Annotated in this window: 50 protein-coding genes, 3 pseudogenes and 1 riboswitch (1 of these 54 cut by a window edge); of the genes and pseudogenes, 40 read left to right on the top strand and 13 right to left on the bottom strand. The window is 36.2% G+C overall.

The features are described 5' to 3' along the window. The first annotated feature begins 41 nt into the window (after positions 1–41). From LRP84_RS10750 to LRP84_RS10740, 3 genes are all read left to right on the top strand, one after another. Positions 42–923 carry a 5'-methylthioadenosine/S-adenosylhomocysteine nucleosidase gene (locus LRP84_RS10750; RefSeq protein WP_230575071.1) on the top strand — a complete coding sequence of 294 codons (882 nt, stop codon included), beginning with the start codon at positions 42–44 and terminating at the stop codon, positions 921–923. A gap of 425 nt (positions 924–1,348) precedes the next feature. Then, positions 1,349–1,867, top strand: coding sequence for a methyltransferase family protein (locus LRP84_RS10745; protein ID WP_230575070.1), 519 nt, complete (start codon positions 1,349–1,351; stop codon positions 1,865–1,867). Positions 1,868–2,434: 567 nt separating this feature from the next. After that, a complete protein-coding gene (locus tag LRP84_RS10740; protein ID WP_230575069.1) occupies positions 2,435–3,313 on the top strand; it encodes a radical SAM/SPASM domain-containing protein in 879 nt (292 codons plus the stop codon). 182 nt (positions 3,314–3,495) lie between these two features. Here LRP84_RS10740 and LRP84_RS10735 read toward each other — a convergent pair whose 3' ends face one another. Together LRP84_RS10735 and LRP84_RS10730 are read right to left on the bottom strand one after the other, a co-directional pair. Beyond that, positions 3,496–4,884 (bottom strand): MFS transporter, encoded by a 1,389-nt coding sequence (locus tag LRP84_RS10735; RefSeq protein ID WP_230575068.1) that lies wholly within the window; start codon positions 4,882–4,884, stop codon positions 3,496–3,498. Positions 4,885–5,600: 716 nt separating this feature from the next. Next, entirely contained in the window at positions 5,601–6,341 is a 741-nt protein-coding gene (locus LRP84_RS10730; protein ID WP_230575067.1) for a GntR family transcriptional regulator, read from the bottom strand. A gap of 514 nt (positions 6,342–6,855) precedes the next feature. After that, positions 6,856–6,941, top strand: a riboswitch (cyclic di-GMP riboswitch). Positions 6,942–7,072: 131 nt separating this feature from the next. Here LRP84_RS10730 and LRP84_RS10725 point away from each other — a divergent pair. After that, on the top strand, positions 7,073–9,454 hold the full coding sequence (locus LRP84_RS10725) for a discoidin domain-containing protein (RefSeq protein ID WP_230575066.1): 2,382 nt from the start codon (positions 7,073–7,075) through the stop codon (positions 9,452–9,454). A gap of 69 nt (positions 9,455–9,523) precedes the next feature. Here LRP84_RS10725 and prsA read toward each other — a convergent pair whose 3' ends face one another. After that, a complete protein-coding gene (gene prsA / locus LRP84_RS10720; protein ID WP_230575065.1) occupies positions 9,524–10,387 on the bottom strand; it encodes a peptidylprolyl isomerase PrsA in 864 nt (287 codons plus the stop codon). Positions 10,388–10,582: 195 nt separating this feature from the next. On the opposite strand from prsA, the pseudogene LRP84_RS10715 reads away from it, so the two are divergent. After that, positions 10,583–10,654: pseudogene (locus LRP84_RS10715) on the top strand (YjcZ family sporulation protein); the annotation flags it as partial. Between the two features lie 30 nt (positions 10,655–10,684). On the opposite strand, the gene LRP84_RS10710 reads toward LRP84_RS10715, so the two are convergent. Beyond that, a complete protein-coding gene (locus LRP84_RS10710) occupies positions 10,685–10,900 on the bottom strand; it encodes a hypothetical protein (protein ID WP_230575064.1) in 216 nt (71 codons plus the stop codon). An 89-nt stretch (positions 10,901–10,989) separates the two neighbouring features. Here LRP84_RS10710 and LRP84_RS10705 point away from each other — a divergent pair, with 89 nt between their 5' ends. Next, positions 10,990–11,328, top strand: a complete 339-nt coding sequence (locus LRP84_RS10705; protein ID WP_230575063.1) for a DUF1878 family protein — start codon at positions 10,990–10,992, stop codon at positions 11,326–11,328. Between the two features lie 2 nt (positions 11,329–11,330). Here the strand turns inward: LRP84_RS10705 and LRP84_RS10700 are convergent, their stop codons facing one another. Together LRP84_RS10700 and LRP84_RS10695 are read right to left on the bottom strand one after the other, a co-directional pair. After that, positions 11,331–11,891 carry an HTH-type transcriptional regulator Hpr gene (locus tag LRP84_RS10700; protein WP_230575062.1) on the bottom strand — a complete coding sequence of 187 codons (561 nt, stop codon included), beginning with the start codon at positions 11,889–11,891 and terminating at the stop codon, positions 11,331–11,333. A 297-nt stretch (positions 11,892–12,188) separates the two neighbouring features. After that, positions 12,189–12,551, bottom strand: a complete 363-nt coding sequence (locus LRP84_RS10695) for a YtxH domain-containing protein (RefSeq protein WP_230575061.1) — start codon at positions 12,549–12,551, stop codon at positions 12,189–12,191. A gap of 129 nt (positions 12,552–12,680) precedes the next feature. On the opposite strand from LRP84_RS10695, the gene yhzF reads away from it, so the two are divergent. Beyond that, positions 12,681–12,872 carry a membrane protein YhzF gene (yhzF, locus tag LRP84_RS10690; protein WP_230575060.1) on the top strand — a complete coding sequence of 64 codons (192 nt, stop codon included), beginning with the start codon at positions 12,681–12,683 and terminating at the stop codon, positions 12,870–12,872. Positions 12,873–12,979: 107 nt separating this feature from the next. Here the strand turns inward: yhzF and LRP84_RS10685 are convergent, their stop codons facing one another. Next, positions 12,980–13,414, bottom strand: a complete 435-nt coding sequence (locus LRP84_RS10685; protein WP_230575059.1) for an HIT family protein — start codon at positions 13,412–13,414, stop codon at positions 12,980–12,982. A 553-nt stretch (positions 13,415–13,967) separates the two neighbouring features. On the opposite strand from LRP84_RS10685, the gene LRP84_RS10680 reads away from it, so the two are divergent. From LRP84_RS10680 to LRP84_RS10670, 3 genes are all read left to right on the top strand, one after another. Further along, the gene (locus LRP84_RS10680; protein WP_230575058.1) at positions 13,968–14,714 is read left to right on the top strand and encodes an ABC transporter ATP-binding protein; all 747 of its coding nucleotides are present in this window, start codon (positions 13,968–13,970) and stop codon (positions 14,712–14,714) included. Continuing rightward, a complete protein-coding gene (locus LRP84_RS10675; RefSeq protein WP_230575057.1) occupies positions 14,707–15,933 on the top strand; it encodes an ABC transporter permease in 1,227 nt (408 codons plus the stop codon). Before LRP84_RS10680 ends, LRP84_RS10675 begins: the two co-directional genes overlap by 8 nt. Positions 15,934–16,033: 100 nt before the next feature. After that, complete coding sequence (locus LRP84_RS10670) at positions 16,034–16,750, top strand: EcsC family protein (protein WP_230575056.1); 717 nt, start codon at positions 16,034–16,036, stop codon at positions 16,748–16,750. A gap of 75 nt (positions 16,751–16,825) precedes the next feature. Here the strand turns inward: LRP84_RS10670 and LRP84_RS10665 are convergent, their stop codons facing one another. Then, on the bottom strand, positions 16,826–18,295 hold the full coding sequence (locus LRP84_RS10665; protein WP_230575055.1) for an RNA-guided endonuclease InsQ/TnpB family protein: 1,470 nt from the start codon (positions 18,293–18,295) through the stop codon (positions 16,826–16,828). Between the two features lie 291 nt (positions 18,296–18,586). Between LRP84_RS10665 and LRP84_RS10660 the strand changes: the two genes are divergently transcribed. The 12 genes and pseudogenes from LRP84_RS10660 to LRP84_RS10605 all read left to right on the top strand — a co-directional run bounded on the left by LRP84_RS10660 (position 18,587) and on the right by LRP84_RS10605 (position 34,688). Then, a complete protein-coding gene (locus LRP84_RS10660; protein WP_230575054.1) occupies positions 18,587–19,063 on the top strand; it encodes a PH domain-containing protein in 477 nt (158 codons plus the stop codon). Then, the gene (locus tag LRP84_RS10655; RefSeq protein ID WP_230575081.1) at positions 19,056–20,483 is read left to right on the top strand and encodes a PH domain-containing protein; all 1,428 of its coding nucleotides are present in this window, start codon (positions 19,056–19,058) and stop codon (positions 20,481–20,483) included. Before LRP84_RS10660 ends, LRP84_RS10655 begins: the two co-directional genes overlap by 8 nt. 123 nt (positions 20,484–20,606) lie before the next feature. Further along, positions 20,607–21,098, top strand: coding sequence for a COG4315 family predicted lipoprotein (locus LRP84_RS10650; RefSeq protein WP_230575053.1), 492 nt, complete (start codon positions 20,607–20,609; stop codon positions 21,096–21,098). A 174-nt stretch (positions 21,099–21,272) separates the two neighbouring features. Next, the gene (locus LRP84_RS10645; RefSeq protein WP_230575052.1) at positions 21,273–21,815 is read left to right on the top strand and encodes an RNA polymerase sigma factor; all 543 of its coding nucleotides are present in this window, start codon (positions 21,273–21,275) and stop codon (positions 21,813–21,815) included. Positions 21,816–21,825: 10 nt separating this feature from the next. Beyond that, positions 21,826–22,563, top strand: a complete 738-nt coding sequence (locus LRP84_RS10640) for an anti-sigma factor (protein WP_230575051.1) — start codon at positions 21,826–21,828, stop codon at positions 22,561–22,563. A gap of 213 nt (positions 22,564–22,776) precedes the next feature. Beyond that, the gene (locus LRP84_RS10635) at positions 22,777–24,879 is read left to right on the top strand and encodes a transglycosylase domain-containing protein (RefSeq protein WP_230575080.1); all 2,103 of its coding nucleotides are present in this window, start codon (positions 22,777–22,779) and stop codon (positions 24,877–24,879) included. 181 nt (positions 24,880–25,060) lie between these two features. Continuing rightward, the gene (hemE, locus tag LRP84_RS10630; protein WP_230575050.1) at positions 25,061–26,107 is read left to right on the top strand and encodes a uroporphyrinogen decarboxylase; all 1,047 of its coding nucleotides are present in this window, start codon (positions 25,061–25,063) and stop codon (positions 26,105–26,107) included. A 13-nt stretch (positions 26,108–26,120) separates the two neighbouring features. After that, positions 26,121–27,056, top strand: a complete 936-nt coding sequence (gene hemH, locus LRP84_RS10625) for a ferrochelatase (RefSeq protein ID WP_230575049.1) — start codon at positions 26,121–26,123, stop codon at positions 27,054–27,056. A 22-nt stretch (positions 27,057–27,078) separates the two neighbouring features. Beyond that, positions 27,079–28,500, top strand: coding sequence for a protoporphyrinogen oxidase (hemY, locus tag LRP84_RS10620; protein WP_230575048.1), 1,422 nt, complete (start codon positions 27,079–27,081; stop codon positions 28,498–28,500). A 551-nt stretch (positions 28,501–29,051) separates the two neighbouring features. Then, positions 29,052–31,319, top strand: a pseudogene (locus LRP84_RS10615) (DUF6359 domain-containing protein); the annotation flags it as partial. Between the two features lie 265 nt (positions 31,320–31,584). Next, positions 31,585–32,157, top strand: a complete 573-nt coding sequence (locus LRP84_RS10610; protein ID WP_230575047.1) for a TetR/AcrR family transcriptional regulator — start codon at positions 31,585–31,587, stop codon at positions 32,155–32,157. 182 nt (positions 32,158–32,339) lie between these two features. Beyond that, positions 32,340–34,688 (top strand): YhgE/Pip domain-containing protein, encoded by a 2,349-nt coding sequence (locus tag LRP84_RS10605; RefSeq protein WP_230575046.1) that lies wholly within the window; start codon positions 32,340–32,342, stop codon positions 34,686–34,688. A gap of 98 nt (positions 34,689–34,786) precedes the next feature. Here the strand turns inward: LRP84_RS10605 and LRP84_RS10600 are convergent, their stop codons facing one another. After that, positions 34,787–35,296: a DinB family protein gene (locus LRP84_RS10600; protein WP_437438775.1), complete on the bottom strand. Its 510-nt coding sequence runs from the start codon at positions 35,294–35,296 to the stop codon at positions 34,787–34,789. Between the two features lie 428 nt (positions 35,297–35,724). On the opposite strand from LRP84_RS10600, the gene LRP84_RS10595 reads away from it, so the two are divergent. Continuing rightward, a complete protein-coding gene (locus tag LRP84_RS10595; RefSeq protein ID WP_230575045.1) occupies positions 35,725–36,738 on the top strand; it encodes a LacI family DNA-binding transcriptional regulator in 1,014 nt (337 codons plus the stop codon). A gap of 40 nt (positions 36,739–36,778) precedes the next feature. On the opposite strand, the gene yhfH is transcribed toward LRP84_RS10595, so the two are convergent. Continuing rightward, complete coding sequence (gene yhfH, locus LRP84_RS10590) at positions 36,779–36,907, bottom strand: protein YhfH (protein ID WP_230575044.1); 129 nt, start codon at positions 36,905–36,907, stop codon at positions 36,779–36,781. Between the two features lie 175 nt (positions 36,908–37,082). Between yhfH and LRP84_RS10585 the strand changes: the two genes are divergently transcribed. The 5 genes from LRP84_RS10585 (at position 37,083) to LRP84_RS10565 (ending at position 42,555) form a co-directional block, all read left to right on the top strand. Further along, positions 37,083–37,817 (top strand): MBL fold metallo-hydrolase, encoded by a 735-nt coding sequence (locus LRP84_RS10585; RefSeq protein WP_230575043.1) that lies wholly within the window; start codon positions 37,083–37,085, stop codon positions 37,815–37,817. Positions 37,818–37,826: 9 nt separating this feature from the next. Then, positions 37,827–38,816, top strand: coding sequence for a lipoate--protein ligase (lplA, locus tag LRP84_RS10580; protein WP_230575042.1), 990 nt, complete (start codon positions 37,827–37,829; stop codon positions 38,814–38,816). Positions 38,817–38,952: 136 nt separating this feature from the next. Then, on the top strand, positions 38,953–40,485 hold the full coding sequence (locus LRP84_RS10575) for a fatty acid--CoA ligase family protein (RefSeq protein ID WP_230575041.1): 1,533 nt from the start codon (positions 38,953–38,955) through the stop codon (positions 40,483–40,485). A 90-nt stretch (positions 40,486–40,575) separates the two neighbouring features. Then, entirely contained in the window at positions 40,576–41,511 is a 936-nt protein-coding gene (locus LRP84_RS10570; RefSeq protein WP_098306064.1) for an ATP-grasp domain-containing protein, read from the top strand. 138 nt (positions 41,512–41,649) lie between these two features. Beyond that, positions 41,650–42,555: an AraC family transcriptional regulator gene (locus LRP84_RS10565; protein ID WP_230575040.1), complete on the top strand. Its 906-nt coding sequence runs from the start codon at positions 41,650–41,652 to the stop codon at positions 42,553–42,555. 396 nt (positions 42,556–42,951) lie between these two features. Here LRP84_RS10565 and LRP84_RS10560 read toward each other — a convergent pair whose 3' ends face one another. Continuing rightward, a complete protein-coding gene (locus LRP84_RS10560) occupies positions 42,952–43,536 on the bottom strand; it encodes an SCO family protein (protein WP_230575039.1) in 585 nt (194 codons plus the stop codon). A 154-nt stretch (positions 43,537–43,690) separates the two neighbouring features. Here LRP84_RS10560 and LRP84_RS10555 point away from each other — a divergent pair, with 154 nt between their 5' ends. Continuing rightward, complete coding sequence (locus tag LRP84_RS10555) at positions 43,691–44,947, top strand: M48 family metallopeptidase (protein WP_230575038.1); 1,257 nt, start codon at positions 43,691–43,693, stop codon at positions 44,945–44,947. A 282-nt stretch (positions 44,948–45,229) separates the two neighbouring features. Here LRP84_RS10555 and LRP84_RS10550 read toward each other — a convergent pair whose 3' ends face one another. After that, positions 45,230–45,445, bottom strand: coding sequence for a spore germination protein (locus LRP84_RS10550; protein ID WP_230575037.1), 216 nt, complete (start codon positions 45,443–45,445; stop codon positions 45,230–45,232). A 214-nt stretch (positions 45,446–45,659) separates the two neighbouring features. On the opposite strand from LRP84_RS10550, the gene LRP84_RS10545 reads away from it, so the two are divergent. The 7 genes and pseudogenes from LRP84_RS10545 (at position 45,660) to LRP84_RS10515 (ending at position 53,829) form a co-directional block, all read left to right on the top strand. Further along, a complete protein-coding gene (locus LRP84_RS10545; RefSeq protein ID WP_230575036.1) occupies positions 45,660–46,160 on the top strand; it encodes a DUF1648 domain-containing protein in 501 nt (166 codons plus the stop codon). Positions 46,161–46,571: 411 nt separating this feature from the next. Beyond that, positions 46,572–47,777 carry a DUF5667 domain-containing protein gene (locus tag LRP84_RS10540; RefSeq protein ID WP_230575035.1) on the top strand — a complete coding sequence of 402 codons (1,206 nt, stop codon included), beginning with the start codon at positions 46,572–46,574 and terminating at the stop codon, positions 47,775–47,777. A gap of 75 nt (positions 47,778–47,852) precedes the next feature. Next, positions 47,853–48,575 carry an RNA polymerase sigma factor SigI gene (gene sigI / locus LRP84_RS10535; protein WP_230575034.1) on the top strand — a complete coding sequence of 241 codons (723 nt, stop codon included), beginning with the start codon at positions 47,853–47,855 and terminating at the stop codon, positions 48,573–48,575. Further along, positions 48,568–49,443 (top strand): annotated as a pseudogene (locus LRP84_RS10530) (anti-sigma factor domain-containing protein); the annotation flags it as partial. The gene sigI and the pseudogene LRP84_RS10530, both read left to right, overlap by 8 nt. Before the next feature lie 590 nt (positions 49,444–50,033). Further along, entirely contained in the window at positions 50,034–51,623 is a 1,590-nt protein-coding gene (aceB, locus tag LRP84_RS10525; RefSeq protein WP_230575033.1) for a malate synthase A, read from the top strand. Positions 51,624–51,695: 72 nt separating this feature from the next. Further along, a complete protein-coding gene (aceA, locus tag LRP84_RS10520) occupies positions 51,696–52,970 on the top strand; it encodes an isocitrate lyase (RefSeq protein WP_230575032.1) in 1,275 nt (424 codons plus the stop codon). Positions 52,971–53,250: 280 nt separating this feature from the next. After that, positions 53,251–53,829, top strand: a complete 579-nt coding sequence (locus LRP84_RS10515; RefSeq protein ID WP_230575031.1) for a competence protein ComK — start codon at positions 53,251–53,253, stop codon at positions 53,827–53,829. 309 nt (positions 53,830–54,138) lie between these two features. On the opposite strand, the gene LRP84_RS10510 is transcribed toward LRP84_RS10515, so the two are convergent. Continuing rightward, complete coding sequence (locus LRP84_RS10510) at positions 54,139–54,348, bottom strand: hypothetical protein (RefSeq protein ID WP_230575030.1); 210 nt, start codon at positions 54,346–54,348, stop codon at positions 54,139–54,141. A gap of 497 nt (positions 54,349–54,845) precedes the next feature. On the opposite strand from LRP84_RS10510, the gene LRP84_RS10505 reads away from it, so the two are divergent. From LRP84_RS10505 to addB, 4 genes are all read left to right on the top strand, one after another. Next, entirely contained in the window at positions 54,846–55,046 is a 201-nt protein-coding gene (locus tag LRP84_RS10505; RefSeq protein ID WP_020059863.1) for a cold-shock protein, read from the top strand. A 306-nt stretch (positions 55,047–55,352) separates the two neighbouring features. Next, positions 55,353–55,952 carry a TVP38/TMEM64 family protein gene (locus LRP84_RS10500; protein WP_230575029.1) on the top strand — a complete coding sequence of 200 codons (600 nt, stop codon included), beginning with the start codon at positions 55,353–55,355 and terminating at the stop codon, positions 55,950–55,952. A 53-nt stretch (positions 55,953–56,005) separates the two neighbouring features. Beyond that, the gene (lepB, locus tag LRP84_RS10495; protein WP_230575028.1) at positions 56,006–56,569 is read left to right on the top strand and encodes a signal peptidase I; all 564 of its coding nucleotides are present in this window, start codon (positions 56,006–56,008) and stop codon (positions 56,567–56,569) included. Positions 56,570–56,645: 76 nt separating this feature from the next. Next, positions 56,646–57,671: the start of a helicase-exonuclease AddAB subunit AddB gene (addB, locus tag LRP84_RS10490; RefSeq protein WP_230575027.1), read on the top strand. 2,484 nt of this gene lie beyond the right edge of the window; 1,026 of the gene's 3,510 nt are visible here — the first part of the coding sequence; its start codon is at positions 56,646–56,648; its stop codon lies off the right edge, out of view.

Genomic DNA, 57,671 nt, shown 5'->3' with positions numbered 1-57,671 from the left:
TCGAGTGTATCAAACAACAAGAGAAAAAGGAGAGATTATTTATGAAGAACAACATGTTAAAAAAATATGCTTCTCTAGCAACTACTATCGCATTGTCATTCTCAATACTTGCAGGATGTAATGCTAGTTCAAAACAAGTAACTGAGGCAAAAAGCAATCAAAAACCTATCTTAATTCAAGGTCCAATGCCAATAGAAGCTGAAAAATTTGCAAAAAGGTTAAAAAATGTGAAAGAGGAAAAATCTGGAACTTTTGTATTTTATAAAGGAACTGTAGACAACTATCCTGTAATCGTTGAGAAAACAGGTAAAGGAATGGAAAATACAGCAGCTGCTACAGCGGTGGCTATTGAAAAATATAAGCCTATAGCGATTATTAACCAAGGAACATCAGGTGGACATGATCCTAATTTAAACGTATTTGATATTGTTTTAGGACAAAGAACTGTAAACCTAGGTTCATTAAAAACAGGAAATAAGGATGAAAGCCAAGGAATTGATCCAACTACGTGGAAACCTATGGACTTAATGGCTTCTGAAGGAAGTGCAGGCGAAGACCCTAATGCTGAAAAAATCCATTACTATGAGGGAGATAAAGACTTACTTGCAGCTGCTAATGCAGTAAAAGATAAATACACTAAGGGTAAGGTTGTTGAAGGTACTATAGGTTCTGCAGACGTTTGGAATAATGAAGTTGATAGAATTAAATGGTTCCATACAAAATACGGTACATCTGTAGAAGAAATGGAAGGTGCTGCCGCAGCGCAAATCGCAGAAGCTTATGATGTACCATTCTTAGGGATTCGAGTATTATCTAACAATAAAGTAAACGGCGGAAAATACAACCCCAATACCGCAGCGGCAAATCAAGAATATGTATATGAAGTAGTTAAAAAATATATAGATTCGATGCCAAATAAATAAAATCAGTTCTATTCTTAACATAAAAACGAAGGGATAAACCCCTTCGTTTTTTCACTTTATTTTGAGATTACAAGTTCCGGAAAGCTTGCTCTGCTCCATAACCATAAAGGAATATGAACATCAATTGGGGCCTACCATTTAGAGCCACTTCCCATGCTTCAGCCACAATCTGACGGTTATTAACTGTACCACTTAATAGCTCTGGTGAACATAAGTTTTTTTTGTTAAATGAACATATAATTTTTGGAAAATATGAAATATATTTGTGAAGTATTTAAGTGAGGAGGATGAATATGTTTCAAACACTAGATAATTTTTTAAAATTATGTGATAAATGTAAGTTTACATATTTTTGGGTATTCGTAATATAAATAATGTAGTAATAAACTTCAATTGTAAATTAAAGACCTAAAAGGCGGGATAGAATGAATGCATTTTTGACAGTTATACCAATTATACTTATAAGGTATGGCCTATTGAGTGCAATAAGTAAAGAGGGGCCTAAACGTGCAGGTTTCTTTGCTCCATTATTTGGAAAAGAAAAAGTGGCTCTCTGGATTTATCAAATTACGACCGCCCTTATGCTATTATTTTTATTACTACTCAAAATTAGAACAGACTCGGTTTGGTTTTATATCGGCCTGATAATCTATATTTCAGGAATTGTTTTATATGCGGTATCTATAGTAAATTATGCTAATCCTAAAATGAATGGGATAAATGTAAACGGGTTATATCGAATATCCCGCAACCCTATGTACATTGCATATTTCATTTACTTTTTGGGTTGTGTATTGCTTACACATTCATGGATATTGCTTGGGTTATTAATAGTTTTCCAAATATCAGCGCACTGGATTATTCTTTCAGAAGAAAGATGGTGTATCAAGAAATTTGGGGAAGAGTATATAAAATATATGAATAGAGTGGGACGTTATTTTTAGATAGGTGCGGTACAAATTTGATATTCAAGTGGTGATTCCCCATCTTCTTAAAATATTCATTAAGGAAGCACCTAACGGACTTCCTTTAAAACTTCAAAATAATGAACATTATTCTTAAACATAGCCTTTATTATAAAAACAAGATTGTGAAAGAATGTACTTAAGCTAACGGGTGCGTTAGTTCTATAAGAAGTATGGAAAATAATCAAACTTTTTTATAAAAGAATCATTCAATTGAATATATTAAGAGCGTGTTTTGGTCAATCTTTTTTCAAAACACGTTCTTTCTTTATAAGCTGTTTTTTCATGAAAAAACCTCCACATGTAGGATGTAAGAAGATTATCTCATGGGCTATTTACAACTTGTAGGTGGGGAATATTTGACGCTTACTTTCTTGTAGCAGGACAAGTAATAAGCAAAATAAAATTGCATTCTTCTAAACAGGGAAAATAGTAACAGTAGTTTCCTTGAATAAGTATGTTTTCATTTATGAAAAATTATGCTGTAATAGTGATAGAACAATATTTTATCCTGTTCTAAGTAGTCAAAGAAGTGAGGAATTGAGTTTGAAAAAGTTTAAGAAGTTTTACTTAGAGATTACAAGTGTATGTAATCTTGCATGCAGCTTTTGTCCGCCAACAGAACGGCAGAAGCAATTCATTTCTGTGGAGGATTTTTCTAAGAGATTAGACCAAATTAAACCTTACACAGACTATATTTATTTACATGTAAAAGGTGAGCCGCTGCTTCATCCTAAAATAGACCAATTGTTAGACTTATGTCATGAAAAAGGGTTTAAAGTTAATATTACAACCAATGGAACATTGATTAATAAAAAGAGGGACAGGTTATTAAATAAACCTGCACTTAGACAGATGAATTTTTCGCTTCATAGCTTTGATGGTCATGAGGGCTCTACAGATAAGGAAGGATATGTGAGGAGCATACTTTCTTTTATTAAAGAAGCGACGAGCCAATCGGAATTGATTGTTTCACTGAGATTATGGAATCTCACACAAGACAATAAGACGAATCTGGAAATACAACGAAACAGACAATTACTAGAAATCATTGAGAAAGAATTTGATTTACCGTACAAAATTGAAGAGAAGGTCACACCAGGAAGTGGCTTGAAGATTGCTGATCGCATTTTCATCAATCAAGATTACGAATTCCAGTGGCCTGCATTACATGAAGAAGAGGATGATGGAAAGGGCTTCTGTTATGGCCTTCGAAATCAAGCTGGTATTTTAGCGAACGGAACGGTTATCCCTTGTTGTTTAGATGGTGAGGGCATTATCAACCTTGGAAATATTAACGATGCCTCATTTTCTGATATTATCGAAGGGGAGCGAGCAACAAATCTTGTAGATGGATTTTCACGAAGAGAGGCAGTAGAGGAACTATGTAGAAAATGCGGGTATCGCAAAAGATTTGGAAAATAGATAGGTAAATGGCTAGGGATGAGTAGGTTAGACAGATTCATCCAAACCCATTATCTCTGCCCTTTTAATTTAATTAAAAAAGAACCCTAAGCTTTTGGGCTTAGGGTTCTACTATGTTTTAAGGTTTTCTTACAAAGAAATTCTATATGACTAGTTAACTAATAGACAACTTGTCCAATAATCTATTTTGTCGCTTTTCGTCCTACTAATACCCAGTATAGAGATAAACTGAAAAGGGTAATGAGTACGAGAATGAATAGGATATTACTAAACATGGAAGCATCCAAATTGCTTGTAATCCCGAAGAAGCTTTGTCGCATTGCAGAATGGTCCATCATTGCTGCTGTATAGGCAATTCCGATTGACATAGCAACATTAAGTGTTAAATTATAAAATCCGATTGCTGTTCCTGTTTTTTCTTTTTCAATCGTACAAATGCAAGAATCAAGTAATGGTGCATACATGAATGCAAATGAACTAGAGAATAAAATCATGGATATCACGAATACAACAACAGAAGTGTTTATAAAGAATCCGCCTAATAGTAAGCTGACTATAATGCTAGACATAGCGATTGTAATACATTGTTTGCTTCCTAGAACCTTCGCAATTTTTCCAGAAAGAGCCCCAACTATAGCAGCTGCGATATAGCCTGGAATCAATAATAGTGAAATGGTATCTAGCTGCAAACCATAAATCTTTTCAAGCAAGAATGGAAATAAGAAAATATATGCTAACTGTACAGAATAAATTACAAATGCAACTCCAAGTAATGAGATAAACTGTTTATTTTTAAAGAATGATATTCCAATAAAAGCTTTTGAGTTCTTGCTGATATAAGCAAGGAACAAGGCAATTGCAACAATAAATAAGATAAGGTACATCCAGTTGAAATTGGTAATATATAATAGAAGGGATGCTGAAATAGTTCCAACTAGGAATAATCCTAATACATCTACATTACTGTTTTTCGTTTCTTCCTTAGGAAGATATTTTAAAATAAATGGAAGTGTGAAAAGTGTTACTAAAGAAAGTAAAAACAGAGTTGTCCAATGAAAATACGTAGAAATATAACCTCCAGTTAATGCACCTATAAGTTGTGAAAGAGCAAAACTGCTTGTACTTAATCCTAAAAATTTCTTTTGTTCATTTGCAGGTAAATGTTTTGTTACAAAGATAACATATAATGTTTCAGCTGATGCTAAACCTGCAGTTTGGATCATTCGTGAGATAACAACTAGTAAAAACGATTGTTGAAAAATATACCCCATGATTGAACCGACACATATTAAAATAATACCAACGCTAAAAAGTTTTCTGATACTAATGGAATCCGCTAAAGCTGCGTAAACCACTGCTCCAATTCCAATCACAAGGCCAGCTAGAGTTGCTTGCCAGCTAACTGTTGTTGCTGAAATGTGAAAATCTTTTGCCATATCAACAGAAATAATCTTAAACGAATTGTCAATTACCAAACATAATAGAAATAACAGTAAGGTAATAGGTACTGCTTTCTTAGCATTATATTCCTGAGTTTTTTTCATGCTCACATCTGCAGTTATTGTAGACATAGCTCTATTCCTCTCCTTTTGTTATTCAGGAAATTGTCTTCCTGAGTCATGATTGTCTCGCTTCTAACTACCAATTGATCCTTTGATAGAAGGATGGTTTCAGTAATTTCTACACCATTTGTTTCATATGCGGTTTTTTCTTGTGCGCAGTTGTACCCATTTTTGTTCTTTCCTTCTCATGATGTTTAAAAAGGGAACGTTTTCATAAATGACTAAAAACATCTTACTTTTGATTGCGCTTTCATGATCATGAATGATAACCCATTAAAATATACAATATCGTATGGTTGTCTAAATACTTGTATGAGTCTGGTCAATGAAAAGGACATCATATCCTTCTTTCTTATGATGTTTATAAGGAAGCATTTACATGAATAACTAAAACCATCTTTCCTTCTGATTGCGCTTTCATGGTAATGTATGATAACTCCTTGAAGTATACAATATTGTACAGTTGTCTAAAAACTTGTATATATCTTAACAATGAAAAGGATACCATACCTTTATTGTGCTCACAACCCATCTTTCTTTCGGAATTTGTCTTTTTTGTTACAAAAAAAAGCGATGTATTTCGTATGAAATACATCGCTTCCAAATTAAATATAGAACTTTATCCTGCATTAACGGGCAGTAAGACCCTGATTTGTTTAACTAACCATCAGTGAAGGAAGAAAAAAACTACTGACGGAAGTTTCTAAGGGAGATCGTTCATTCGATTATTTAGATGTTTTAATCCTAATTTGACTAAATTCTGTTGGTATATAGTATTTATTATAGACCACAGGGTATTTATCACTAATATATACACTTTCTAAAATTAAATCACATTCTTCCCCATGGAAAATTTGGTGTTTTAATGACGGTGTATTGACGGAATTAGAACGTTTAATTTCAATGGTAGAGGAATTAGCCAGTTCATATACTTTTTCCTCCAACATTTCCAATACTTGCTTCTCGTTTTGTAAGTCAAGATTTAACTTGGAAACAGCTTCTATTGGCATCATCGTAAAAGCAAAAGCTACTATCTTATCATTACTTTTATACCAGCGTTCCAACGCGACCACTGCCGTCATTTGTTGATTTAATACTTGCACTGCATAGTCCGTTACTAGATCAATTCGGAAATTTAGTTCGATATCATCTGTTTTTTCCGTATAGCATTTATATAAGGGATTCCCCAACTTCTCCAAGCCATCGCTACTCTCATTATGATGGAATTTTGTAATGAAATTTCCTTTTCCATGGATATTTTTAACCAATCCATCTTCCTGCAAAAGTGCCAAAGCATGTCTCAATGTCATTCTGCTCACACCAAATATTTTGGCCAATTCGGGTTCTGTTGGAAGCTTGCTGCCTTGAGGAAATGTTCCATCCATGATTAATTTATACAATTGGTCATACACAGTGACGAATAGCGGTTTTTTTTGTTTATTGAGTTCATGAAGTTTATTGTTCATTTTCTTATACCCCTATAGTTTATAAATTCCATTTCTTCTCGTTTTATCCCGCTCAAACGGTCGGTAATGTAGGTTATTTCAAGAAGAAAAACCGTCCGTAAGAGCCCGGTTGCTTCAACTAACCATCAGCAGAAAAAGCATCTGCTGATGGAAGTTTCACTTTATAGTAGATTCTTTTCTTTGTTCTATTGTAACTTACTTTTTTGTGGAATTTAATATGCTTTCAAAAAATCATTATAATTTGTACTAGATGTATTTGTCTGTAAAAGCCCGATTGATGAAAGTTAAATAAAAACCGCATTTAGATACGTTACGGTGAACGGTAACTATAATAACTAGTGGCAAAAAACTATAGAAGAATTTTGTACACAATTAAGAAATGCCACAGTATGAAATGGAAATTTTAAACATATAAACTTTAACTAAATTTTTAAGATAAGTAAAAATTGATTAAATTAATTAAAAAATCTATAAATACGTTTTAAATATTGCTATAATTCGATTCGAGAATTAAATTCGATAAAGGCAAAATTAGTGAAAGCTAATGACGCAAAGCTATAGGGACTAAGGTGCATGCCGCTATGTCAGCCAGTTGCCGAAAGGTTAGGAAACTGCCAAATTTCATTCATGTTGGCAGTTTAATTCCCCATACCTTTAGGTATGGGGAATTTTTATGTAAGGGAGGATGATGCAAGAGTAAACGGTTGAAAACAAAAAAAGGGGGGCTTATTTTGAAAAGAACTTTATCTTTAGTATTAACTATGTCACTTATTTCAGGGAGCTTTGTTACGATTCCTTATACGAAAGTTTCAGCTGAAACGGTGTCGTTGACTCAAGAAACATTGAAGCAAAAGACAGATCAGGCAATTGCAAATGGTAATTTTGAAGATCATTTGAGTTATCTTACAACATATTTAAATGAAAAGGTTGGGGAACTCACTGAAGCGAATTTGCAAAGTAAACTTACAGACCCAGTATTTGCAGCAGCTTTGGCTCAGTGGCAATTCATATCACAAACAGGTGCTTCAGCAATGGATACATTCGCTAAAAAAGATGCTGACCATCAGAAATTTCTTAGCTGGGCGATGAAGAATACAGATGTGATGAATACTTATCTTGAAGGTGGCAGTCCAACTGGAAAAAATCCAGTCAATGCACTTGAGATATGGAATACAATATGGAATACGGATGCAGATTCTCATGAAGGATTGTATTTAAAATTAGCGATAGCTACATCGTTAGCTCATGCTGAACCTATAAAATATTGGACAAACAATCAACCTATTAATCCATTAACGAGGTACCAACATTATAAATCAGCAGATCAAAATAATGAGTTACTTCCTGTTTTTAGAACATATGATGTTTGGCATTTAAGATTAGTAGTGAATACTTGGTCACCAGAAGAAGATTTAACTTGGGCAAGAAACATGATTAATACGGAACATCCAGAACTTAAAAGTCAAGATAATATAGGAAAAAGTGCATATTTGATTAAATATGTAACATATAACAAAGATGGGATTAGCGTTCAAGCTGGAAATGATGCATTTTATGGTTTAGGTTGGAATCTTTCCTCAATTTACAGAGATGGTGCGGTATGCGGTGGTATTTCAAAGTTTGGTACGCAAGTAAGCCAAGCCTTTGGTGTGGCAGCTATGCCTGTTGGACAACCTGGGCATTGCGCACTCATATGGAATGACAAACCATCCTCTTGGAATTTAGGAAATGATATATTTGGATGGGGTGCATCGGAGCATCATGCTGCAACTGTTATTCCTTGGTCAGATAATAGCTTGAAAAATCAAGTGCCGTACATATTACTATTTGAAGATGCTGAACTTGATCAATCAAAACTAGATCAATCCGAGAGATTACGTTGGTTAGCTAAGGCAATGACTTCATCAGATAACAAAATTGCTATTTATAAGGCAGCCACTAATATTTTACCGATTAATGTTTTAGTATGGAAAGATTACGTTTCTCTCATGTTACAAAATCCAAGTGTAACGGATGAGCAGTGGCAAGAATTAAACAGCAGCATCATTTCTTCTTTTGCTAATGAGCCAAGACCGATGATGGATCTTCTTACTCAAATTAGAAGCCATGTTCTGAATACAGATGATAGAGCTAAGCTTCAGCAATATACTTTAAATATATTAAATGCATTCTCCACAATAACGAATGTAAATCAAAAGCAAGTAGCTAATAATATAACAGCCCAACTGCCAAGTTTGGGGTTGCGCCTTGCTACATTTAGTTTTGATGGAGTAAATGCAGGAAAATTAATGGGAATTAAAACTGATACGGAATATAGTATTGATGGAGGAAAAACGTATAAAGCTGCTACAAGCGATGATATGCTTCTTAGTAATGAAGAAATAGCAGCAATCAATTCAACTAACGGTATTTTAACAAGAGTGATTGGAACAGAGCAGCCTTTATTAATTCCAATTGGAAAAGCTGGTAAAGTTAATGTTTCTTCAAATGATGATGAGAATTTAGTTTTTGGTATAGACGGTACGATGGAATTCAGCATCGATCAAGGTTCGAATTGGACAAAATATAATCCTGCTTCTCCTAATTTACCGGATTTAACAGGAAATGTTACGTTAACAGTTAGAAAGTTTGCTGTTGGTTCAAATCCAGCAAGTGATGCAGTTAACTTAAAGTTTACTGATACGGCTGTAGTAGGATTAATACCGCACAAAAACTTATCAGTTGCAGGTTTCTCAAGTCAGCAAGATTCAGGTGGTAATGCTGCTGCAAATGCAGTTGACGGAAACGGGGCAACAATGTGGCATACGTTTTGGAATGGCAGTGATAAGGCTCCATACATTACGATAAAGCTTAATGAAGTTACTAGTATATCACAATTAGCTTATGTTCCAAGACAAGATAGTAATTCTAATGGTAACATAACTAGTTATAATATATACACAAGTCTAGATGGAGTTAACTTTACAAAGGTTGCTACTGGAACTTGGGCAGATGATAAACTTACAAAGAATGCAAGTTTCAGTAAAGTAGATGCTCAGTATGTAAAGCTTGAAGTGGTATCAGGGCATAGTGGATTTGCTTCAGCTTCAGAAATAAAATTATATAATAACTAGTTGAAAGATTAAGGAGTTATTTATTTAATACGCAAAACAAAAAAGCCCGGCATATGCCGAGCTTTTTTGTTATTTGCTAGGTTCGCTAGGTGCGCCAGATGTACTTGCTTTCGGAGCTTCGAAGATATCTTTTAAATCTTTATCGTTAATCTTCACATCTGCTTTTTTCATTTCTTTTGTAACAAGATCGTTCATGAATTGTGGATCTTGGATTTTCTTATCAACAAGTTCTCCTTTAATACGATCTTTTTCTTGGTCGAATGGTTTCAATTCTTTAATGTCAGTTACTTTGATGATATGGTAGCCAAATTGTGATTTTACAGGTTGACTGACTTCATCTTTTTTCAATTTATATGCAGCATCTTCAAATTCTTTTACCATTTTACCTGGTCCGAAGTATCCTAAGTCGCCGCCTTTATCTTTTGAACCTGTATCTTCAGAGTATTGTTTTGCTAAGTCTTCAAAAGATTTTCCTTGTGCTAGTTCAGCTTCTACTTTTTTCGCAGTTTCTTCATCTTTTACAAGAATGTGGCTTGCTTTGATTTCAGGTTTGTAATTTTCTTTTGCTTCTTTATCCGTGATACTTGCCTTCACAGCTTCTCTCATTGAAAGCTCAGCGCGAACGGAATCCTTTAATTGTTTCTCAGTCATACCGCTTTGTTTTAATAAAGCATCAAATTGATCACCGTATTGCTTTTTATATTCGTCATATTTTTTATTAACGGCATCGTCTTTTACTGGGTAATTTTTAGTGAATACTTTTTCCATTGTCATGTTACGTAAGACGTTTTGACCGCCTTGTTTCTTCATTGCATCATAGAACTCATCTTTTGTTATATCGCCAGCTTTTGACGTTACAACTTTGTCAGAAGTGCCACATGCTGATAATGTGAACACACTTGTTACAGCTAGGGCAAGTATTGCTTTCTTCATGAAATAAACACTCCTACTATTATGTATTTTTTATAGTATAAGCAATATGTACTAAATTTAATATAACATATTTCAACTTGTTTTCCTATTGATAAAGGAAAATTAACCATTTGTTGGCGAGGATTGTCAGATTAGGCCATATCACCATTTTAGGTTTATAGGCATACAAAAGAAGGTGAGGAGGTTGAATTTATGATAAATCAACAATTAATTTTGTTGCTTGTGTTATTTATTTTATTAGTAATAGTAGGTATAATTTGTTTATAGAGGAAAAAAGTGAGGAAGGGGTTCCCTTCCTCACTTTGCATGAAATATAATTTCTATATAACTAGAAATTAATAAAATAGTAATACATACATTAATGAACCGAAAGACACCCGTTTTGCGTCGATCAGACATTTGTTTTTGTTGACACAGTGTGTGCGTCATGAAATTCGTATAAACTAGAACAATAAGTGCAAAAACGATAAATATAATTGTCACGAGGAGAGTCCTCCCTTGGCGAAAATACATATAATTGAATCTATTGTATCATACGATATTTTGTTCGTGTTATAAAATTCTGAAATAGAGAAACTTGTATTAGAAAGAGAGGGAAGAAAATGGACGTTGTCAAACGCTTAGAACAAGCAGAATATTATGTATCGCTTCTTTTTAATATGATAGATGAACAAAAGTGTCCATTTTACTCTTTAATTATAAAGAAGAAAGTGATGAGACGTGATGTAGATCGTTTGTTAGTTCTTTGTGAAGAAATGAACGAGCAATACATAATCGAAAAGCAAGAAGGTTTACTTTTATTTGATGAATTGTTGACTAAATTTGAAAAAGCGCTTCCACGAAGCCTCGAAGGAAAAGAGACTGCAGAAGCGCTTGAGCGTCAAGGTTTATTTCAACCATTAATGCGAGAATTTATACGTATGATGGCATTAAAAGAATGAATTTAAAATTTTTTAACAAGTTTTTCATCGAGCTCTGTAAAATTGTCCTCGATATTATCCAGGGATTTCTCGAAAATGTCGATAAAATCTTGCCCGTAAATATTTCGTAAAATGGCGATTAATTCGATATTTTCTGGGAATTTACCATAAAAATTACGAAGAGCTAAAGCGCCATTAAAGACAGAATTACTTTCAGGATCATATTCCTCCATTAATTGCAGCAGCAATTCTTCCCCTTTATCTGTAATCTCAATGTACGTGTTTCGTTTATCATCTTCTTTTTTTGAAAATATAAGTAAACCGCGCTCTTCTAGTTTTTTAGAGAAGTTAAAAGCTGTGGATACGTGCATTACGCCGAACTTTGCAATTTCTGAAATAGAAGCCCCTTTTAAATGATACGCAATCCATAAAATGTGATGCTCATTAATGTTTAAATCGTATGGTTTAATCCATTGCTGCCAATCTTTTTCTACACATTTCCATAATGCTTTTGATAATTGAGCGATGCGTTGACTGAAAATCATCGCTTCTTTTATCGAATAACTTTTTTCCCCGCTTTTCATTCGTTCACCCACTTTATACAATTCTTATTCATTAGTATCTATTATGCCAGTAAAATAAAAATTAATAAAGTCTTTTTGTTAGAATTGTGAAAATTTTTCGTAAAAGTGACAAAACTATACAAATTCCGAGTGAATTTGGAAGCGTTTCATTGTGGAATAGATTAAAGATTAACGTAATTTTATTCTCATTTGCATGAAAAAAGGAAACAGTGTAATTGTATAAAAAATACGGCACATGTATGTCATGTGCCGTGTAAGAGAAGAGCGGAATCAAAAATATTTGTTATATACGAAAAATTACGCTTTATCCGGAACTGCTTGTTGTAATTTTTCAATTGATTTTTGAATGTCTTCAATTTCTTGTTCAATATGGCGCTTGTTTTGAGAAATATCTTGTCTCCATGTAGAGAATGTTTCGTGCATATCATTTTTTAATTCTTGAATTACTTCTTTTCCTTCAGAAGCTGTTTCAACAATTTGTCGTTTTAATAATTTAGTATCTGTTGTAATATCAGATAATGTTTTCTTTATATCATTTCTTTTTTCTTTTAACTTACTTCGCATATCTTTTCCAGATGAAGGAGTGGAAAAGAGCACAGCAAGTCCAGCAACAGCTCCGCCACAAATGACGCCAGTTAGAAAGAATTTAGATTTTGACATAAAAAGGACCTCCTTAATTGATTCAACCAACCATCAGCGGGAAAAGCATCCGCTGATGGAAGTTTTACTTTATCGTTATACTCATGATGTGTAAAAACGTGCATATGCATAAGACAAGGGGGGAGAAAAGTGAAATGGATTACAACAATTTGTTTTATTGTCAGTCTTTTCTTTCTTGTACGAGCAATGCAATTACTTTTTATTTTAAAACAGAAAAGATCGTATCCGCCAATACTTTTGGTGAAACAACAAGCTGTTAGGTTCGCTTTCATTGGCGGGATATGTATGGTATGTACAATTTTATTGTACATACTACAATAGGTTATCTATTCAGATGAAACGGTTAGCCTGTTTTAATATGTTATATAAGAAAGATTATCTGCAAAATCTGAACTTTTCAACTCATCAGTCCCGATGAAAGTGTTATACTACTTTACACTAGTTGCAATTGTGTTTGCAATGTTGTGTAACTCTTCCATTGTGTAATCACCTTGATGAGATTTCCACACAGCGCCAAATCCGTCTTTTCCGCCGTAGCGTGGAATTAAATGAAGATGGAAGTGAAAGACAGTTTGGCCTGCTTTTTCTCCGTTATTATTTAATAAGTTAAAGCCAACTGGATTGTACTCGGTTTTAATAGCGTTCGAAATTTTTGGAACGACAGAGAAAATGTGTGCAGCAATTTCTGATGTTAACGCAAATACATCTTGTTTATGTGCTTTTGGAATTACGAGTGTATGTCCTTTTGTAACTTGGCTAATATCTAGAAAAGCGAGTACATGCTCATCTTCATATACTTTTGCGCAAGGAATTTGCCCTTCAATAATTTTACAAAAAATACAATTATCTGCTGTATGATTCATATTCCTCATCCTTTCAGTGGTCTTAGCCGTATTTTACCATAATTACATAGTAGAAAAAACACGAAAAGCAGGAAGCTAATTAAGCTTCCTGCCTTCTGAAGAAGGGTTGAAAAAGCGTTTTCGTTTAATCTACCTTTAACAGACACCTCATTTATTAGGAAATGCGTGGTAATTCGACATCTACTCTGCCGTCGACACCCCATTTACAATGAAATGATGTTGCAATCCTTCTGAAATGACTTGTTTATTTTATAAAACAGCATCTACTCTCCTCGAGACACCCCGTTTCTAAAATTAAACAATTATCTGCTCCGTGTAAACTCACTCACTTTGTCCATTATAGACACCCCATTTCATGATGATTTCGCTATGCTGTGTTCATCACTTTTATGGTTGCTTTTTCAATGTGTTCCTTCCTCACTAATTATGATGTCCGCTTTTGTAAAAGTTATGTAAAGGAAATTTTTTCTTTTTATAAAAGTTCCGTACTATGTAGGAGCTTTAATTTTTTGGTAAGATGATTACACATACATAAAGAAGAAAGTGGTGTCATATGGAACAATTATTGCGAGTGGAAAATGTCACAGGTGGATATACAAAACGGCCTGTATTGCAAAATATTTCATTCTCCGTTAAGAAAGGAGAACTTGTCGGTTTAATTGGTTTAAATGGTGCAGGCAAGAGTACAACAATTAAGCACATTATCGGATTGATGGAGCCGAAACAAGGTCACATTATGATTAACGGTAAGACATTAAAAGAGGATATGACAGCATATCGCTCTAGCTTCTCATTTATTCCAGAAACACCTGTGTTATATGAAGAGTTAACATTAGAAGAGCATTTAAAGTTAACGGCAATGGCATATGGCGTTGAGGAAAAAGAATATGAAGAACGTGTAGGAAAACTGTTAAAAGAGTTTCGCATGAAAAATCGTTTAAAGTGGTTTCCATCCCATTTTTCAAAAGGGATGAAACAAAAAGTAATGATTATGAGCGCTTTTTTAGTACAACCTTCTCTCTATATTGTGGATGAACCGTTTATTGGATTAGACCCGTTAGCCATTCAATCGCTTTTGCAAATGATGGATCAAATGAAGAAAAGCGGTGCTGGCATTTTAATGAGTACACACATTTTAGCAACAGCAGAGCGTTATTGTGATTCGTTCATTATTTTGCATCAAGGTGAAATTCGTGCACAGGGCACACTTGAAGAGCTGCAACAGCAGTTTAACATGCCGGGTGCAACGCTTGATGATATTTACATTGCACTAACGAAGGAAGAAGATGCTGATGAATAGTAAAAAGTTATGGAGAGAACGATTTCGTCATTTTTTAAAAGAGATTCGTACATATAGTAAATATGTATTTAATGATCATTTAAAATTTATTTTTGTATTTATCATCGGTGCGGGTGCATATTATTATCAGCAATGGTTACAAACATTAACACCTTCATTTCCAGCAGCATTTGTTATAGCAGTTCTATTAGGCCTTGTATTAACAGCAGGATCGATTCAAACGTTATTAAAAGAAGCGGATCTTGTATATTTACTGCCGGTAGAAGAAAAATTAAAAGCATATTTCACAAAAGCATTTCAATTTACGTTTCTCATCCAGCTGTATATAGTAGCGATGGCAAGTGCGGCGATTGCCCCGCTCTATTTCCAGCAGATGAAACAATCCGGAACAACATACATAGTAATTGTGTTCGCTATTGTGTTAAGTAAAGCTTGGAATTTATTTGTCACTTGGGAAAAGTCTTATATGACGGATAACCGTATTCATCTCATTGACTGGTTGGTCCGTTTTGTGCTTAACTTTTTCTTTGTGTATTTCCTTGTAGCGCGCGCTTCGGCCATTTATATGGGAGCAATCGTTTTTGCAATGGTGGTTTATCTTGTATTTTTGCAGCGAAAAGTAAAAGGAAAACCGCTGAACTGGGAATACTTAATTGCTGAAGAAGGAAAGAAAATGTTATTGCTATACCGCATTGCCAATATGTTTGTCGATGTGCCAGCGTTAAAGGAACGTGTATCTCGCCGGAAATGGCTTGATTTTATTCTCAATACCGTACCAGAAAAACGACCATATTTATTCTTATTTGTTCGTACGTTTTTACGTTCAGGAAATTATCTTGGGCTGTATGTTCGTCTACTTATAATTGGCAGCTTGATTTTATACTTTGTTCCATTTCTATATGCACGTCTTATTGTCAGTGTCGTGTTTTTATATTTAATTGGCTATCAGTTGTTAAGCTTATGGAAGCATCATCGTTTGAAGGTATGGCTTGATTTATATCCTGTCCCAGAGGAAGCGAAGATGAAGGATTTTCTCGCATTATTATGTGCTATCCTTTGCGTAGGTGGTGTCATTTTCACCGTGCTATTTGCGGTTGCAACGAAGGATATGATGATGACAGGAATTGTATTTCTTGAAAATATGTTATTTAGCGTTGGATTTGTATATCAATACGGAGCAAAGCGTTTACAGCGCCTATCCCGCATTAACGGGCAGTAAAACCCCTACTTATGGAAGTTTCATTTTATCCCGCACTTAAAATATAGGTGAAAAAATCTGATGAATGGAAGTTTCACCGTATATTGAAAGGAAGAAAAGTATGACTGAATATGAACAAAAGGTCATCTTAGAATTGCAGCAGTGGAAAAGAAAGATTGTGAAAAACTCTTCCGCAATGACACGTTTTTCCAAAGCAATGCAAACGAAAGTGCAGCAATTCATTCCAACAAAAGTGCAAAACATACTAACAGAGACGATTAAAACGATGGTGCAAGGAATTAGCATTGGTTCAAATTTCATCAAACCGAAGTTAAAAGAAACGGATTGGTCACTGCAAAGAAGAGATGAAGAAGTGCTAAAGAAAATGGAGGAGTATAAGAGGGTTGCAGCAGCGGAAGGAGCTGGGACAGGAGCAGGAGGTTTCTTGCTCGGTCTTGCTGACTTTCCGCTTTTGCTTAGCATTAAAATTAAATTTTTATTTGATGCGGCAACGCTGTACGGCTATGATACGAGTAAAAAAGAAGAACGGTTATTCATTCTTCACGTATTCCAGCTCGCTTTCTCAAGTGATGATCATCGGAAAGAAATATGGAAGGCTATTGAAACGTGGGATACGAATATAGAAAATCATATTGATTGGGAGAAATTTCAGCAAGAATACCGGGATTATATTGATTTAGCCAAGATGTTGCAGCTTGTACCAATCATCGGTGCGCCGGTAGGGGCGTACGCGAACTATCAACTTTTACAGCGGCTCGGTGAAGTGACAATGAACTGTTATCGGTTGCGCTTCTTGCAGCAAAAAGGGATGATATAACATGGAAACTTTCGTATCTATATGAATACTCCCCCACTTAGCAAAGCTTGAAGTGGGGGTTTCTAACGTTTCGACCTAACGGACGATTAACGTCAGTGGAGTTAACACACTAGCGAGCTGTTTCACGCCTAACCCCTCTATCCCGTTTGTCCATGCATTCGGGACTACTTTTCGTAAAATATTAGCCGCAGCATTTACGTCTGCGTTGATTTCGATTCCTTTTGCAGAACGATACATACCACGCTTCATTCGTTTTCCTGAAAACGTTGCATTTTGGTCATTTGTTCCATACGTTGGAATAAAGTCATGATCTAGAAAACTTGCTTTTGATGTGTAAGATTCCTCGGTTACAATAACTTGAATGCCTACTGCATTTGCTTTGTATGTAATCATTTGAATCAATACACTATGCGAGATATGGCAAAACGTTTGGTTATTTTTCTTTCCCATATTCGTTTCTTGCTTCCAACTTTTGTTTTGACCAATAACGATTTTGCAAACTTCCTCTTCTTGAGCTAGTTTTACAATATGGTGACTAGCTTTATGGAAGATGTCCTTTATTTTCAGGTAACGCTTTTGATGAAGTTTTTCTATTCTTTTAGAAGTAAAAGGTCCTTCCTTTGTTTGTTTACCTTTCCTGAGAACACTTGTAAAATGGCTCTTCATTTTATTGTAATATTGATTTATGCTTTTGACATGTTTGCCCTTAACAAGTACAGGTTTCATACCTGTGTTTGTTACAATGGTTGCAAGATTATCAATACCTAAATCAATACTCATATAACGCCCATTCTCTTCAACGGATTGTTGTTCTAAAGGAACATCTACCACCAATTCCACTACATACTCATTGTATTTTGGAATGACACGAACTTGCTTCAATTTACCTTCAGTAAACCCTAATTTCCCAATGTTTAATTGCAATTTTGTCTTTGGAAACTTTAAAAACTTATCATTTTTAATGACACAATCTTGATTTGTATACAGAATCTCTTTTTCAGAAGAACGAATATATTTTGGAATTCTAGGTCTTCCAGTATATTTATTTGGATTCTTTTTATAATCTTTTAAACTAGCAAAAAAAGACTTCCAATTTTGGAATACATTTTTCATGATTGATTGACTAGATTGCGTAGGCAAAGCACGATAATCATTTTGAACGATAACCTTAAACAACGCATCCAGAAAATTACAATCTACATAAGGATTTTCTGTAGTTGGTTCTGAAAATAAGTTGCATTTTACTTCTTTTTGTTTTTCTTTTGGCTTCAATTTTTCTTTTTCTAATTTCTTTTGATAGGCAAGAAGTTGCATATCATTCATCTTCCCAATGTTTTTATCAATTGTATCCAAAACTTCTCTTTGTAAAGGTTGCAACTCCTTATCTTGTGTCAGACCTGTATACACTTGTCGTATATAAAAGTTTGTCGTGTTGTACATATTCTTAGCATTTTGACATGATTCTTGAAAATAAGAATACATACGATGCCCTTTTTTAATCCAAATCTGAAGAGCTTTATAATTTGTTTGATTTTCCATTGTCATTTTTCACCTCCTTGTTAAGGGTATTATAACAAAATAAGAACGTATGTTTCTGTTATTTTTTGAACATAAAATATTTTTTTCGATTCATCTCATCACCTTCACATATGTTTAGAGGTGGGAGTCCTCTCGAAAGGTATGATAGATGCGAAAGTTTTTTTGTAGCCATTTAAAGGAAAACATTCCCTTTAAATGGCTTGTTTTCCAATTATGTTTTTAATATGATTAATACAGCTTGCTAACTTATATATTCATAGAAAAAGATGTGCTAGATTATAAAATAGAGGTGAAACGATGCAACCATTAGAAAATCAAATTCATTCCAGCATGGTACGGGTATGGCAAATTAGCTCGCTCATTACATCTGGAGTCGGTCTTATTATTACAATTGCTTATTTTATATTTATGATTAAATTTGATTGGACAGGCTGGATATTTGGTGCGCTTGTAATCGCGCTTCTTGGGTATGCGCCGCTCGGTTATATGTATCTCCCAAGTTTACGTCAACGCTATTATAGTTATGAGTTAAATGAAGAGGAAATAGAAATTCAAAAAGGGATGTTTACAGTAGAGCGAGTGCTTGTACCGATGATTCGTATTCAGCACATAACGATTGAACAAGGTCCAATTATGCGTAAGTATGGCTTAACAGAATTAAAAGTATCTACAGCTGCAATGACGCATGGTATTCCTGGTTTAACGATGAGAGAAGCAGAACAATTAAAACGCCAAATTTCTGAACTGGCGAAGGTAAGTGATGAAGATGTATAAGAGACAACATCCAATTACCATTTTATTCGAATTAAAGATTAAAGATCTTCTGCCAACATTTCTACTTCTTTTTAGTACGAAAGGTAAATTTCCATTTTGGTATTTGATTCCATTTGGGATTTTCGCGTTTACCATCCTTTCTACTATGATTGAATGGTATTACAAAGTGTATTGGATTGAAAATAATACTCTACATATTAAACATGGATTATTTGTGAAAAAAGAAAGCTACTTAAATAAAGAGCGTGTGCAAACAATCACTACAAGCTCCAATGTTGTCTATCAATTGTTAGGTTTAACGAAATTAAAGATTGAAACGGCTGGTGGAGGTCATGAACCAGAGGTAAGCTTAGCAGGGATTACAAATGACGAGGCAAAGCATTTAATTTCTCTTCTAAATGAAGAAGCGAAAATAGAAAATCAGTTAGAAGAAGAACAGCATGCACAAACGAATGAAACAAATACAGCTGTTTATAAACTAACAGTAAAAGAAATTCTCCTTGCATCTGTTACATCCGGTCAGTTTGGCTTGTTATTTTCATTTCTTTTCATATTTGCGCAAGAGCTAAAAGATTATCTTCCGCAGTATCTTATCCATACAGTCGAAAAGTATGTGGAAGATAGTGATATATATGGCTGGATGTATATGGCGGCTATTTTACTTGTATTTTCATGGGTTATTTCAACACTTTCATATGCATTTAAACATGCGAATTTTACTGTTTATCGAAGAGGAGATGAAATTCGCATTTCGCAAGGGTTATTTGAGAAAAAGGAACTTGTGTTAAAGTTACACCGGATCCAAGCCATTACGATTAAAGAAGCACTGCTTCGACAACCGTTTGGTTATTGCTCGGTGCACGTAGAAGTGATTCAAAGCGTTGGAAAAAATGAAATGAATGTCACGCTGCATCCCCTTATGAGAAAAAAGGACGTGCAACAATTATTTGAGCACTTGCAATTACCATACAAAATAGAGGAGCATGTAACACATTTACCAAAGGCTGCACTGCGTCGCTATCTCATTAATAGTTGGATTATTTGTATGATATTTGCAATACCAATTGCTGGAGTCAGTATATATTTTAAACAATATATGGGATTATTTGTGCTAATTCCATTGTTTATTCTTTTTACAGCTCTTGGATATGGAAAATTTACAACAGGCGGATACGCGCTGCAACCTAATCAGCTCACAATTGTATATCGCGGCATTGCTAAATATACAGGACTAGTGAGAAAAAGACATATTCAATCGATGAAGAAAAGTCAGTCTTACTTCCAGCGTAAAGATCAATTGTGTACGTATATGTTTGCGGTTGCGTCATCAGGTGCAGGACGGCATTATGAATTAAAACATACCAGATTAGAAGATGCAGAGAAGATGCATAGTTGGTATAAGAAGAAGGCAGAAATTTGATAGAGTTAGAAAGAGATGTAAGCCGAAGGAGAGGCTTGCATCTTTTTTTTATTTTTTATCAAACCAATCAAACTTTTCTATCGTTACCTTAAATATAAATAAAAAATTAAAGGAGGAGTCAGTATGAAAGCATGGCAATGTGTTGTATCCATATTAGCGAGCATTTTTTTATTAACAGCGTGTAATAGCGATAAGGAAGAAGGGGCTCAAAGTAAGAAAACGAGTGGAGAAAACGTGAGTGAAGTTTCTAGTAATAAAGAGGAATCTCCTAGTTTACAATTATTAGAGAACGATAAGGTTGGAAAATACTTAGCAGATTCAAACGGAAAGACACTCTATTATTTTGCAAAAGACACAGCTAAGGTAAGTAATTGTAGTGGTGACTGTGTAAAACTTTGGCCGCCATTTGCTGTAAAAGATTTTGAAGTGCCAAAAGGATTTGATAAAAAAGACTTTGCTACGATAACAAGAGAAGATACGAAAGAACAACAAGTAACGTATAAAGGATATCCCCTTTACTATTTTGCCAACGATAAATCAAAAGGAGATATAAATGGACAAGGGGTTAAAGATATATGGTTTGTGCTGAATAGTGAAACTACATTTAAACAGTGATAAAGTAAAACTTCCATCAGTGGGGGTCTTACTGCCCGCGAATAGCGGGATAAGTGTTCTGTTAAAAGGAGCGACCAACGTTGTTGGTGGTTCCTATTTTTCTTCCTGAATTATATAATTAAATAAATTACAAATTATCAGAAATGAATGAAAAAACAGGGAGTGCAGGTGGGAATGAAAGAAAAAAATGATTATGAGTTAATGCAATTAGTAAAAAGGAACTATCGTCCCGCATTAGAAGAACTATATGAACGATATATTAAGCTGACATATAGTTTCACTTTTAAATTTTTTCAGGGAAATGAAGACAAAACAAAAGAAGTTGTTCAATTAGTGTTCTTAAAACTTTGGACAACTAAAAGTATGTATAATCCTTCAAAAGGTGATTTCGTAAATTGGATACTTACGATTACGAGGAATATATGTATTGATTATGTCCGAAAAGAAAATAAAGAACTTATGTATAGGAAGTTTGATGATGCTGAAAAACCTATACATATAGCAGATTCAAAGAATGAAATCGAGAAAAGGCTGCACAGTGTTGAAATTCAAAAGGCAAAGCAGAATTTGTCTACGTCTCAAAAAAGATTAATTGACTTGCTATATTGGAAAGGTTATTCCCTTAGTGAGATTGCTAAAATGGAAGATGAGCCATTGGGAACCATTAAAAGTCGTCTTCATCAATCTTTAAAGCAATTAAAAAAATATCTAGAATAGAGGGGATAGTATGGAGAGAGAATGTGAGCATTTATTATCTTACGTTACGAATACATTTGATGATAGAGAACAAAAAAAGTTTAAAGAACATTTAAAGACATGCCCGAAATGTCAAGCTGAGTATCAATCAATGCAGCCAGCTTGGGAAGCGCTGCATTTCGATTTTGAGGAGAAAGAAGTACCGGCAACATTAAAAGCGGAAGTGTTTGATTTTATATTTGCACAAGAACAAACGAATGGAGATAACATAGTAACAGCGAAATTGAAAGAATGGACGGCTTTATTAAAAAAACAATTTACACCGTTGGCAACAGGATTACTAGTAACAATGTTAGTGATTACAGTAGCATTAACAATCGAAAATTCACAATTAAAAATACAACCTTTAGCTAAACATGAATTAAACAATGATCCAATTGAAGTAATTTCTACTCGTCCATTAGTATCAACCGATCAAAATCATGAAAATACAAAGGGGTATATGTTTGTTATACAACAAGGAAATAAGAAAAAATTAGTTGTACAAGCTGATCATTTGCCACAAGTAAAAAATTCAGAAGTGTATCAAGTTTGGTTATTAAAAGATGGAGAAAGAAAAAACGCTGGAATATTTAAACCTGATGAAACTGGTTCAGGACTTCTGACATATGAAATTTCACAAACACAGTCCTTTGATAATATCGGTATTACACTTGAACCAGATTCGAATAGTACGAAACCTCTTGGCAAAAAGGTACTCGGAACATAAAACATATGTTACAGTGAATTCGATTTTCTTATAAAGTGAAATTTTCATCAGTGGGGCATGAAGAAAACCCCCACTGATGGAAGTTTCACTTTATTTTTTTCACTATACCAAGACTTTTAAAAACCTTCGAAGATGATACATAAAGGGCATGTTTTTTCAAATAATAAACGTACCATCATTTGGAAAGAAGGGTGAGGCGTGAAGAATACAAAGATGTTTCTCATTGGCTTTGTTTCAATTTTTATATTTGCAATTGTTCTATATAAACTGATTATATTTGCTGGTGGTTATATGATGGATGAAAAGCGTCTTGTATTTCACTCTTCATCACGTATCGTTGATCAGAAAGGTAAAGAAATCACGAAACTTTACGTGGAAAATCGCGAATTGGTACATATTGAAGATATCCCAACATTTGTTCAACAATCGTTTTTAGCTGTTGAAGATTCACGTTTTTATAAACATCATGGTGTTGATTTTTCTTCTATTATACGAGCGCTTTATAGAGATATTTTAGCTGGAGAGAAAGTAGAAGGCGGGAGTACGATTACACAGCAGCTTGTGAAAAATGTCTTTTTATCACATGAAAAAACGTTATTTCGCAAAATGAAGGAAGTCGCAATTGCGTTTCACTTGGAGCAGAAATATACGAAGCAGCAGCTTCTAGAAATGTATTTAAATCATATTTATTTTGGGCACGGGGCATATGGCATTCAAGCAGCTGCAAAATTTTATTTTAATAAAGACGCACAGCAGTTAACGGTCGAAGAAGGTGCGATGCTCGCGGCTCTTCCGAAGGCACCGAATAGCTATTCTCCGTTTTTGCATCCTGAAAAAAGTAAGGAACGCCGGGATTTAATTTTATCGTTAATGCATAAGCAAGGATATTTATCGGCAGAAGAAACAGTTCGTTATCAAGGAAAAACGATTGCTCTTCATACAAATCGAAATGAACAGGAGCTTGCTTATATGCCATATATCGATATGGTAGTCGATGAAGCAGCTCGTACGTATGGATTATCTCATCAAGAAGTATTACGCGGAGGATATACATTTGTTGTTGCGATGGATGACAAGATGCAAAAGGTAGCGTATGAACAATTGCAAAATATCCGTAATTTTCCAATGCAAGACGATGAGATACAAGGTGCTGTTCTCTTAATGGATAGTAAAACAGGTGGGATAAGAGCCGCAGTTGGAGGAAGGCATTACATAGCACGCGGGTTAAATCGAATTTACACAAAGCGGCAGCCGGGATCTGTATTAAAGCCGCTTCTCGTATATGCACCAGCACTTGAAACGAAAAAATATACACCGTATTCTTTATTAACAAATGAACAAAGTTCGTTTGATGGCTATGAACCGCGCAATTACAACAATCAATATTCGAAGGAAGTAACGATGTATGATGCGCTATTAGAATCGGCAAATGTCCCAGCTGTATCTCTTCTGCATGAAATTGGAGTGGAAGAAGGAATGCGATACTTAGAAAAAGGAGATATCTATATTCCTGAACACGGTCTTAGTACTGCGCTTGGCGGTTTAAAAGAAGGAGTTTCCCCATTTGAACTTGTGAAAATGTATCGTGCATTTGTAGAGGGTGGAAAAATCGTTGAACCGCATGTAATTGAGAAGGTGTTGAATCGACACGGAGAAATCATTGGACAAGCAACAGGCAAAGAAATAAAAATTTTTTCTAAGCAAACTGCTTGGTATATGACAAAAATGCTTGAAGGTGTTGTGAAAGAAGGAACTGCACAAGATGGTGTATATAAAGGAGCACTTGCCGGGAAAACAGGAACAACCTCTTTGCCAAATCAAGAAAATGGAGCAAGAGATGTTTGGTTTGTTGGTTATACACCAGATTTAGTTGGGACTGTTTGGATGGGGTATGACCGCACCGATGACAAACATTATGTGCGTGGCAGCAGTGCCTATCCAACAAACCTATTTAAAACCATTTTAGCGAAAGTAAATGTACAAGGTGAAAAGAAATTTGCACAGCCGCGCGGTGTTGAAACAATTGGAATGCCGATTCGCTTAAGTAAAGTGGATGGTTTAGAAGCTAAGTTAACGTTTACCCCGCTTGGTTTGTTTACGGCAAAACTAACATGGAATCAACTTTCTGATAAGAGAGTTCAATATCGAATTTATAAAATAGACAATGGGAAAGCAACTCATATAGATACAGTAACTGGAAAAGGCGAATATGAAGTAAAGTTTATGAACGTTTTTAAAACACCGCGTTTTTATGTTGTACCATTTAATCCGCAAACGAATCGAGAAGGAGAAAAAACAAAAGAGGTTAAGCCGTAAATTCAGCTTGTGCTATAATGAAAATGTTCCGAAAAAAGAAGGGATTTAGACATATGTTTGTGTCAATTTCATGAACATCGTACATAATGTTGTACATTTTGTTTTTACAGATTGTATATTAAGGAAAGAAAAAAAAGATAGGGTTCGTTAGCTGCATTAGAAAAGAAGGGGGAACAGGGTTTTGGTACGACAAATTAATGAAACATTTTTACAAGCATGCAGAGGAGAGCGTACTGATTATGTACCAGCATGGTATATGCGCCAAGCGGGTCGTTCTCAGCCGGAATACAGAAAGATTAAAGAAAAGTATTCTTTGTTTGAAATTACACATCAGCCAGAGCTTTGTGCTTACGTAACGAAGCTGCCTGTTGATCAATATAACGTTGACGCTGCTATTTTATATAAAGATATTATGTCACCGCTTCCAGCGATTGGTGTGGATGTAGAGATTAAATCTGGAATTGGGCCTGTTATTGATAATCCTATTCAATCGCTGCAAGATGTAGAAAAATTAGGAGAAATTCATCCTGAAGATGATGTTCCATATGTATTGGATACGATTCGTTTATTAACAACGGAAATGCTTGATGTTCCACTAATCGGATTTTCAGGAGCACCGTTTACGCTAGCAAGTTATATGATTGAAGGCGGGCCGTCTCGGAATTATCATAAAACGAAAGCGTTTATGTATGCAGAGCCGAAAGCATGGTTTGCGCTAATGGATAAGCTTGCAGATATGACGATTACGTATTTAAAAGCGCAAATTAATGCTGGTGCAAAAGCAATCCAAATTTTCGATTCTTGGGTTGGTACAGTAAATGTTGCGGATTACCGCTTATATATTAAACCGGCAATGGAGCGTATTTTCACAGAGCTTCGTCCTATGAATGTACCGCTTATTATGCACGGTGTTGGAGCGAGTCATTTAGCAAATGAATGGCATGACCTGCCGCTTGATGTTGTTGGTCTGGACTGGCGTCTGCCAATTGAAGAAGCGCGTGCTCGCGGTATTCAAAAGGCTGTGCAAGGAAATCTAGATCCATCTATTTTACTGGCACCGTGGGATGTTATTGAGGCGCATGTAAAAGCGATTTTAGACCAAGGGATGAAACAGCCGGGATACGTATTTAACTTAGGGCATGGTGTATTCCCAGAGGTGAATCCAGAGACGTTAAAACGTATGACTGCATTCATACACGACTATTCAAGAGAACAGTTGGCGAAGTAAAGGAGAAGCCCGCATGAAAAAGAAAATCGGTTTACTTGTGATGGCATATGGAACGCCATATAAAGAAGAAGATATTGAACGTTACTATACACATATTCGCAGAGGAAGAAAGCCAAGTACTGAAAGTTTACAAGAACTAACAGAACGCTACCGAGCAATCGGTGGCATTTCTCCTCTAGCGAAGATTACGCTTGAGCAAGCAACAAAATTAGAAACGTATTTAAATGAAATACAAGATGAAGTAGAGTTTAAAATGTATCTCGGTTTAAAACATATTGAGCCGTTTATTGAAGATGCTGTGAAGAATATGCACGAAGATGGAATTGAAGATGCAATTGCCCTTGTTCTTGCACCGCATTATTCTACATTCAGCGTAAAGTCCTATGTAGGAAGAGCGCAAGAAGAAGCAGAAAAGCTGGGTGGCTTGCAAATTCACGGTATTGACAGTTGGTATAAAGAACCGAAATTTATCGATTACTGGGTTAACCAAGTAAAAGCAACATATGAAACAATGACAGCGGATGAGCGTGAAAAAGCTGTTCTTATCGTATCAGCGCATAGTTTGCCGGAGAAAATCATTGCGCTTGGCGATCCGTATCCAGAACAATTAAGTGAAACGGCTGATTATATTGCGCGCGGAGCTGAAGTGGAAAATTATGCAGTGGGCTGGCAAAGTGCCGGTAATACACCAGATCCATGGATTGGACCAGATGTACAGGACTTAACACGTGAATTGCATGAGAAATATGGATACACTTCATTTGTATATGCACCTGTTGGATTTGTTGCAGATCATTTAGAAGTATTATATGACAATGATATTGAATGTAAAATTGTAACAGCAGAAATAAATGCAAATTATTATCGTCCAGAAATGCCAAATGCAAGTGCTGCATTTATTGCTTGTTTAGCAGATGTTGTTATGAAAAAGTGGAGTGCAATTTCATAAAGCGAGGAAGGAGGAAGCAGACTTGAAAAAGAAGGTAGTGATTATAGGTGGCGGGATTTCCGGCTTAACAACAGCATATTACTTACAAAAAGAAATTCGTGAACAAGGGCTGCCGATTGATACGATGCTTATTGAAGCGTCAGGTAGGCTCGGAGGGAAAATTCAAACACTCAGAAAAGACGGATTTACAATTGAACGTGGTCCAGATTCGTTCCTAGAGCGAAAAGAGAGTGCAGCACGGTTAGCACGGGAATTAAATCTTGGCGATGAACTTGTCAACAATGCAACAGGAAAATCGTTTGTCCTTGTAAATAATCGTTTGCATGGCATTCCAAGCGGTTCGATGATGGGGATTCCAACGCAAATTAAACCATTTGTATTTTCTGGGTTGTTTTCTCCTATCGGCAAGGTGCGAGCAAGCTTTGATTTTGTGATTCCTCGTTCTAAGCCAATATCGGATCAGTCACTCGGTCAATTTTTCCGTCGGCGTTTAGGAAATGAAGTGGTTGAAAATTTAATTGAGCCGTTGTTATCAGGTATTTATGCTGGGGATATTGATCAGATGAGTTTAATGGCGACATTCCCGCAATTCTATCAAGTAGAACAAAAATATCGTAGTATTTCGCTCGGTATGCGTACATTAGCACCGAAAAAGCCAAAGGACGCGAAGGCAAAAGGAATCTTTTTAACGTTGAAAACAGGATTACAATCCATTGTAGATGCAATTGAAGAGCGGTTAGAAGATGAAACGGTTATGAGAGGAACGCGTGTTGAAAAAATCACAAAAATTGCTGATGGTTATAGCATTATGCTTAGCAACGGCAAAGAAATAGAAGCAGATGCTGTTGTTATGGCTGCATCTCATAAATTGCTGCCAGCGATGTTTTCTCAATATAAACAGTTCCGCTCTTTCCGCAACATTCCATCTACGTCAGTTGCGAATGTTGCGTTAGCGTTCCCGAAAGAAGCGATTCAGCGCGATATTGAAGGAACAGGATTTCTTGTCTCTCGTAATAGTGATTTTACGATTACAGCATGTACATGGACGCATAAAAAATGGCCGCATACGACGCCGGAAGGAAAAGTGCTCTTGCGCTGTTATGTTGGGCGCCCTGGTGATGAAGCAATTGTGGAGCAGACAGATGAAGAAATGGTTCGTGTCGTGTTAGAAGATTTGCAAAAGACAATGGATATAACAGCTGAGCCAGAGTTTGCTGTTGTCAGCCGCTGGAAAGATGCGATGCCTCAATATACCGTTGGTCATAAAGAGCGTATGGAAACTTTAAAACAGTTCATGAATGAAGAATTACCTGGCATTTATTTAGCGGGAAGCTCTTATGCTGGCGCTGGATTGCCAGATTGTATTGATCAAGGCGAAGCAGCGGTGAAATATGTATTATCTTATTTAGAACAAACGAATCAAAAAGAGTTAATGGCACAATAGTAGGAGGGGCTGACCCAAAAGGCACGTAGGTGCCTTTTAGGGGTCAGCCCCTTTTTTACGTGTCCGCCGATATATCGGTGTTATTTATGATATATCGTCGCTTCGACAGAATATAAAGTGAAACTTCCTTTTGGGAACGTTTTTTCCCAGAAGGTTAGTTGAACCAATCGGGCTTTTACGGGCAGTGATTCCCCACCTATTTTCTTCGCTTTTCTCTGAATCTTAAGGTGGGGGTCTTACTGCCCGTTAATGCGGGATAAAGACCTTTTGACAATGTTCAACATGCGGGTAGTCGAGCCACTGGAACTGGATCATATCGAAAAAGGTCTGCTCCTTTCTTATTTGTGTACGAAATTAATTTTTTGTAAATTCTCACAAATGCAATATTCTTTATAAAGAATCCCTGCTATGATAGAACATGCTAGGGTATAGGAAAAATATTTAGGGGGAGGATTTCTTTGAAAAAGCTAGCAATCATCTTTTTTTCACTCGTGTTCGTTGTGTTAGTAACAGATATTGTAGCGAAGGCTGAACAGGAACAAGTATTAACTGTTGATGAAGCAATTCAATTGTTTCAGCAGCAAGGAAAGAAACAAGCGGTTGTAGAGGGGTATATTGTTGGGTACACGCAAAATCCAGGTAAATATACGAAAGACCCAGCGAAATTTGGAGATACAAATGTTGCAATTGCTGCTTCTCCGGATGAAATAAACGCGGATAAAATTATGCCGGTTCAGCTTCCAATAGGTGAAGTTCGTAAAGCAGTGAATGTAAAAGATCACCCAGAAAATATAGGGAAAAAAGTGCGTTTAACAGGTACGTTAGATAGTTATTTCAGCAGTCCAGGGTTAAAATCTGTTACAGCTTATGCGTTTCAAGATAATGAGAATCATAAGGTGAGCGATGTAATCGCTAATCCAAATGGGGGCGAAGTAGAAAAAGGAACAGCTGTAACATTAACAACAGCAACAGAAGGTGCTGCTATCTATTACACATTAGATGGATCCAATCCAACGGCTCAGAGTATCCTTTATAATGAACAAATTGTACTTAATGAAAATAGTGTCATTAAAGCGATTGCAGTGAAAGAGGGATTTGAAGATTCTCGCATTGCGACATTCTCGTTTACGATTGTGAAAAATGACCCTATTCGCATTCATGATATTCAAGGGAAATCGCACGTTTCTGCTTATGATGGAAAAGATGTAAAAGTCGTTACAGGTATTGTTACACAAGTAGATAAATATGGGTTTTATATGCAGGATCCGCAGCCTGATGAAGATCCAGCTACTTCAGAAGGAATTTATGTTTATAAAAAAGATGGAGGCGTGAAAGTAGGCGATCTCATTTCTGTAGATGGACAGGTAGCAGAATTTATCGGACCAGGATATGCAGAACGTTTTGATACAGATTTATCGATTACAGAAATTAAAGCAAAGAGCGTTACAATTAAAGCGAGTAATCAAAAATTGCCAGAAGCAGTAGTATTGGGAGAAAACGGTGTAAAAATACCAGACACAGTTATTGATAATGATGGATTCGGTATGTTTGATCCGGCAGAAGATGCAATTGATTTTTATGAAAGTTTAGAAGGAATGCTTGTAACACTGCCACAACCAAAAGTGATTGCACCGCAAAAAAACGGTAATTTATATGTAACGATTGCTAATAGCAGTCAGAAAGTAACGACAAAATTCGGGACGCCGCTGCTGCAAGCTGACAATTTAAATCCGGAGCGCCTTTCCGTTAAGGTCGCACGTAATTATGTAGCAAAAGCAGGAGATCAACTTCTTGGAGATGTAACAGGTATAGTTGGTTACGACTACGGAAATTATCGTATTGCTCCAATAGGGGAGCTTCCAGCGCTGCAAGATGGTGAATTTAAACAACTTGGTGCAAATATTCAACCGCGCCTTGATAAACTCACAATTGCGACATATAACATTGAGAACTTCTCAGCAAATATAAAAGAAACGTCCGATGAAAAAGTAAGACGTCTTGCTTACGCAATTAAATACAATTTAAAGATGCCAGATATTATTGGTGTTCAAGAAATGCAAGATAACAATGGAACAATTAATGACGGTACAACAGATGCATCACTTAGTGCAAAACGTTTAATTGATGCGATTCAGGAAATTCGCGGACCAAAGTATGAGTATATAGAGATTGCACCAGAAAATAATAAAGATGGCGGTGCCCCAGGAGCAAATATTCGTGTTGGTTTCTTCTATAATCCATCTCGTGTGAAATTAGCACAAAAGCCGGTTTTACTTGAGAAAAATGTTGTACGAATTGGAGAAAACAATCCATTATTTGACGATACACGTAAACCGTTAGCTGCTGAGTTTACGTTCCAAGGCCAAAACATCGTTGTTATTTCCAATCATTTAAACTCTAAATTAGGAGATGCATCGCCGTTTGGAAAAATCCAGCCGCTTGTACTAAAAAGTGAAGCAAAACGCGTGCAACTTGCTGAGGAAGTCAATGGTTTCGTAAAAGGTATTCAGGGGCGACATGCAAATGCACCAGTTGTTGTAGTCGGTGATATGAATGACTTTGAATTTTCAAAACCAATGCAAGTATTAAAAGGCGACATCATGAAAGAAATGCTTGAAACAGTTCCACAAGAAAATCGCTATACGTATATTCATGAAGGAAATGCACAAGTGTTAGATCATATTTTCGTAACGAATAACATTGCACCGCACACCATTGTTGATCCAGTTCATTTAAATGCAAATGTCATGGAAGAGGATGGACGCATGAGCGATCATGATCCGGTACTTGCACAGGTGGATTTAAAGAAAGCTTCGTAAGGGAAAGATAAAGTGAAACTTCCATCAGTGGGGGTTTTACTGCCCGTTAATGCGGGATAAAACACACTCGTCTGTCGTACAGATGAGTGTGTTTGTTTACTTTTGTTATTTTTTGATACAATGAGAGACAATGAATTATATTTTTTAAGGAGTAATGCTGAATTTCCGTTAAAAATAAAACTTGAAAACATTGGTAAGCTATGGTAATATCATAGTCGTACTAATTGACTGGAATATTCATTCGGTCATTATTGGAGGTGACAACATGGCAATTGATCGAAAACGAGCAATTATTGAAGCTGCAACAAAATCTTTTTCCGCTTTTGGTTATAAAGCAACAACAATGGATCAAGTTGCAAAACTTGCAAATGTTGGAAAAGGGACGATTTATACGTTTTTTAAAAATAAAGAAGAGCTGTTTGGTGAAATCATTTCAAATTTAATTACCGAAATGAAGCAAGTCGCAGACACGGCAATTGATTCAAATGTATCATTTTTTGAAAATGTACATCGTGCCTTATATAGCATTTTAGAATTCCGTAAAGACCATCAACTTATGATTAAGCTTATTCAAGAAGAGCGAGATATGGGCACAAAAGAAGTGCAAGATGTTATGCGGCAATTGGATTCTGAAATTATTACATTTATTAAATCTCGTCTTGAAGTTGCAATTGCAAAAGGTGAAATTATAGCATGTGATCCAGAAATTACCGCATTTATCATGCTTCATCTGTATGTATCTCTTATTTCTGATTGGGAAAAGTATCACGAACCGTTAGAAAAAGAGCATATCGCTGAACTTTTTGAATTATATTTATTAAAGGGATTGTCAAAATAAGATAATCCTCTTATTATTATAAAATATGACCAAGTGAATGATTTGGTCATAAGTTAGTGGAGGGGAATTATAAGAAGATAGCAACGCATACGAGAAGATGAATTGGTCGTTATTTTCTTCTTTTTTTACAAAAAACTGACTAAATGAACAAAATGGTCAATAATTTAGAGGAGAGTGAAACAATGCGAGGATTTAAACTGCTTGGAAAAGAGTTTGCTACGATTCTTAAAAGCAAAAAAATCTTAGTTCCAATTATTGCAGTATTATTTATTCCAGTATTGTACGCTGGTATGTTCTTATGGGCGTTTTGGGATCCATATAGCCAATTAGATGATTTACCAGTTGCAGTCGTAAACCTTGATGAAGGTGCAGTATATAATGGAAAACCGATTGAAGCCGGTAAGGAACTTGTTGATAATTTGAAAGAAAATAAAAGCTTCAAATGGGAGTTTGTCAGCGACAAAAAAGCAAAGGAGGGAATGGACGATCGTAAATATTACATGACGATCCGCATTCCAAAAGATTTCTCTAAAAATACAACAACACTGTTGGATGAAAACCCTAAAAAATCAAAATTAGAGTACATTCCAAATGAAAGTTTAAACTTCTTATCTTCACAAATTGGTGGATCAGCCATTGAAAGTATCAAAAGTGAAGTAGCAAGTTCAGTAACGAAAACGTATGCTGAGACAATGTTTGATTCATTAAAAGATGTTTCTAAAGGTTTTGCTGATGCAAGTGAGGGAGCGGGTAAGCTTCATGATGGAACTGGTCAATTAAAAGATGGCTCACAGCAAATCACAAATGGCTTAGGTGACTTAACTAAGAAGGCAAATGATGGATTGAACCAATTAGCAACAGGTTCTAATCAAATTACGAATGGCTTAGGTGAGTTAAATAGTAAAGTAAGTGCTATGCCGAGTGGATTGAATCAGTTATTAAATGGTTCACAACAAATTACAGGTGGTTTAAATGAACTAACTAATCCTAAAGGGAAATTGCAATCAAATTTAGGTAAGTTATTGAATGGTTCGCAACAAATTACAGATGGATTAAATCAGTATACTGATCCACAAGGTGACTATCAATCTGGATTCAAAGCAGCTCAAAAAGGTGCACAAGAGATAAGCGCAGGAGCTTCTGGACTTTCACAAGGGGTATCTGAATGGAAGAAACAAGCAGATACACTAAGTGGTGTTGCGCAACAAACAGCAGGAGGAGCTCAACAGGTTTCAAAAAGCTTAGCTGATTTAAATGAACAAATTAAAAATTTACCAGAAGAATATAGAAAACAATTACAGCCTGCTGTTCAAGGAATAATGGAAGGTAGTCAACAAGTTTCCAAAGGTACAGCAGGAGTTGCACAAGGCGTACAAGGGCTAGCTGGAGAAAAAGGTGCTGGAAAAATTGAAGCTGGAGCAACACAACTCGCAAGTGGTGCTAGTGATTTAAATAAAGGAATCAATCAGCTGTCGGAAAAATCAATAGCTGGTTTAAATCAATTGGCAACTGGATCAGGGCAAGTAACAGGAGGACTAGGCCAGTTAGTAGATTCAAAAGGGGAATTCCAAACTGGCTTAAATCAATTAGCAACTGGATCAGGGCAAATAACAGGCGGTTTAAATGAATTAGCAAGTCAATCCGGCCAATTAATAAGTGGAGTAAGTGCTTTACTTGACGGTTCACAACAAATCTCAGGTGGTTTAGGTCAATTCGTAAATCCAAAAGGAGATTTCCAAAGTGGTTTAACTCAATTACAAGAAGGCTCAGGTCAAGTAACGAATGGATTGGGCGAAGCAAACGACGGTTCAAAAGAGCTTGCAACAAAACTTGGCGAGGGCGCTAAAGAAACAAGCGAAGTAAAAGGCGATGAGAAGAAATACGACATGTTCGCTGCTCCGGTGAAAGTGAAAACTGAGAAGGAAGCAGAAGTTCCAAACTACGGAACAGGCTTTACACCGTACTTCTTATCTCTTGGTTTATTCGTTGGAGCACTGTTATTATCTATCGTGTTCCCATTACGCGAAACCGTTGGTATACCAAAATCAGGATTTAGCTGGTTTATTAGTAAGTTTGGTGTACTTTTAGCTGTTGGTGTGATTCAAGCACTTATTGCGGATGCGATATTACTGTTCTGGTTAGGTGTTGAAGTACAAAGTGTTCCATACTTCGTATTATTTAGCATTATTACAAGTTTATCATTTATTGCGTTAGTTCAATTTTTAGTAACAGCTTTCAGCGATGCAGGACGTTTTGTTGCGATCTTGACATTGATTTTACAGTTAACAACAAGTGCTGGTACATTCCCGCTGGAGTTAATTCCAAAACCATTGCAAGTGTTTAACGCATGGTTCCCAATGACATATTCTGTATCAGGATTTAAAGCGGTTATTTCAAGTGGAGATTACAGCTTTATGTGGCACAATGCAGGTATTTTAATGATCTTTATCGTTCTGTTATCACTTGGAACAATCGGAACATTAACTTGGATGCATAAGCGTCAATTCGGAAAATTTGCGGAAGCAGAATAAATGAAAAAGAAGCCTAAAGGTTATGTTTTAACGAACCTTTAGGCTTTTTTATATTGTAGAGAAAGTCTTTGGTTTGTCTGAACCTTGAGGTGAGAATTTTACCCATTAACGTGTAATAGATCGAGTCTTTCTTTTTGACGAAGATGATGTTGGAAATGCATATAAATAAGTTGAAACCATTCCGCTGCGTTTAAATAGCCTAAACGCGGATGCTCTACTTTATAATCGCTTGAAATAGCTGATAATTTTGGTTCAATTTCTTTCGTTTTTTCGATAAGTTGTAACAGACCTTGTTTAATGTCTTCTTTATTCGTTGGGTTGTTCGGTGTATATTCAGGGTGAGCAGGTACTTTAATTTGGATAGGAGGAAATCCTCCCATTGCGTAAATTTTTTCTCCGGCTTCTGTTTTATCCCCGCCAACAGTTGCTGTTTTATTTTCACATTTTTCAATAGCTGCTATTTGCATATGGAAAGTTGATAAAATTAGATGATTGTACATTTGTCCAAGTGACCATTCTTCATCGGAAGGTTTTTTTATAAATAGTTCTAATGGGTATTTCTGCAGCTCTTTTATATAATACGTTGCTAACTCTTCAAACTTCTCCAAAACGACACTTGTTTCGATGTTACATACTCCCTTTCTTATTATAATTAAGTTCTTTTCTCTTATTATAAAGAAGTATTACTGACACCATTATGTCAGCAGTTGGAATAAAAATACATATTTTTTTGCTAAAGCGTTTGCTGTTACGATTCTTTTTTGTAGCAATTCCGGATAATGGAAAGTGAACAATCTGTTCGATTCATATATCATCCTTTCTAGGGTTATAAGCTTACCTTATACTACTAATTACAACACCAAAATAAATTCGAACTATAGAGCCATTTTTCCTGCAGTTTATAGCGTTAATTTACTAGTTTTTAAGTTTTACAATATTAATATAGTAATTTCACGTCAAGGTGTCTTGCGGTTTCCAATTATATACTATATAATTCTAAATAAGAAAACGTTTTCATTCAAAGGGGGAGAATTTCGTGTCGACGATCGAGGACGTAGCGAAATTAGCGGGGTTATCAAGAACAACGGTTTCTCGGGTAATTAATAACCATCCGTATGTATCGGAAGAGAAAAAAAAGAGAGTACAATTAGCGATGAAACACCTTGGATTTGTTCCTAATTCTGCGGCGAGAAGACTTCGTAAGCAAAAGACGGAAACGATTGCAGTTTTGGTTCCGCGCGTGACAGATCCTTTTTTCAGTAAATTTATTGAGGCAATTGAAATTGTAGCTTCAGATCATAAATATAAACTGATTATTTGTCAAACAAGATATTTACCAGAAAAAGAGATGGAGTATTTACAATTGTTATCTACGAAACAAGTAGATGGAATTATCTTATGTTCACTTGAAAATCAGTGGGAGGATGTTGAGCCTTATTTACAACATGGACCAATTGTTTTATGCAATGAATATATTGAAGAAGCAAACATTCCAACTGTAAACTTTGATCATGCACAAGGAGCTTACATAGCAGCGAAGCATGTGTTAGATCAAGGATATCGTCATCTTGTCTTTTGTCGGGGGAAAGAGACAAAGGTGATAAATCAACAGCGAAAAATGGGCTTTTTGCGTGCTGTAACAGAAAAAAGCAAACAAGTTGAGTCGATTGATTTCATTGAAAGCGCTTACTCTGTTGAGGATGGAAAAAACATGTTTTATGAGCTTTTACAAGACAAAAAAAATCCTACCGCTATTTTGGCAGGGGGAGATGAAGTCGCAGCAGGAATTATCACAGAAGCAAACAAACACGACTGGAGCATTCCTGACGATTTAGCTGTAGTTGGTTTTGATAATCAGTTCTTATCACAAATTATAGATTCAGGTATTACAACAATCGATCAGCCAATTGATGACATGGCGCGTAAAGTTATCGAACTGATGATGGATAAAATTCATACGAAAAATTATCGAAATAAAGAAGTGTACGAGTTTGAACTGGAGCTCTTGGTGAAAGGGTCAACGGTGAAAGGTACAATGATGCCAGCCTAGTAGATGATATCTGCTAGGTTTTTCTTATGTTTACAATCTATTATTCTTCGTGCGTACAATCGTCGCATTTGTTATGGTACGCTTCGTGCTGCTCATCAATCTCTCTTCCGCATTGGGAACAAGTTTTTGCCGGTAAATTTCTAAAAAAATCCATTGGTTGATCTATCATGTAAATCCCTCCATTTCCAATTGTTACTATTATTGTATTAGTACAAATGATTAAAGTCAACAACTGTTTTATAACAAATTTAGAAATAATGAAAATGTGTAGAAAATCCATTATAGTTAAGAATGTAGAATAGAAAGTGAAACAATAATTAATGGATTAGAAAGGGTGAATACATATGAAAATGACAGTTGTTGGCTTTTGGGGCGGTTTTCCAGAAGCGGGAGAAGCAACGTCTGGATATTTATTTGAACACGATGGCTTTCGTTTACTTATCGACTGTGGCAGCGGTGTACTAGCACAGATTCAAAAATACATAACGCCTTCTGATATAGATGCTGTTCTGTTATCACATTATCATCACGATCATGTTGCTGATATTGGGGTACTTCAGTATGCTCGCTTAATCACAAGTATGACAAATGGTGTATTACCAGAACTGCTGATTTATGGCCATACTTTTGATGCAAAAGGATTTGCATCGTTAACACATACACCGTATACAAAAGGGGTTCCTTACAACCCAGCGGATACATTACAAATTGGTCCATTTTCCATTTCCTTCTTACAAACAGTGCATCCTGCTATATGTTTTGCGATGCGTATTACAGCTGGTGAGAAAACTGTTGTATACACAGCAGATTCTAGTTACATGCCAAAGTTTGTTTCATTTGCACAAAATGCAGATGTATTTATTTGTGAATGTAACATGTATGCACATCAAGATGGATCAAAAGCTGGGCATATGAATAGTACAGAAGCAGGAGAAATTGCAAAACAAGCAAATGTAGGAGAGCTGCTTTTAACTCATTTGCCGCATACAGGCAATTTATCTGATTTAGTAGCGGAAGCAAAACAAATTTTTAACGGCCGCATTGTGCTTGCTCATAGCGGTTACGTTTGGGAATCTTGAGGTGAAACGATGTTATTTATTGATAATAAAGGAATTACAGATCCAACGATAAATTTAGCGATTGAAGAATATTGTGTGAAAAACTTAAATATTAACGAAACGTATTTACTGTTTTACATCAACGAGCCATCTATCATTATTGGAAAGAATCAAAACACAGTAGAAGAAATTAATGCTGATTATGTGCGTGAAAAGGGAATTCACGTTGTAAGACGTCTTTCTGGAGGCGGTGCTGTATATCATGATTTAGGAAACTTAAACTTTAGCTTTATTACGAAAGATGACGGAGATAGCTTTAACAATTTTAAAAAGTTTACAGAACCGGTGACAATAGCGCTTGGGAAATTAGGGATTAACGCAGAATTAAGCGGCCGTAACGATATTTTAGCGGAAGGAAGAAAAATTTCTGGTAACGCTCAGTTTGCGACAAAAGGCCGTATGTTTAGTCATGGTACGTTATTATTTGATTCCGAAATTGACCATGTTGTATCTGCATTAAATGTAAAAATGGATAAAATTCAATCAAAAGGAATTAAATCAATTCGCAGCCGCGTTGCAAATATTACGGAATTTTTAAATGAGAAAATTACAATTGAAGAATTTAAACAGCTGCTTTTAGAAAATATTTTTGAAGGCGAAAGTGAAATTCCAACATATGAATTAACGGAAGAAGATTGGAAAGAAATCTATAAAATCTCAGAAGAACGTTATCGGAATTGGGACTGGAACTACGGAAAATCCCCAAAATTTAACTTGCAACATTCACACCGTTTCCCGGTTGGACAAGTAGATGTTCGGTTAGAAGTACAAAAAGGTGTAGTCTCAGAATGTAAGATTTACGGGGATTTCTTCGGTGTTGAAGATGTACGCGACATTGAAGAACGTTTAAGTGGTAAGGTGTTTGATAAAGAGGCATTTGCTGAGGCGTTAGCTGATGTAGAAGTACCACGTTATTTTGGTAATATAACAAAAGAAGATTTCTTATCTTTATTCTTTTAAGGAGATAAAAAACAGCCATATCTTACGTATGGTTGTTTTTTTATATTTGTTTCATGAAATGTAACTTGCGGCCTTAATTTTCTTTTAATATAATGTATTTAGAATTTTTAAAATTTTATAAAAGGTGGGGGTTTTTGTGAATCTCGTTCAAACATTAGCCAAAACGGTGAACAAGGCAGGGAGCAAGCCGGCTTATATTTTTCAAGATCAGGCGGTCTCATATGACCAATTTAACGAATTAGTCATCAAGTTTTCTAGTAGTTTAGCAAAAATGGGCATTGGAAAAGGTGACAATGTTGCATTAATTGTTGGGAATTCACCGCACTTTTTAATCGGTTTATACGGGGCAATGCGTGCGGGAGCCACCGTTATTCCAGTCAATCCGATTTATACACCAGATGAACTATATTACATTTTACAAAATGGAGACGTTAAAGCAATCATCACACTAGACATCCTTCTACCAATTATACAATCACTTACATCAAGACTTCCTTCCATCGAGAACATCATCATTTGTGAAACCTCAGCAAATTCAACTCATGAAGAAACCGAAAAAATGAAAACGTTTACGAATTTAGTAGCCAGCGGAGATCTCGCTTTTCAAGGTCCAGATATACAAGAGGAAGATGTTGCTGTTATTTTATATACATCTGGAACGACAGGAAAGCCAAAAGGGGCGATGTTAACACACAAAAATTTATACAGTAATGCAAGCGATGTTGCTTCGTATTTACAGTATTCAGAGCATGACCGTATTATTGCAGCTCTTCCGATGTTCCATGTATTTTGTTTAACGGTTGCAGTCAATGCGCCAATTGTAAACGGTGCAACGATTTTAATGTTGCCAAAGTTTAGTCCGAAAGAAGTATTTCGTATTTGTCGTACATACGAAGCTACGATATTTGCAGGTGTGCCGACTATGTACAATTATTTATTTTTATATGAGGACGCCAGTGCAGAAGATGTTCATACGCTGCGTCTTTGTATTTCAGGCGGTGCGTCTATGCCTGTTGCCCTTCTTACAAACTTTGAAGAAAGGTTTGATGTTATTGTTTCGGAAGGATATGGATTATCAGAGGCATCACCTGTCACTTGTTTCAATCCGCTTGATCGTTCGCGTAAGCCAGGTTCAATCGGAACGAATGTTCAGAATGTGGAAAACAAGGTTGTAAATGAAATGGGTGAGGAAGTACCAGTTGGCGAAGTTGGAGAATTAATCGTCCGTGGCCCAAATGTAATGAAGGGCTATTACAAAGCGCCGGAAGATACAGCAGCAACAATTCGTGATGGCTGGCTGTATACAGGTGATTTAGCAAAAATGGATGAAGAAGGTTATTTTTACATTGTAGACCGGAAAAAAGATATCGTCCTTGTTGGCGGTTATAACGTCTACCCGCGCGAAGTAGAAGAAGTGTTATATATGCATGAAGCTGTTGCTGAAGTTGTTGTCATCGGTGTTCCAGATGAAAGTTTAGGTGAAGCAGTGAAAGCATATGTCGTACTAAAAACGGCAAATGTTACAGTAGAAGAACTTATGGCATACTGTTCGTTGCATCTTGCGAAATATAAAGTACCGAGCAGTATTGAATTTTTAGAGGAACTTCCGAAAAATACGACAGGAAAGATTTTGAGAAGGGCATTAAAAGAGAAGGCGATACAAGTATAGGTGAGAAGCTGTCAATAGGACAGCTTTTTCTTTTTTCGTACAGAAAAAATAGTATAATGAAACTATTACATCTAGAAAGAGGGTATTTCTATGGGGAAAATTCACATTATTCATGAAAATAAAGAGTGGACAACTCATCTTATAAAAAGGTTGGAAGAACTTGGACTTCCATATGAAGAATGGCATTTAGACGAAGGTATTGTTGATCTTTCTTCTGTTCCGCCAGAAGGCGTATTTTATAACCGAATGAGCGCTTCTTCTCATACGAGAAATCACCGCTTTGCACCGGAGCTTACTGCTGCTGTACTTGCTTGGTTAGAACAACATAACCGAAAGGTGTTCAATGGAAGCAGAGCATTGCAACTTGAAGTAAGTAAAGTTGCACAATATATGGCACTAAACGCTCAAGGAATTCGTACACCAAAGACAATCGCAGCTGTTGGTAAGGATCATATTATAGAAGCGGCAGCTCAATTTGAAGGACGTCCATTCATTACGAAACATAACCGCGCTGGAAAAGGATTAGGGGTTCAATTGTTCCAGTCTGTTGCTTCTTTAAAAGATTATGTAGAAAGCGCAGCGTTTGAAGAACCGGTAGATGGTATTACGTTGATTCAAGAATATATACAAGCTCCTGAACCTTATATTACGCGTTGTGAATTTGTTGGCGGAAAGTTTGTGTATGCAGTTCAGGTCGATACATCGAAAGGGTTCGAATTATGCCCTGCTGATGCTTGTCAAATTGGAGATTTGTTCTGTCCTGTTGGCGAAAAAGCACCGGAAAAACCGAAGTTTCAAATTGTAGAAGGATTTAACGACCCAATTATTCAAAAATATGAGGCTGTTTTGGCCGCTAACAATATAGCGATCGCTGGCATTGAGTTCATTCGAAATGCTGATGGTGAAATTTTCACTTATGATATTAATACGAACACAAACTACAATGCTGACGCTGAAGCAGTTGTTGGGAAATACGGAATGTTAGAGATTGCGAAGTTTCTTGGCAGTGAATTAGAGAAATTATAATAGAGTGGGAAGAAAGCTGCTGATGGGTAGCTTTCTTTTTATTAAAAGGTTAAAAGTTTTATATAATAAAAGCAAAAAACATCAAGAAGAAAATTCCAGTCCCCTTTATGATAATACATATAAGGCAGGTGAACAGAGATGGAAAGTTATGAAATACAAATTCAAAAGGTAATAGATTATATTGAAGAAGATGTAATGGAAAAGCAAACGTTAGCGAACCTTGCTCGCATTGCAGGATTTTCGGAGTTTCATTTCCACCGTGTGTTTCAAGCGCTGGTAGGAGACTCTGTGATGGAGTATGTACGAAAGAGAAGGCTAGCCCGGGCAGCTTATCAGCTTTCTCACACAGAGGAGAAAATTCTCGATGTTGCACTAGAGCACGGCTTTCAATCTCATGAAACGTTCACGCGCGCCTTTAAAAAGCTGTTTCATATGACGCCGAGTGCATATCGAAAGCAAAAGATTCCAACGCCGTTATATTCCAAAGTGAATGTGATGCAGCGGAAATTTAATCCGTATTTAGGAGGAATCCAAATGGAATTTCGTATAGAAACAAAGCCAGCTTTTCAAGTGATTGGGTATGAAATGAAGACAACAAGTAAAGAAGGACAAAATCTAAAAGATATCCCAGCGATGTGGGAAAATTATTTGCAAAATAACCTTGCAGACAACATTCCAAACCGTAAGTATACGAACGAATGTGTAGAATTAGGAATGTGTACAGATTTTAATTTAGAAACAGGGGAAATTACGTATATTATCGGAATGGAAGCAACAAGCTTTGATGGTGTATCAAGCGAGATGACGTGCCGTACATTTCCAGAAGCAACGTATGCTGTATTTACAACGCCAAAAGTTCCGCACGAAGAAATGGTAGCATCGATTCAGCAAACGTGGAATGCCATCTTTACAGAGTGGTTTCCGCATTCTGGCTACGAACACTCTGGTGTTGTAGAGTTTGAATTATATGATGAGCGGTGTCATGCAGATAAGCACGAGCTTGCACAACTAGAGATCTGGTTGCCAGTGCAAAAGAAAAAGTAAAAAGAAACTGCTCCCCAAAGGCACTTACTTGCCTTTGGGGAGCAGTTTCTTACTGTGTACGTATGTCGAATATTGCTGAAGCGCCGATATGTTGTGTCGAATGGTCGATATATCTTAAAAAGCGCCGATATATGAAGTGATTCCGCCGATATATTTAGAAAAGCGCTGATATCGTATTATTTGTCTGTTGCAATAGGAACAATATATATGGTAAGTTGCGATATTTTTCAGCATATAAATCACTGCTATGCAGCACAAAAAATGACCTGCACTCGCTTCCTCGCTTTGTTTTAACCATTGCATGTGGCAGGAAAAGGCCCTGAACGCTTCTATGCATGGCCAGATGCTCTTGCCCACCTAAAAAAAGGTTTTGTCGGTTTTTCAATTTGTATTTATTTACATTTCCTCTTTAATTTTCTCTAACACTTGTTTACTATCAAATCCGCGTTCCCCCATGCCAAATACTTCGATTAAACGATTGTTTTCATCTAGTAGATAAGAATTTGAAGTATGAATGTAAAGACCGCTTCCAGGATCGCGATAGCGGAAGTTAAAAGATTCGGCTAGTTGTTTCGTTTCTTCCTCATCACCGCGCAGCAGGTGCCAACCTTTCGTTTGTTTCATGTCAAACGTTTTGGAGTAATTTTCTAGCACTTCTTTCGTATCGTATTTCGGATCAATGGTAATTGTAATAAATTCGATTTTTGTTCCGAAAACTTTCTCTTTCACAAGCTCATCTCGTAAATATTTCATTTTATATGTTGTAACAGGACAAATATCTGGACATTTTGTATACATAAATTCTACTAATTTTAATTTTTTCGGTAATTTATCAAATGATACAGGTGCGCCGTTTACATCTTCCATAACAATCCCCTTTGGTATTTCCGCTGATGCTTTTCGGTAACCGGTAAAATAAAAAATACCAACCCCAATTGCGATAATAAGTCCTAATGTAAAAGTAATATACAGTTTTTTCATTCCAACCCCTCCCAACTTTATTTTATAAGAAAAATCTGAAAAATAAGGAGGGAGTGAGTGAATATTACATGACAATTCATCGTATTGGCTTGTTCTATTTTTCGAGGAACGAACTACAATAATAATAGACAGGCAGCGATGAGGAGGAGAAAACATGCGAAAAGTTATGAGGTGGACACTTTTTTTGTATGCCCTATTTGCTTTATTTATATATTGGTACTTGTTTGGATGGAATCATGAGATGATACCGGAAGCGTATAAAGGAACAAGTGCAGATCCGGCAACATTTATGAATGCGAAGGAGCTGATGCTTAGTCAAGATTACTCTCGGGTGAAAAATTTATTATTTTTCTTAGCGACGCCGCTGCAATGGATTGTTTTATTATTCGCACTTGTTCTTGGAGTATCAAAGCGGTTTGAAAAATGGGCGAAAGAGACAACAAAAGTACGGGCACTGCAAATTGCGATTTATTTGTTTTATTTATCACTTGTGACAACAGCGCTAGCATTGCCGCTGCAATGGATTGGTCATCAAGTGTCTATTGATTACGGCATTTCTACGCAATCAACGGCAAATTGGATAAAGGAACATGTGCTTGATTTTTGGGTCAACTTTTTCCTTATGTTTCTCACGGTGTCTGTGCTATTATGGCTCATTAAAAAATATCCAAAACGTTGGTGGCTATATGGCTGGGCGCTCTCGGTTCCATTCACCATCTTTTTAACGTTCATCCAGCCGGTAGTTATTGATCCGCTATATAATGATTTTTCTACGCTTCATAATGAGAAGCTTGAGAAAAAGATTTTAGCATTAGCTGATAAAGCGAATATTCCAGCAGAGCATGTGTATGAAGTGAATATGTCAGAGAAAACAAATGCGTTAAATGCATATGTAACGGGGATTGGCTCGAATTCTCGCATTGTTTTATGGAATACAACACTTGAGCAGTTAAAAGATAAAGAAATATTATTTATTATGGCACATGAAATGGGTCATTACGTGATGAAGCATATATATTGGGGCGTTGGAAGTTATATTATCTTAACTTTCGTTGGCATGTACCTCATTAACCGCATTATTCAAGCGTGTATTCGTAAGTGGGGAGATACACTGCATATTCCTAAGATAGCTAGTTTCTCAGTTTTACCACTATTTTTTCTCGTATCTTCTATGCTTTCCTTTGCGGTAAGTCCTGCAACAAATTACGTATCGCGCATTGAAGAGAGAGCGGCTGATCAATATGCATTAGATATGACGAAGGATAGTCAGTCGGGGGTCAAAACATTTCAATATTTATCGAAGACGAGTTTAAGTCAAGTGAACCCGCCGGCTTTGGTGAAATTTTTCTTGTATACGCATCCGCCAATTTTTGAGAGAATTCATACGTTTGAGGAGTATAAGAGGAAATAATGATTAAGTTAAGTGTTTATTAAGGACAAAAATTAAAAAGAACAAGTAGATTTCTATTATAAAGGCTAGAATCTACTTGTTCTTTTCTTGTTATATAAATCCTTTTTCATTTTTCAATGTATAAGTCGTTGTTACGCAGAACAAAACATTACCTGAACTCGCTTTCTCCTTTTGTTTTAACCCTTGCATGTGGCAGGAAAAGGCCGTGACCGCTTCTATGCATGGCCAGACGCTCTCGCGACCTAAAAAGAAAGATTGTTTTTTATAGTTCACATCCCTAATTTACAGTGTAAATTGTGTTTTTTGATCACTTAGATCATTATCAAATACATTTGCGGTACTAACCCCATTAAAAATTTTTAGTGTTTTTGCTGCATTTGATGATCCAGAGCCATGATGTTCTTTATTTCGGAATTCAGGAGTTACATTGTATTGGTCACCTAAATTTACATTCCCATTACATTGTGAAATGATAATGCTGTCAACAATTGCAGGCATGCTCTCCACCTCTTTTTTATTTTTATCCCGCTATTCGCGGGTTTTCCATCAGTGGGGGATGAAAAAACCTCCACTGATGGAAGTTTCACTTTATTGTATGCTATTTATTTTGAAAAAAAGTTTGTTTATAAAAATAAGTATATTGGTAGGGTATTCTTTTTTTGTATGTGGAAAATATAGTGAAATGAAAATGTGAAGGCAAGGGGGGAGAGAGATGAAAAAGATTGTGCCAAGAACAAATCTTGAAAGATGGTTGGATGGCTTGTCACTTTTTGGAATTGCTGTGATGCTTGTATATATTGGTTTTATTTGGCCGTCTTTACCGCATACGATTCCAACTCATTTTGGATTTAATGGGGAAGCGGATGGATTTGGTGGAAAAGGGAATATTTTTATTCATCCAATTGTTGGTTTAGGATTATATATTTTATTTCATCTTTTAAGTCGCTTTCCTCAGTTGTTTAACTATCCTCCCCATGTTACAGAAGAACAGAAACAACAATTATATATTCTCTCGCGCACATTATTAGGATGGTTACAGTTTGAAATTATTATATTTGGGGTATATAGTACTTGGGAAAATGCGCAAATTGCAATGCAAAGAGAATTTGGATTTTCTACTATTTCGTTTGTTACATTTCTCATTGTATTATTTAGTACAATGATATTTTATATAGTTAGAAGTTTACGGGAATCAAAAAAAATTACCCTTTAAATCTGAAGCTGAAATTTCATTAGATGAACAGAGTTGTTTAGCTAATGAAATTGTAGATTTAAAATAAAGTTGCACTGTTTACAAAAAAGTCATACCGTTTTGTTTCTTTTTGATTAAAGAATTCTAAATGAGTCTTAATCAAACTTTTTTATAAAATCGCTATACCAATTAGTAAGTAAGGAATTCATTTTGATTAATCTTTTTTCGAAATGGATTCTTTTTATTTGCTCTAAAATGAGGGTTTATTAAGGATTTTTGATCAAACTTTATTACAAAGCAACATCAAGTAATATTATGAATCTATGAAAAAGTTGTTTTTTATTTTTAAAAAAAATATTTCTTTGACCCCTATAAAATTTTCATTCCCTCCGAATATGTATAGTGAAGAAAGCAAATGGAGGAATAAATAATATGAAAAAGGTACTATTAAAAGGAACTATGGTAACTATGATGGCATGCAGTCCGTTTCTAATGGGAACAGCAGCGTATGCTAGCGAAAACACAGACGCGGTAAAAACAACGGAAACAGAAAAACCATCTCTAGTACAAGGCGATTTCTTTTATTTCGTGAAAACGATGGTGGAAGATATTAAAATGGCTCTTGCGACAAACGATTTAGAGAAGGCGAAGCTATTGTCCGAGCAAGCGGCGGAACGAATTGCTGAAGCGGGCGTACTAAACGATAAGGGAAAAGACGATTTTACACAAGATACATTAGAAAAAGCGGCGAAGGACTTAGAAAAAGCAGATAAGCTTTCAGGAGACGAGAAAACAGAAACAGAAAAGTCTGATGGCGAAGAGAAAACAGAAATAGAAAAGCCTGCTGGTGAAGAGAAAACAGAAACAGAAAAGTCTGATGGCGAAGAGAAAACAGAAACAGAAAAGCCTGCTGGCGAAGAGAAAACAGAAACAGAAAAGCCTGCTGGCGAAGAGAAAACAGAAACAGAAAAGCCTGCTGGTGAAGAGAAAACAGAAACAGAAAAGCCTGCTGGTGAAGAGAAAACAAAGACAGAAAAGCCCGTTAGTAAAGAAGAAAAAGAAGCAGCGAAAGTAAAAGTACACATCGGAAACAACATCGAAGCATTAGCAAAAGTACTTGATAAAGTTCAAAATCCGAAAGCAAAAGCTGCAATTACCAAAAATATAGAGAAGAGTTTTTCAAAGATTGCAGCTAAAATAGAGAAAGAGCAAGAAAAACAAGCCGCTGCTATTGCAAAAGAAAGCAAGAAAGCAGAGAAAAATACAGAAGTAACTCCAGAACAACCGGCACAACCAGTACAACCAGAACAAGTAACGCAACCGGCACAACCAGCGCAACCGGCACAACCGGCACAACCGGCACAACCGGCACAACCGGCACAACCAGCGCAACCGGCACAACCAGCGCAGCCAGCAAAACCGGCACAACCAGCGCAGCCAGCAAAACCGGCACAACCAGCGCAACCAGCAAAACCGGCTGTTTCTCATGAGAAGCATGAGCAATCAAACCAAAAGGGTCAAACAGAAAACGATGATCATCAAGGAAACAATGATCATCAAGGAAACGATGATCATCAAGACAACGGTAAAAAAGTTGGTCACGACAAGCAAGAAGAAAAGCACAAAGAAAAGCAGTAAGAAATTGTGGTATAATGGTCACTTCTTTAGTGACCATTTTGCTATTTGAAGCAAAAGGGGGGAGGGGGATTACTAGTGTTGAGTTTAATGATGAAAATCATAAAAAAACCGGCCATAGAAGATATCGTATTTAACATACAAAACAACGAAGGAGATAAGGAAGCTTTTATCGCACAGTATCGGCCTTTTATTCGAAAATCAATCTCGTCTGTTTGTCGCCGGTATATTACGGAGCAGGATGATGAATATAGCATTGGATTGTTTGCGTTTAATCAAGCAATTGAACAATATTCATATAAAAAAGGAAAATCTTTTCTGGCGTTTGCTGAGCTTCTTATAAAAAGAGATGTAATTGACTATATACGCAAGGAGTCTAGGCATAATCTCGTCTTTTTAAAAGAAGACCAGCAAGAGGAAATGGTAGAAATGCAGGCATCGCTTACGGAGTATATGAAAGAGATGGAAAACAGTAACCGTAAGGAGGAAATTCTTCATTTTCAAAGTGTACTAGACGAATTTAAAATCACATTTGCAGAGCTTGCGAAGGAATCTCCAAAGCATCGTGATACGCGTGAGCACTTAATAGAAATTGCAAAGATTGTTATAAAAGAAGAGAAAATGATAGAAGAGCTGTTCCGAAAGAAAAAATTACCGCTTAAACAAATTGAACCGCGTGTTAGGGCGAGTCGGAAAACGTTGGAGCGGCACAGAAAATACATTATTGCAATGTGTATTATCTTTGTAAACAACTATACATATATTCTTGATTATATAAGAGGGAGGAAGAATGATGAATAAAGGGATTGTGATGGATATTAAAAAACATCACGTAGTTGTTTTAACGCCAGACGGAGAGTTTATCACGTTTAAAAGAAAATCGCACTCTTATATGATTGGAGAGGAAGTCTCGTTTAACGAACAAGAACAAAGAGTACCGCGTTTTTCAATCCCTTCTTTCTTAAAGCCTGCATCGTTAATTGTTGCTTGTTTTCTATGTGTTTTTCTGTTTTTCTACAACCAACCGGAAGAAAAAGCACTCGCTTATGTCTCTGTTGATATTAATCCAAGTTTAGAGGCGAGTGTAACAAAGGATCTTCGTGTTATAGAATTGCGAGCTTGTAATGATGATGGAAAGCGCATTTTAAAAGAAATGAAACAATGGAAAAATCAATCTTTGCAGGACGTAGTACATACCATTGTAAAGCAAAGTCAAGAGGATGGATACTTAACGAATGACAAGCAAGTTATGTTAACATCTGTTACAGAGGAAAAGTCGCTAGAACCGCAGTTGCAAAAGGCTATGCAAGGGTTAAAGAAAGAGTATGAGACAAAACATGTTGCAGTCGTATATCAAGACAGTACTATGCAAGTGCGCGAGAATGCCCAAAAAGCAGGAGTCGGCACAGGTGTTTATATAAAGCAAGAGAATGAGAAGAAGAAATCGCTTGTTCCGCCGCCGTCGTCTAATCAGGAGCAACAGCCTCCAGAGGTACAATCGCAACCAGAGTCGCCACCGGATGCATCATCAAATTCGTCATCGAATTCGTCTTCTGTAAAGGAAGAAAGACATGAGGAGCAAGAGCAAAAAGAACAAAAGCAATCCCAAGAACAGCAGCCCCAGCAACCAAAAAGAAATAATGGGCATCAAGAAGGAAACAACGATAAAGAGTATAAAAGAGAACAGAAACAAGAAGATAAAGAGCAGAAACAAGAAAATAAAGAGTATAAAAAAGAACAGAAACAAGAAGATAAAGAGTATAAAAAAGAACAGAAACAAGAAGACAAAGAGCATAAAAAAGAAGACAAATAAGTCCCTGCTCCAAAACATGAGGGGAAAGAAAAATCTATAGAGTATTTAAAAAGCATAGGGTGTTGTACACCTTATGCTTTTTTTATCCCGTATTAACGGGCAGTAAGAACCCCACTGATGGAAGTTTCGCTTTATGTAAAAATTGGAAATGAAACTTCATCTTCAAAACGTACGGGGCGTAGCCTATTTTAAGGTGGGAGTTTTCATCTACAGCTACTTTTGCGTAATTTAGGCCTGAATATGCCTCAACTTAACTCGGTTGTTGTGATTGTAATACCTATATATTTTGTTTTTTTAAAAAATTGATGTGATAAGTATGGATAAACCAATTTTTGAATGTTGTTAAAATATTCAAAAAAAATATTCCTTTTCTGATTTTTTGTTATATAATATAAACATAAAATCAAATCTGTTATAAAACAGTTTGAAGAGAAGGAGATGCTAATATGTCGACACAAACTTCACGGGTCACACTCGTTGGAGAAGTATTACCGGCGTATTTGGAGATTTTGACACCAGAAGCACTCTCGTTTTTAAAAGAGCTGCATAAGAATTTTAACGAGCGCCGTAAAGAATTACTACAGAAACGAATAGAAAAACGAAAGAGAATTGATACAGGAGAGTTGCTGTATTTTTTAGAGGAAACTGCACATGTTCGAGTGGATGATTGGACCATTGCGCCGCTTCCGGATGATTTACAAGACCGCCGCGTAGAAATTACAGGTCCGGTTGATCGCAAGATGGTTATAAATGCTCTGAATTCAGGAGCACGTATATTTATGGCAGATTTTGAAGATTCTAATGCACCGACATGGCAAAATTCAATTGAAGGACAAATAAACTTACGAGATGCAGTTAAGGGAACGATTTCATATGACAATTCAAATGGTAAAGAGTATTGTCTCAATGAACGAACAGCTGTATTAATGGTACGTCCACGTGGATGGCATTTACAAGAAAAGCATGTGTTAATAGATGGTGAAGAAATATCAGGCAGTTTATTAGATTTTGGACTGTTCTTTTTTCATAATGCAAAAGCGTTAATAAAAAAAGGGAGCGGTCCATACTTTTACTTACCTAAAATGGAGAGTTACTTAGAAGCGAGACTATGGAATGATGTGTTCGTATTTGCACAAAAATATATTGATATTCCAAATGGAACGATTAAAGCAACCGCACTTTTAGAAACGATTCACGCTTCATTTGAGATGGATGAAATTTTATATGAGCTTCGCGATCATTCAGCAGGGTTAAATTGCGGACGTTGGGATTATATTTTTAGCTTCTTAAAAACTTTCCGCAATCATAAACAGTTTCTACTTCCGGACCGGGCACAGGTGACGATGAGTGTTCCGTTTATGCGCGCTTATTGTTTGCGTGTGATTCAAACGTGCCATCGCCGCAATGCACCGGCAATGGGAGGGATGGCAGCACAAATTCCAATTAAGAACGATTCGGTAGCGAATGAAGCTGCATTTGAGAAAGTACGTGCCGATAAAGAGCGTGAGGCGTGTGATGGACATGATGGGACTTGGGTTGCCCACCCGGGACTTGTACCTGTAGCGATGGAAGTATTTGATCGCATTATGAAAACACCAAATCAAATATATCGAAAACGAGAAGAAATTAGTATAACAGAACAAGATTTATTAGAAGTTCCTGTGGGAACGATTACAGAAGCCGGCCTTCGTACAAATATTAGCGTTGGGATTCAATATATTGCATCGTGGTTAAGCGGCAGAGGCGCAGCACCGATTTGTAATTTAATGGAAGATGCGGCAACCGCAGAAATTTCACGTGCACAAGTGTGGCAATGGATTCGTCACGAGGAAGGAAAGTTAGAGGATGGAAGAAAGATTACGTTTGCGCTGGTAGAACAGTTCAAAACAGAAGAGTTAGCAAAAATAGAACAAGAGATTGGTAGGGATCGTTTTGAAAAAGGACGATTTATAGAAGCTACGAAATTATTTACTACTCTTGTTATGAATGATGAATTTGAGTCGTTTTTAACGTTACCAGGGTATGAAATTTTATAAAGTGAAGTCTCCATCAGTGGAGTCTTACTGCCCGTAAATAGCGGGATAAATGAAGAAAAGGGGATGGAAGAAATGGTAAATGAAAGAGTACAACAGTTACAAGAGAGTTGGGAGCTTAAACGCTGGAAAGGGGTTACACGTCCATATTCTGCAGAAGATGTCATTCGTTTGCGCGGATCGATTGATATTGAATATACGTTAGCACGCCGCGGCGCGGAAAAGCTTTGGAATTCTCTTCATAGTGAAGATTACATTCATGCATTAGGAGCATTAACTGGGAATCAAGCAATGCAGCAAGTAAAGGCAGGTTTGCAAGCAATTTATTTAAGCGGCTGGCAAGTAGCAGCAGATGCAAACTTGGCAGGACAAATGTACCCAGACCAAAGCTTGTACCCAGCAAATAGTGTGCCGGCAGTTGTAAAGCGTATTAATCAAACACTACAGCGTGCTGATCAAATTCAGCATATGGAAGGCAGTGGTGATATTGATTACTTTGTACCAATTGTTGCCGATGCAGAAGCTGGCTTTGGCGGACAGCTTAATGTATTTGAACTCATGAAAGGAATGATTGAAGCAGGAGCGGCTGGTGTTCACTTTGAAGATCAGCTTTCTTCGGAAAAGAAATGTGGTCATTTAGGCGGAAAAGTATTACTACCTACACAAACGGCAGTGCGCAATTTAGTATCAGCACGTCTTGCGGCTGATGTAATGGGAGTACCAACGCTCATTATCGCAAGAACGGATGCAGATGCAGCTGATCTAATTACAAGTGATATTGATCCTGTTGATAAGTCGTTTATTACAGGAGAAAGAACACCGGAAGGATTCTTCCGTACGAAAGCTGGACTTGACCAAGCGATTGCGCGCGGCTTAGCATATGCACCGTATGCAGATCTTGTATGGTGTGAAACATCTGAACCGAATTTAGAAGATGCGAAACGTTTTGCAGAAGCAATTCATGAAAAATTCCCTGGTAAACTATTAGCTTACAACTGTTCGCCGTCCTTTAACTGGAAGAAAAAATTAGATGATGAAACAATTGCAAACTTCCAAAAAGAAATTGCATCTTACGGATATAAATTCCAATTTGTAACGCTTGCTGGTTTCCATGCTTTAAACTACGGCATGTTTGAATTAGCGCGCGGTTACAAAGAACGAGGTATGGCTGCCTACTCAGAACTGCAGCAAGCTGAATTTGCAGCAGAGCAATACGGCTATTCTGCAACGCGTCATCAACGCGAAGTAGGTACAGGATACTTTGATGAAGTAGCACAAGTGGTTACGGGCGGAACTTCGTCGACAACAGCATTGAAAGGATCTACAGAGGAAGAGCAGTTTACGCGATGATAATAGAGAGAGTCAGCTTTCGAGCTGGCTTTTTCTTTTGTTACAAATATTTCGAAAGGTTAGAGTATAAAGTTTCATATAAGGAAATGTTATTTTATACAGGAAGAATACGCTATTTAAATTTAGTATTTATAAAGATATATAAAAGGAAACTTTAATCTAATAATAAGAAATTGTAAAAAAAATGAAAATGACGAGTATTCCTAAATTGAAATGGTACAATTATCCATGTAGATAATTACATAAAAATTATCTAAAAATGAAAAAGGAGAGAAAAAAGATGACTAGTGAAGCTGAAAAATACACGCCACAGTACATTATTAATTCAAAAACGATTGCTCTACTTCCAATTGTTTTGAAAGATAAACGAATTGTGACGCGCGTGATTGAAGAAAGTGATGAGTTTTTTGTGTACCAAAAACCACTTGAGATTGTGGAGCAAAGCTGTCGTCAATATGGAGCTAGCTTTGGCGGGCGGAAAGACGGCACGAAAGAATACACAGGTTTTACGCATAAAGCACCGATTGCAATCAGTCCTACAGATCATATTTATTTTTTCCCCACATTTTCTTACTCTCGCAAAGAATGTGCCTGGTTATCTCATTTTCATATTGAAAGTGTGACAAAACTTCCGCATGGAAATATTCTCATTGAATTCATAAATGGTCAGACAATTAAACTAGAAGTATCTAAAAACAGCTTTGAAAATCAAAGAAATCGAACTGCACAGCTGCGTGCAGAATTTGAAGATAGAAAAAGAAAACAAACAGAGCCCAAGTTTTTAATGGTTAATCAAAATGAAATTTTAGAGCTAAAACCAGCATATGAGAAGATGTATCTTTTAAAGAAAGAAGATTGATGATATGGAACAAGAAAAAGGAAGGTAGATTCCTCCTTTTTCTCGTTCATACATAGAAAACTTGTTAATCAAAATAAGAGTTTTAATTCCGTATTAACAGTGCGGCTATTATCGAGACAATATTCATTAGTATTTAGCGTATGGAGTAATCTTTACAGGGTCAGAAATAAATGTTGTATTAGTCGTTGAGTTAATCATTTTAACTCTGTAAGATTGCGGCATTGATAATGATGGTTTTGAAATTCCTAATGACATCGCACAACCTACAAAATATTGCGGGTTTCTTGTAAGTGGATACACAACATTTTCTCATGTTCCATCTGGTTGTTGTACTTGCCAAACTACTTTACCAGATCCAAAACTTGAGTCGACAGGTATTTTTAGATAAATAGAACTTGTGTTTATATTTTCATATACTGTTGGTGTTTTGTGAACATAATTTTCAGTTTCTGCAGCAAAAGTAACAGTTGAACCTGCCCCTATTACTAAACTTAATGCTAAAAAAGTTGATTTAATCAACTTTTTTATAATATCACCTTTTTTCTGATATATTAAGTTTTATAGATATAAGTATATCATACTTAAAGGGAATGTTAACTAATGGTTTTTCCGTTATCAACAGAATTTTTTTTAGCTGTTTTGAAAATCGAGTATGTGAGATGATTTTCATGTAGATGAGTTCCCACATCTTATTATGTGCGCATATAGTTAACCCTCTTTTTAGTCCCTAATATGTCTTGTCGGAGACTTTTTTCATAGAAAGAATTAGGTGCAGGTTCTATCTGTTTTTTTCTATATTTTCTTCTTCTCGCAAATTATGTTTTACATTTTTTCTTCAGTATGATATAGTTAATGTACAGTTGAATACTTAAATCAAGCAATCCATATGTTATCAAATGCCGTGAAACTAGCGAGGAAATTATGTATGTGTTCTGTTTCGCATTTGATAATGTGTGGATTCTTTTTTTATGTTGTGAAAACTACAAATTATATTTATTTTCTAGGAGGAAGTTATTATGAAAACAGGTCAAGTAAAATGGTTTAACAATGAAAAAGGTTTCGGTTTCATCGAAGTTCCAGGCGAAAACGATGTATTCGTACATTTCTCTGCTATCACAACTGAAGGTTTCAAATCTTTAGAAGAAGGCGAAAAAGTTAGCTTTGAAGTAGAAGATGGTAACCGTGGACCTCAAGCTAAAAACGTTGTAAAACTATAATCTTATAGATCATAGTGTGAAAAAGGATGGCAAATGCCATCCTTTTTTTGTTATTTGAAACAGGATTTTCTCTTAAAAATATGGAACACTAATAAATATATATCTAGTTGTCATATATGTTATTTCCCCTTATTGTCCAATAATGGTAAAGTAATAACGGGAAAAGATAAAAATGGAACTTCTATTGAGAAATGTTTTTCTCATTGATGGAAAGTTTGCACCAATCGGGCTCTTACACGAAATATCCTCCTCATTTAGAAAAAATGTTACTGCCCGTTAGAGCAAGGTAAAGGGGTACAGAGTAGAATGGATTTTCAAACAATCAAAGAATATTTCACAATAGAAAATTTGAAACATGTGTTAGAAAGCTACCAGGCGTTTGGCCCGTTAATTGGAATGGGTCTTCCGATGATCGAAGCGTTTATTCCAGCTTTGCCGCTCTTTTTATTTGTTATGGCAAATGCGGTTGCTTTTGGATTATGGCTTGGCTTTTTCTATTCATGGCTCGGATCATGTATAGGAGCATTGCTTGTATTCTTTATCATTCGTCGTTTTGGCAGAAGTCGTTTTTTCGCTTTTGTAAATAAGCATCCACAAGTACGCAGTGCGATGACATGGATTGAGCGAAAAGGATTTGCACCAATCTTTCTTTTACTTTGTTTTCCGTTTACACCATCAGCACTCATTAATGTTGTAGCAGGATTATCGCGTATTAGTAAACGGCAATTTGTTTTAGCTCTCTCTCTCGGTAAGCTTGTGATGGTTTTCGTGCTAAGTTACGTTGGGCATGATCTTGCTTCTTTTATGCATAACCCAGTAAAAACAGTTATTGTACTCGGTGTCATTTTTATTTTATGGTATGTCGGAAAGAAAGTTGAAGTAAAGCTTGAACTGAGTAGAGATTAGACTTCGTAAGTTAGTGCAGCCCTGTTATAGAAAAGGGAAAGGGAAGTGGCATGATGAAGCGAAAGTGGAAAAAAGAAAGCGTAGAGTGGATGAGAACCATTTTTATAGGTGTTTTATTAGCTGTATTTTTTCGCACTTTTTTCTTTGCAACGTATGTTGTGGAAGGAAAATCGATGATGCCTACACTTCAAGATGGTAACATGCTGATCGTGAACAAAGTTGGTTATCGACTTGATGAGTTAAACCGTTTTGATGTTGTTGTCTTTCATGCAAATAAACAGGAAGATTATGTGAAGCGAATTATCGGTCTGCCAGGGGACCAAATTTCATACAAACATGATAAACTATATATTAACGGAAAATTTATTGAAGAACCATATTTAGATGCATATAAAAAGCAAATTCATGGACGACAGCTAACAGGTGATTTTACTCTAGAAGAGTTAACGGGAGAAAAGGTTGTTCCGCAGGGATTTATCTTTGTAATAGGAGATAATCGTTTAGGAAGTTGGGATAGTCGTCACTTCGGATTTGTAAAAATAGAACAAGTTGTTGGAAAAGTTGATTTGCGCTATTGGCCAATCAATGAAGTACAAACAAATTTCTCTAAAGGGTAATTCGAAATTTCGAATTACCTTCTTTTTCTGATATATCCTGATTGATAGAGGTTTATTTATAGAAAGGCGGGTTTACATGTCACTTCGATTTATTATAGGACGAGCTGGAAGTGGAAAGAGTACATTGTGTTTGCAAGAAGTACAACAAGCACTGCAGCATCGCCCAAAAGGTGAAACAATTTTATATCTTGTGCCAGAGCAGATGACGTTCCAAACGCAGCAAGCATTAATTAATGGAAATGTGAGCGGCTCGATTCGTGCGCAAGTATTTAGTTTTTCTCGTTTAGCGTGGAAGGTGCTACAGGAAGTGGGCGGAGCAAGTCGCCTTCATATTGATGAATCTGGCGTGCACATGTTGCTTCGTAAAATTGTGGAGGCGCGTAAAGAAGAATTATATGTCTTCCAAAAAGCAGCGGAGCAAAACGGATTTTTTGAACAACTTGGCAGTATGATTGCTGAATTTAAACGCTACAATTTAACGCCGTCAAATGTGTATGCGATGTGGCAAGAGTTAGACGCTCATAGCAGTGGAAATGAACAGAAATTGCTGGCAAATAAAATGTATGACTTGCAGCTTCTGTATGATGATTTTGAACGAGCGTTAATTGGAAAATACTTAGATTCGGAAGATTACATGCAGCTTTTATTTGAAAAACTTCCACATTCAGAGTATGTGAAAGATAGCATTATTTATATTGATGGATTTCATACATTTTCACCACAAGAGTTAGAAATTGTAAGACAACTATTAAGATGCGGGGCAAAAATAACAATTGCATTAACGCTCGCTGAACAAACGCTATCAAGCAAGGCGAATGAGCTAGATTTATTTTACCAGACGCTTATAACATATGAAAAAGTAAAGGAAGTAGCAAGGGAAGAGAAAATCATTATTGAAGATACAATTATAATGAGAGAACAACCGCGCTTTATTTCAAGAGCACTTGCGCATTTAGAGGCGCATTATGATTCTCGTCCGTATGCAGAATTTCAAGGAGAATCACAGATTACACTATATTCTGCGGCTAATTTGCGGGCAGAGGTGGAAGGTGTTGCGCGCGAAATTCGTAGGTTAGTAGCAGAAGAAGGCTGTCGTTATCGT

Origin of the sequence: Bacillus rhizoplanae (genome assembly GCF_917563915.1) — a bacterium.
GTDB lineage: Bacteria > Bacillota > Bacilli > Bacillales > Bacillaceae_G > Bacillus_A > Bacillus_A rhizoplanae.
The sequence above is the reverse complement of the archived record's forward strand: the minus strand, read 5'-3'. Positions and strand labels throughout refer to the sequence as shown.

What these genes read in the sequence shown, in the direction of transcription:
- LRP84_RS10750 (WP_230575071.1), top strand. Translation starts at nt 42, where the DNA reads ATGAAGAACAACATGTTAAAAAAATATGCTTCTCTAGCAACTACTATC.
- LRP84_RS10745 (WP_230575070.1), top strand. Translation starts at nt 1,349, where the DNA reads ATGAATGCATTTTTGACAGTTATACCAATTATACTTATAAGGTATGGC.
- LRP84_RS10735 (WP_230575068.1), bottom strand. Translation starts at nt 4,884, where the DNA reads ATGTCTACAATAACTGCAGATGTGAGCATGAAAAAAACTCAGGAATAT.
- LRP84_RS10730 (WP_230575067.1), bottom strand. Translation starts at nt 6,341, where the DNA reads ATGAACAATAAACTTCATGAACTCAATAAACAAAAAAAACCGCTATTC.
- prsA (WP_230575065.1), bottom strand. Translation starts at nt 10,387, where the DNA reads ATGAAGAAAGCAATACTTGCCCTAGCTGTAACAAGTGTGTTCACATTA.
- LRP84_RS10710 (WP_230575064.1), bottom strand. Translation starts at nt 10,900, where the DNA reads ATGTATTTTCGCCAAGGGAGGACTCTCCTCGTGACAATTATATTTATC.
- LRP84_RS10705 (WP_230575063.1), top strand. Translation starts at nt 10,990, where the DNA reads ATGGACGTTGTCAAACGCTTAGAACAAGCAGAATATTATGTATCGCTT.
- LRP84_RS10700 (WP_230575062.1), bottom strand. Translation starts at nt 11,891, where the DNA reads ATGAAAAGCGGGGAAAAAAGTTATTCGATAAAAGAAGCGATGATTTTC.
- LRP84_RS10695 (WP_230575061.1), bottom strand. Translation starts at nt 12,551, where the DNA reads ATGTCAAAATCTAAATTCTTTCTAACTGGCGTCATTTGTGGCGGAGCT.
- LRP84_RS10685 (WP_230575059.1), bottom strand. Translation starts at nt 13,414, where the DNA reads ATGAATCATACAGCAGATAATTGTATTTTTTGTAAAATTATTGAAGGG.
- LRP84_RS10680 (WP_230575058.1), top strand. Translation starts at nt 13,968, where the DNA reads ATGGAACAATTATTGCGAGTGGAAAATGTCACAGGTGGATATACAAAA.
- LRP84_RS10675 (WP_230575057.1), top strand. Translation starts at nt 14,707, where the DNA reads ATGAATAGTAAAAAGTTATGGAGAGAACGATTTCGTCATTTTTTAAAA.
- LRP84_RS10670 (WP_230575056.1), top strand. Translation starts at nt 16,034, where the DNA reads ATGACTGAATATGAACAAAAGGTCATCTTAGAATTGCAGCAGTGGAAA.
- LRP84_RS10665 (WP_230575055.1), bottom strand. Translation starts at nt 18,295, where the DNA reads ATGACAATGGAAAATCAAACAAATTATAAAGCTCTTCAGATTTGGATT.
- LRP84_RS10660 (WP_230575054.1), top strand. Translation starts at nt 18,587, where the DNA reads ATGCAACCATTAGAAAATCAAATTCATTCCAGCATGGTACGGGTATGG.
- LRP84_RS10655 (WP_230575081.1), top strand. Translation starts at nt 19,056, where the DNA reads ATGTATAAGAGACAACATCCAATTACCATTTTATTCGAATTAAAGATT.
- LRP84_RS10650 (WP_230575053.1), top strand. Translation starts at nt 20,607, where the DNA reads ATGAAAGCATGGCAATGTGTTGTATCCATATTAGCGAGCATTTTTTTA.
- LRP84_RS10645 (WP_230575052.1), top strand. Translation starts at nt 21,273, where the DNA reads ATGAAAGAAAAAAATGATTATGAGTTAATGCAATTAGTAAAAAGGAAC.
- LRP84_RS10640 (WP_230575051.1), top strand. Translation starts at nt 21,826, where the DNA reads ATGGAGAGAGAATGTGAGCATTTATTATCTTACGTTACGAATACATTT.
- LRP84_RS10635 (WP_230575080.1), top strand. Translation starts at nt 22,777, where the DNA reads ATGTTTCTCATTGGCTTTGTTTCAATTTTTATATTTGCAATTGTTCTA.
- hemH (WP_230575049.1), top strand. Translation starts at nt 26,121, where the DNA reads ATGAAAAAGAAAATCGGTTTACTTGTGATGGCATATGGAACGCCATAT.
- LRP84_RS10610 (WP_230575047.1), top strand. Translation starts at nt 31,585, where the DNA reads ATGGCAATTGATCGAAAACGAGCAATTATTGAAGCTGCAACAAAATCT.
- LRP84_RS10605 (WP_230575046.1), top strand. Translation starts at nt 32,340, where the DNA reads ATGCGAGGATTTAAACTGCTTGGAAAAGAGTTTGCTACGATTCTTAAA.
- yhfH (WP_230575044.1), bottom strand. Translation starts at nt 36,907, where the DNA reads ATGATAGATCAACCAATGGATTTTTTTAGAAATTTACCGGCAAAAACT.
- LRP84_RS10585 (WP_230575043.1), top strand. Translation starts at nt 37,083, where the DNA reads ATGAAAATGACAGTTGTTGGCTTTTGGGGCGGTTTTCCAGAAGCGGGA.
- lplA (WP_230575042.1), top strand. Translation starts at nt 37,827, where the DNA reads ATGTTATTTATTGATAATAAAGGAATTACAGATCCAACGATAAATTTA.
- LRP84_RS10570 (WP_098306064.1), top strand. Translation starts at nt 40,576, where the DNA reads ATGGGGAAAATTCACATTATTCATGAAAATAAAGAGTGGACAACTCAT.
- LRP84_RS10565 (WP_230575040.1), top strand. Translation starts at nt 41,650, where the DNA reads ATGGAAAGTTATGAAATACAAATTCAAAAGGTAATAGATTATATTGAA.
- LRP84_RS10560 (WP_230575039.1), bottom strand. Translation starts at nt 43,536, where the DNA reads ATGAAAAAACTGTATATTACTTTTACATTAGGACTTATTATCGCAATT.
- LRP84_RS10555 (WP_230575038.1), top strand. Translation starts at nt 43,691, where the DNA reads ATGCGAAAAGTTATGAGGTGGACACTTTTTTTGTATGCCCTATTTGCT.
- LRP84_RS10550 (WP_230575037.1), bottom strand. Translation starts at nt 45,445, where the DNA reads ATGCCTGCAATTGTTGACAGCATTATCATTTCACAATGTAATGGGAAT.
- LRP84_RS10545 (WP_230575036.1), top strand. Translation starts at nt 45,660, where the DNA reads ATGAAAAAGATTGTGCCAAGAACAAATCTTGAAAGATGGTTGGATGGC.
- LRP84_RS10540 (WP_230575035.1), top strand. Translation starts at nt 46,572, where the DNA reads ATGAAAAAGGTACTATTAAAAGGAACTATGGTAACTATGATGGCATGC.
- aceB (WP_230575033.1), top strand. Translation starts at nt 50,034, where the DNA reads ATGTCGACACAAACTTCACGGGTCACACTCGTTGGAGAAGTATTACCG.
- aceA (WP_230575032.1), top strand. Translation starts at nt 51,696, where the DNA reads ATGGTAAATGAAAGAGTACAACAGTTACAAGAGAGTTGGGAGCTTAAA.
- LRP84_RS10515 (WP_230575031.1), top strand. Translation starts at nt 53,251, where the DNA reads ATGACTAGTGAAGCTGAAAAATACACGCCACAGTACATTATTAATTCA.
- LRP84_RS10505 (WP_020059863.1), top strand. Translation starts at nt 54,846, where the DNA reads ATGAAAACAGGTCAAGTAAAATGGTTTAACAATGAAAAAGGTTTCGGT.
- LRP84_RS10500 (WP_230575029.1), top strand. Translation starts at nt 55,353, where the DNA reads ATGGATTTTCAAACAATCAAAGAATATTTCACAATAGAAAATTTGAAA.
- lepB (WP_230575028.1), top strand. Translation starts at nt 56,006, where the DNA reads ATGAAGCGAAAGTGGAAAAAAGAAAGCGTAGAGTGGATGAGAACCATT.